This window comes from Lachnospira pectinoschiza, assembly GCF_020564355.1.
Classification (GTDB): Bacteria; Bacillota; Clostridia; order Lachnospirales; family Lachnospiraceae; genus Lachnospira; species Lachnospira intestinalis.
The window spans coordinates 115343-173013 of record NZ_JAJCRR010000005.1 but is presented as its reverse complement, the minus strand read 5'-3'; the positions used below and the strand labels follow the sequence as shown (position 1 = coordinate 173013).

General features: G+C 42.6%; 47 protein-coding genes, 1 pseudogene and 1 riboswitch (2 of these 49 running past the window's edge). Of the genes and pseudogenes, 6 read left to right on the top strand and 42 right to left on the bottom strand.

Annotated elements, in window-relative coordinates; all coding sequences use genetic code 11:
- Positions 1-1135: the 3' portion of a CgeB family protein gene (locus tag LI288_RS11380; protein ID WP_227090480.1), read on the top strand. The gene continues 47 nt to the left of window position 1, outside the view; only the last 1135 of its 1182 coding nucleotides appear in the window; the start codon falls outside the window, past its left edge; its stop codon occupies positions 1133-1135.
- 179 nt (positions 1136-1314) lie between these two features.
- On the opposite strand, the gene LI288_RS11375 is transcribed toward LI288_RS11380, so the two are convergent.
- From LI288_RS11375 to metK, 21 genes are all read right to left on the bottom strand, one after another.
- Positions 1315-2127 carry a flagellin N-terminal helical domain-containing protein gene (locus tag LI288_RS11375; protein ID WP_227090479.1) on the bottom strand — a complete coding sequence of 271 codons (813 nt, stop codon included), beginning with the start codon at positions 2125-2127 and terminating at the stop codon, positions 1315-1317.
- 133 nt (positions 2128-2260) lie between these two features.
- The gene (gene flgN / locus LI288_RS11370; RefSeq protein ID WP_227090478.1) at positions 2261-2740 is read right to left on the bottom strand and encodes a flagellar export chaperone FlgN; all 480 of its coding nucleotides are present in this window, start codon (positions 2738-2740) and stop codon (positions 2261-2263) included.
- Between the two features lie 8 nt (positions 2741-2748).
- Complete coding sequence (fliS, locus tag LI288_RS11365; RefSeq protein ID WP_227090477.1) at positions 2749-3126, bottom strand: flagellar export chaperone FliS; 378 nt, start codon at positions 3124-3126, stop codon at positions 2749-2751.
- A 27-nt stretch (positions 3127-3153) separates the two neighbouring features.
- Positions 3154-5427, bottom strand: coding sequence for a flagellar filament capping protein FliD (gene fliD, locus LI288_RS11360; RefSeq protein ID WP_227090476.1), 2274 nt, complete (start codon positions 5425-5427; stop codon positions 3154-3156).
- Positions 5428-5475: 48 nt separating this feature from the next.
- Positions 5476-5880, bottom strand: a complete 405-nt coding sequence (locus LI288_RS11355; RefSeq protein ID WP_227090475.1) for a flagellar protein FlaG — start codon at positions 5878-5880, stop codon at positions 5476-5478.
- Positions 5881-6021: 141 nt separating this feature from the next.
- Positions 6022-6237, bottom strand: a complete 216-nt coding sequence (csrA, locus tag LI288_RS11350; protein ID WP_227090474.1) for a carbon storage regulator CsrA — start codon at positions 6235-6237, stop codon at positions 6022-6024.
- A gap of 2 nt (positions 6238-6239) precedes the next feature.
- Positions 6240-6707 (bottom strand): flagellar assembly protein FliW, encoded by a 468-nt coding sequence (gene fliW / locus LI288_RS11345; protein WP_227090473.1) that lies wholly within the window; start codon positions 6705-6707, stop codon positions 6240-6242.
- Positions 6708-6776: 69 nt separating this feature from the next.
- Positions 6777-8396 (bottom strand): flagellin N-terminal helical domain-containing protein, encoded by a 1620-nt coding sequence (locus LI288_RS11340; RefSeq protein WP_227090472.1) that lies wholly within the window; start codon positions 8394-8396, stop codon positions 6777-6779.
- Between the two features lie 38 nt (positions 8397-8434).
- A complete protein-coding gene (gene flgK / locus LI288_RS11335) occupies positions 8435-9994 on the bottom strand; it encodes a flagellar hook-associated protein FlgK (RefSeq protein ID WP_022432015.1) in 1560 nt (519 codons plus the stop codon).
- A gap of 96 nt (positions 9995-10090) precedes the next feature.
- On the bottom strand, positions 10091-12031 hold the full coding sequence (flgK, locus tag LI288_RS11330) for a flagellar hook-associated protein FlgK (RefSeq protein WP_227090471.1): 1941 nt from the start codon (positions 12029-12031) through the stop codon (positions 10091-10093).
- A gap of 90 nt (positions 12032-12121) precedes the next feature.
- Positions 12122-12634, bottom strand: a complete 513-nt coding sequence (locus tag LI288_RS11325) for a flagellar protein FlgN (protein ID WP_227090470.1) — start codon at positions 12632-12634, stop codon at positions 12122-12124.
- Between the two features lie 12 nt (positions 12635-12646).
- Positions 12647-12928, bottom strand: coding sequence for a flagellar biosynthesis anti-sigma factor FlgM (gene flgM / locus LI288_RS11320; protein WP_022432018.1), 282 nt, complete (start codon positions 12926-12928; stop codon positions 12647-12649).
- A gap of 193 nt (positions 12929-13121) precedes the next feature.
- On the bottom strand, positions 13122-13532 hold the full coding sequence (locus LI288_RS11315) for a FeoC-like transcriptional regulator (RefSeq protein WP_227090469.1): 411 nt from the start codon (positions 13530-13532) through the stop codon (positions 13122-13124).
- 36 nt (positions 13533-13568) lie between these two features.
- Positions 13569-14360 carry a ComF family protein gene (locus LI288_RS11310; RefSeq protein WP_227090468.1) on the bottom strand — a complete coding sequence of 264 codons (792 nt, stop codon included), beginning with the start codon at positions 14358-14360 and terminating at the stop codon, positions 13569-13571.
- Positions 14361-14434: 74 nt separating this feature from the next.
- On the bottom strand, positions 14435-16684 hold the full coding sequence (recD2, locus tag LI288_RS11305; protein WP_227090467.1) for an SF1B family DNA helicase RecD2: 2250 nt from the start codon (positions 16682-16684) through the stop codon (positions 14435-14437).
- Positions 16674-17087, bottom strand: coding sequence for a hypothetical protein (locus LI288_RS11300; RefSeq protein WP_022432022.1), 414 nt, complete (start codon positions 17085-17087; stop codon positions 16674-16676). The genes recD2 and LI288_RS11300 overlap by 11 nt, the downstream gene beginning before the upstream one ends.
- 49 nt (positions 17088-17136) lie before the next feature.
- The gene (locus LI288_RS11295; protein WP_022432023.1) at positions 17137-17958 is read right to left on the bottom strand and encodes a flagellar hook-basal body protein; all 822 of its coding nucleotides are present in this window, start codon (positions 17956-17958) and stop codon (positions 17137-17139) included.
- Positions 17959-18042: 84 nt separating this feature from the next.
- Complete coding sequence (gene flgF / locus LI288_RS11290; RefSeq protein ID WP_022432024.1) at positions 18043-18813, bottom strand: flagellar basal-body rod protein FlgF; 771 nt, start codon at positions 18811-18813, stop codon at positions 18043-18045.
- A 38-nt stretch (positions 18814-18851) separates the two neighbouring features.
- Positions 18852-19847, bottom strand: coding sequence for a rod shape-determining protein (locus LI288_RS11285; protein ID WP_022432025.1), 996 nt, complete (start codon positions 19845-19847; stop codon positions 18852-18854).
- A 162-nt stretch (positions 19848-20009) separates the two neighbouring features.
- Positions 20010-20813, bottom strand: a complete 804-nt coding sequence (locus tag LI288_RS11280) for a putative ABC transporter permease (RefSeq protein ID WP_022432026.1) — start codon at positions 20811-20813, stop codon at positions 20010-20012.
- Positions 20814-21062: 249 nt separating this feature from the next.
- Complete coding sequence (gene metK / locus LI288_RS11275) at positions 21063-22244, bottom strand: methionine adenosyltransferase (RefSeq protein WP_227090466.1); 1182 nt, start codon at positions 22242-22244, stop codon at positions 21063-21065.
- Between the two features lie 134 nt (positions 22245-22378).
- Positions 22379-22500, bottom strand: a riboswitch (SAM riboswitch).
- Positions 22501-22650: 150 nt separating this feature from the next.
- Here metK and LI288_RS11270 point away from each other — a divergent pair.
- A complete protein-coding gene (locus LI288_RS11270; RefSeq protein WP_227090465.1) occupies positions 22651-23754 on the top strand; it encodes an HD-GYP domain-containing protein in 1104 nt (367 codons plus the stop codon).
- Between the two features lie 71 nt (positions 23755-23825).
- On the opposite strand, the gene spoIIID is transcribed toward LI288_RS11270, so the two are convergent.
- The 19 genes and pseudogenes from spoIIID to LI288_RS11175 form a co-directional block, all read right to left on the bottom strand.
- Positions 23826-24077: a sporulation transcriptional regulator SpoIIID gene (gene spoIIID, locus LI288_RS11265; protein WP_022432029.1), complete on the bottom strand. Its 252-nt coding sequence runs from the start codon at positions 24075-24077 to the stop codon at positions 23826-23828.
- Positions 24078-24185: 108 nt separating this feature from the next.
- Entirely contained in the window at positions 24186-24620 is a 435-nt protein-coding gene (locus LI288_RS11260; protein WP_227090464.1) for a MarR family winged helix-turn-helix transcriptional regulator, read from the bottom strand.
- 293 nt (positions 24621-24913) lie between these two features.
- Entirely contained in the window at positions 24914-26770 is a 1857-nt protein-coding gene (locus LI288_RS11255) for an ABC transporter ATP-binding protein (protein WP_022432031.1), read from the bottom strand.
- Entirely contained in the window at positions 26770-28497 is a 1728-nt protein-coding gene (locus tag LI288_RS11250) for an ABC transporter ATP-binding protein (RefSeq protein ID WP_227090463.1), read from the bottom strand. The genes LI288_RS11255 and LI288_RS11250 overlap by 1 nt, the downstream gene beginning before the upstream one ends.
- Positions 28498-28823: 326 nt before the next feature.
- Positions 28824-29948 (bottom strand): annotated as a pseudogene (locus tag LI288_RS11245) (MFS transporter).
- A 41-nt stretch (positions 29949-29989) separates the two neighbouring features.
- Positions 29990-30817, bottom strand: coding sequence for a zinc dependent phospholipase C family protein (locus LI288_RS11240; protein WP_227090462.1), 828 nt, complete (start codon positions 30815-30817; stop codon positions 29990-29992).
- 243 nt (positions 30818-31060) lie between these two features.
- A complete protein-coding gene (locus LI288_RS11235) occupies positions 31061-32422 on the bottom strand; it encodes an MATE family efflux transporter (protein WP_227090461.1) in 1362 nt (453 codons plus the stop codon).
- A gap of 33 nt (positions 32423-32455) precedes the next feature.
- On the bottom strand, positions 32456-34291 hold the full coding sequence (gene recQ, locus LI288_RS11230; protein WP_227090460.1) for a DNA helicase RecQ: 1836 nt from the start codon (positions 34289-34291) through the stop codon (positions 32456-32458).
- 8 nt (positions 34292-34299) lie between these two features.
- Entirely contained in the window at positions 34300-35991 is a 1692-nt protein-coding gene (locus LI288_RS11225) for an extracellular solute-binding protein (protein WP_227090459.1), read from the bottom strand.
- A 252-nt stretch (positions 35992-36243) separates the two neighbouring features.
- Positions 36244-37092: a sugar ABC transporter permease gene (locus LI288_RS11220; RefSeq protein WP_022432038.1), complete on the bottom strand. Its 849-nt coding sequence runs from the start codon at positions 37090-37092 to the stop codon at positions 36244-36246.
- Positions 37089-38420: a carbohydrate ABC transporter permease gene (locus LI288_RS11215; protein WP_022432039.1), complete on the bottom strand. Its 1332-nt coding sequence runs from the start codon at positions 38418-38420 to the stop codon at positions 37089-37091. Before LI288_RS11215 ends, LI288_RS11220 begins: the two co-directional genes overlap by 4 nt.
- Positions 38421-38453: 33 nt before the next feature.
- A complete protein-coding gene (locus LI288_RS11210; RefSeq protein ID WP_227090458.1) occupies positions 38454-39716 on the bottom strand; it encodes an extracellular solute-binding protein in 1263 nt (420 codons plus the stop codon).
- Between the two features lie 175 nt (positions 39717-39891).
- Entirely contained in the window at positions 39892-40248 is a 357-nt protein-coding gene (locus LI288_RS11205; RefSeq protein WP_022432041.1) for a PqqD family protein, read from the bottom strand.
- A complete protein-coding gene (locus tag LI288_RS11200) occupies positions 40229-42130 on the bottom strand; it encodes an OPT family oligopeptide transporter (protein WP_022432042.1) in 1902 nt (633 codons plus the stop codon). Before LI288_RS11200 ends, LI288_RS11205 begins: the two co-directional genes overlap by 20 nt.
- Before the next feature lie 129 nt (positions 42131-42259).
- Positions 42260-43111 (bottom strand): carboxylating nicotinate-nucleotide diphosphorylase, encoded by an 852-nt coding sequence (nadC, locus tag LI288_RS11195; RefSeq protein WP_227090457.1) that lies wholly within the window; start codon positions 43109-43111, stop codon positions 42260-42262.
- Positions 43077-44432 carry an L-aspartate oxidase gene (locus LI288_RS11190; protein ID WP_227090456.1) on the bottom strand — a complete coding sequence of 452 codons (1356 nt, stop codon included), beginning with the start codon at positions 44430-44432 and terminating at the stop codon, positions 43077-43079. Before LI288_RS11190 ends, nadC begins: the two co-directional genes overlap by 35 nt.
- A 19-nt stretch (positions 44433-44451) precedes the next feature.
- A complete protein-coding gene (gene nadA, locus LI288_RS11185) occupies positions 44452-45360 on the bottom strand; it encodes a quinolinate synthase NadA (protein WP_022432045.1) in 909 nt (302 codons plus the stop codon).
- A 118-nt stretch (positions 45361-45478) separates the two neighbouring features.
- Positions 45479-47290, bottom strand: a complete 1812-nt coding sequence (locus LI288_RS11180) for a sensor histidine kinase (RefSeq protein ID WP_227090455.1) — start codon at positions 47288-47290, stop codon at positions 45479-45481.
- Position 47291: 1 nt separating this feature from the next.
- Entirely contained in the window at positions 47292-48827 is a 1536-nt protein-coding gene (locus LI288_RS11175; protein WP_022432047.1) for a response regulator transcription factor, read from the bottom strand.
- Positions 48828-49002: 175 nt separating this feature from the next.
- Here LI288_RS11175 and LI288_RS11170 point away from each other — a divergent pair, with 175 nt between their 5' ends.
- Genes LI288_RS11170 through LI288_RS11160 form a run of 3 tightly spaced genes read left to right on the top strand, consistent with a single transcriptional unit; the run spans position 49003 to position 53450 of the window.
- Complete coding sequence (locus LI288_RS11170; protein WP_227090454.1) at positions 49003-51156, top strand: YhgE/Pip domain-containing protein; 2154 nt, start codon at positions 49003-49005, stop codon at positions 51154-51156.
- Between the two features lie 30 nt (positions 51157-51186).
- Complete coding sequence (locus tag LI288_RS11165) at positions 51187-51687, top strand: hypothetical protein (RefSeq protein WP_227090453.1); 501 nt, start codon at positions 51187-51189, stop codon at positions 51685-51687.
- Positions 51684-53450, top strand: a complete 1767-nt coding sequence (locus LI288_RS11160; protein ID WP_227090452.1) for a YhgE/Pip domain-containing protein — start codon at positions 51684-51686, stop codon at positions 53448-53450. Before LI288_RS11165 ends, LI288_RS11160 begins: the two co-directional genes overlap by 4 nt.
- A gap of 236 nt (positions 53451-53686) precedes the next feature.
- On the opposite strand, the gene LI288_RS11155 is transcribed toward LI288_RS11160, so the two are convergent.
- A complete protein-coding gene (locus LI288_RS11155) occupies positions 53687-55990 on the bottom strand; it encodes a glycogen/starch/alpha-glucan phosphorylase (RefSeq protein ID WP_227090451.1) in 2304 nt (767 codons plus the stop codon).
- Between the two features lie 323 nt (positions 55991-56313).
- On the opposite strand from LI288_RS11155, the gene LI288_RS11150 reads away from it, so the two are divergent.
- Positions 56314-57261, top strand: coding sequence for a helix-turn-helix domain-containing protein (locus LI288_RS11150; protein ID WP_227090450.1), 948 nt, complete (start codon positions 56314-56316; stop codon positions 57259-57261).
- Positions 57262-57269: 8 nt separating this feature from the next.
- Here LI288_RS11150 and LI288_RS11145 read toward each other — a convergent pair whose 3' ends face one another.
- Positions 57270-57671, bottom strand: partial view of a low molecular weight protein-tyrosine-phosphatase gene (locus LI288_RS11145; RefSeq protein ID WP_227090449.1) — the 3' portion only. The gene runs 165 nt beyond the window's last position; the window shows 402 of its 567 coding nt (coding positions 166-567); its start codon lies beyond the right edge, outside the window; its stop codon occupies positions 57270-57272.

Genomic DNA, 57671 nt, shown 5'->3' with positions numbered 1-57671 from the left:
TATTGAAACCTTTCAAAAATTCGGTTTTACAGTTGATGAGGTCACAGAATTTAAAGAAAATAAAAATCTTTCCGACTCTGACTGCATTGAACTTGTTTCCAGACGAATTTTAACAAAGCAGTATACCTTTGTATTTACAATTAATTTCTTCCCGTGGCTTTCACACCTTTGCAATATCAAGCATATCCCATATCTATGCTTGACAGTTGACAGTCCCGTGCTTGAATTATACAACGGCGCCATTAAAAATCCATATAACCGCATTTTTATATTTGACCAGTTGTCTTATCAGGATTTTTATGAACAGAATCCGGAGCATATTTTTCATCTGCCGCTTGCCGCAAATGTCGCACGTACGGATAAATTATTTGAAACGACATCTTCGAATATTAAGAAAATATACCAGTGCGATATTTCCTTTATCGGGTCGACATATGAGGAGCAGTGTGCATTTAATAAAGTAAAGCTCCCCGCCTATGAAGCCGGTTACGCTGACGGAATTATTGAAGCCCAGTTAAAAATTCACGGTTATAATTTTATTGAAGAAATTCTTTCTGATGATTTTGTTGTAAAATTCATGAAGTACGCTCAAAATCTTGAATTTCCGCCGGAGGAACTTCCGACTTACCGTGCCATTGTTGCACAACACTTTTTAAGCGTAAAAGTTGCCGAACAGGAACGCCTACGGCTTTTAAAACTGCTTTCTGATAATTTTGACGTGCATATGTATACCGGCAGTGATACCTCAACTATGCCAAATATCCACAATCACGGCTATGCAAGTTCCCTTTATGATATGCCGCTGATTTTTCATGAAAGCAAAATTAATATCAATATTACCGCACGTTCTATCCGCTCTGCGCTTCCGCTCCGTATTTTTGATGTTTTAGGCTGTGGCGGATTTTTGATTACGAATTTCCAATCCGAACTGCCGGACTATTTTGAAATCGGAAAAGACCTTGTGACTTATGAAAGTGAACAGGATTTACTTGATAAATGCGCATACTACCTAGCCCATGAAGATGAGCGGTTAGAAATTGCCCGCAACGGTTATGAAAAAGTTAAGCAATATCACACTTGGGAAATTCGTCTTGCACAGTTATTACAACTGGCTTTCCCTGAACTTATGAACTAAAACATCTATAAAGAGTGTCTTATGATTTCTAAATGATATCAGAAGCCAAAAGACACTCTTTATTTTGTTTTCCACTATTGTCAAAGGACCTTTTCTCTCCTGTTTTCGATACTCATTAACAAAACAAAAAAGAAGCCAGTCCGAAGACTGACCTCTTTTTTTCGTCCGTGAAATTCCAATTACTGAAGTAATGAAAGAACACCCTGGTTTGCCTGATTTGCCTGAGCGAGCATTGACTGACCAGCCTGCTGTAAGATGTTGTTCTTTGAGTAAGAAACCATCTCTGCAGCCATATCTGTATCTCTGATACGAGATTCAGCAGCCTGAGTATTTTCGCTGATGTTGTTCAGGTTGTCATATGTGTGCTCTAATCTGTTCTGAACAGCACCTAACTTAGAACGCTTAGATGATAAGTTCTCGATAGCTGTCTGAGCTGCTGTAAGAGTATTATTAGCATTAGTATAGTTATCTACAGTTGTTGCAGTAAGACCTAAATCAGTAGCTAACATGCTGTCGATTGTAATAGCAATGTTCTGACCTGCATTAGCGCCCACCTGAATACTCTTTTGTGTGAATGAACCATCAAGAATATTCATCTTGTTGAACTGAGTTGTAGTAGCAACTCTATCGATTTCAGTCTTCAGTTCTGTGATTTCATCACCGATAGCTGTTCTATCAGCTGTACCGTTAACATCTGAAGAAGCCTGAACAGCAAGTTCACTAACTCTCTGTAACATAGAATGTACTTCATTTAAAGCACCTTCAGCTGTCTGTACTAAAGAGATACCATCCTGTGTATTAGAAGCAGCCTTATTTAAACCTCTGATCTGGTTTCTCATCTTTTCTGAAATAGAAAGACCTGCTGCATCATCAGCTGCACGGTTAATCTTGTAACCTGATGATAACTTTTCTGTAGACTTCTGAAGTCCTGTTGTTGTGATACCTAACTGTCTGCTAGTGTTCATCGCTGTCAAATTGTGCTGTACTACCATAATATTCTTCCTCCTTGAATATATAGCGGCTTCCATGCCGCTTAGATTATTTTTCTGTAGTAACCTTCTTGATTACTTACATTTATTATATCGGGTGTATTTTAAAATACTTTAGCCCGATTATAAACTTTTTTTATTTTTTTTGATCTAAAAAATGTGATTCATACTGGTTCAGGTTATTCACGTTCTTATAGTAGGCATTTGCCGTGCTGGTCGTACGTTTCGCCTGACTGAGTTCTTTACGCATCTGTGCAAATCTTTTTTCTACAAGCTGCTTATTGCGCAGTTCCTGTGCCTGTATGCGCACACCTAAATCCGTTACCGATGCCACCAGTGTCTTTAAACGTTCTATATCCTTTGCATACTTTTTCTTATTGTTCTGCAATTCTTCTTTAATCCGGTTAAAGACCGAATTAAAGCCTTCGTCCAGCCGCAGAATTTTTTCTACGACTTCGCCTTTATCCGCCACATTTTTTTCAAAAGCTTCTTCTTTAAATTCCGGCGCTGTCACAATGGTCTGCTGCGCCTCATTATAATCTACAATCTGCTTTAACAATTCTTCTTTTTTTGTCAGACTGTCTATCATAATATCCACATAATTTTGTGTATCCATAATACTCCTTACATGCTTTTCGCGTTCTTCATGACCTGCTTCCACGTATCCCGCATGCCGCGAAGTTCTTCTAATGCCTGTTCTAATTCTTCTTTGCTCTTATGGATATTTGCTCTTACCAGTAAATCATAGATATAACGGTAAATATTGTTAAAGTCCTGTGCAACCGGATAAGAATAATTCAGTGTAGACTGCAATTCTTCAATAATTGCCTCTGCTTTTGTGATGTTCTCATGCGCCTTTTGAATATTCTTTTCTTCAATGCCTATCATGGCAATATTGCAGAACTTAATTGCCCCTTCGTAAAGGAGCAATGTCAGTTCTGCCGGAGATGCCGTGAGGACTTTATTGTTGTTATATTTTGCATATGGATTATTCACTGCCACTTCTTCTTCCTCCTACATCCTGTATCCTTAGCCAAACAATCCTGAAATAGAGGAGGACTGTGCATTTAAAGATGCCAGTGCAGATTCCATACGTGAGAACTTCTTGTAGTAAATTTCTTCCCATGTAGAAATCTTTTCTTCCTGATCGGATATCTTCTTTGTATACTCTGAATACTGTGTTGCCATTTCTTTGTCATTGTAAACAGACATATAACTGCTCATGCTGTTTGAAGTTCTTAACTTCTTACCTAACGCAGAGTACAAATTCTGTGAAAGCTGTGAAAAATACTTAATTACACCTTCTGAATCGTTGGCAATTGCCGCCCTTAATTTATCAGAATTTCCCTTCGTTGTAGAGTCATCTTCATCACCGTCAATGTGGTATACACCTTTTTCGTCTGTAGATGTTGAAAAATAACTGCCCGTGGAAATACCAAACTTTGATAAATTATAGGATTTTCCGTCAATTGTAATGCTGCTAAGCATCGTATTCTTCATGGTTGATATAATACCGTCCAATGTTGAATCACGACGAAGCAGGGAATCCTTAATCTTCGTTTCCCACTTTTCAATTTCATCATCCGACATAGCATCTTTTTCGTCATCCGTCAGCGGCTCATATCCCTTTGAACTTTCCGCATTATATGCTCCCTCTAAAGTCTTAATCAATTCATTGTACTCTGAGAACATATCCTTAATCGTATCATAGATGCCGTCTACATCCGTATCGGTTGTAATCGTCACTGCCTCATTTCCTGTCAACGCCGTTGCCTGAATCGTTAAACCGTTGATAGAGAAGTTATTGGTTGTATTTTCAAAGGTTGCGCCATTTAACTCAATCTTTGCATTGCTTCCGGCAATACGAACTGCAGAAGTTGCATCTGTCGTTGTAGATACGCCGAGTGTTGAAAGTGCTGCCTGATATTCAGCTTCTGTCACACTGGTGCTGTCGCTCTGATACTTTGTAACAACAGCATAAGCATCTACCATCTTCTGTGCATAATCATACTGTTCCTGTGCCGTCGCCTGATAGCTTGATGCCAGTGAATTGCCTCCTGCAATTGCAGTATCATAGTCTAAGAGTATCTTACCGGTTGTGCTGTCAACCTGTGTTGCATCAGTGCTGTCAACACCTGCCTGTGTATAAAACTCTGCAATCTTTGCTTCATTTTCCTTAATTGTGGAAGCCGCCTTGTCAAGCATTGCATCAATATCACTTGTATAAGTACCGTTTTCATTTTTTGTTCTGCTAAGAACCGCTGTATCACTTCCGGCTACCGAAACAACTGCCTGTGCCGCTGCCAGCTGCAGCTTTTCATCATCTGTGATTGTACCGGCAGTCTGTTTTGCCTTCAAATCAGATACCGCATCTGTCAGATACTTTCTGGCTGCTGCTAAAGTATCCGCATCCTTCGGATTCCAGTTGCCATTGCCGTCATCGGTGTATTCTGCCAGTTCAATAAATTTATTCAAATATTCCTGCTGGTATTTCTGCTGTGTATTGGCATCCTGTAAAGAAGCAATCGACTTATTATAGGATGCAATTGCGGAATCATAGTTGCTCTTTGCCGTTGCAGATACATAATCAGACTGGCTTAAAATATTCTGATACTTTGTAATATCCTTTGCAACCGTATCAACCGTAGAAGCCTGAATCTTTAATGCTTCCATAGCGCTCTTACCGTTACTGTTTGCTGCTGTCATAGAGAAATCATTGTCCGCACCTGAACTCTTGGCACTGATAAAGAAACGCTGGTTATTCTCATCGAAACTTGCATTTAATCCTGCATCCTTTAACTTACCGACAAACTGATCAATTGTCATATCGGAACTCATCGTAATCGTTGTCGTCTTTCCGGATGCGGTAACGGTAATACCTGCTCCGTCAGCAACACCTTCCATACCGCTTACTTCACTTAATTTATTGGTTCCTGTAAGCTTATCACCGGATTTACTGCTGACTTTTCCACCGGTCAGATAACCTGTGGAAGCAAGCTGTGTTACCTTTAAGGTCTGCGTACCGCTGACTGCAGACGTTGAAGCTGATACCGTTGCATATGATGAATTGTTAATTGTTGCTTTCTTTAAATTATATGCACTTGTCAGTCGATTGCTTGAAAGTGTTCCTGTATAAAAGTTTGTAATTTTTGTGTTGATAGTCTTCCACTTATCCTGTTTCCATGAAAGCTTTTTCTGTGCTTTCTCGTAATCTTCTTTTTTAGTCCGATAGCTTAATACCATTGCAGATACTAACGCTTCCGTATCCAGACCGGACTGCATACCTGATAAACGAATTGGCATATTATCTACCCCTTTCTATATGTCCTTATGTTTTTATATCCGTATTTACTACATTTTCTCATCGACAAGAAGTCCTGCCAGTTCACAGGCTTTTGTGAACATTTTAAGCATTTTTTCAGAAGGAATCTCTTTTAATACTTCTCCCGTTTCCTTGTCTTTAATCTTAATGGTGATTCGATTCATCGGTTCATAAACACCAAACTCTGCAACTGTATTGCTGTTTAGCACTTTGCTGATGTCTTTGACGTCTGCAAGCGTTGCTTTGCTTTCCTGACTTTCAGGAGATGCACTGTCCTGTCCAAACGGAAGCTGTACTGCCTGTGTCGTCTGTGCCGCAGTATAATCTGCTGTCTGTGTACTGCTGCCTGCTGCCTGAACATTCGTTGTTACCGATGCTGCCGTCTGTACACTCTGTGCTGCTGCCGATGCTTTGTTAATTGATTCTAATCCCACTTTTATCCACCTCCGTGTGATAACGTATGCTTTGTTTCCTTGTTCCCCGGCGAATATCCTTTTTCGCCGTTTTTAAACTGCACTTTAACCGCAGTTCATCTCATTTCTTATTAGTATTATCGGTTTTTCTGACCCGAATCTTTAGAATAACTTTTTTAATTTTTCCATATCAACGGATTCCAGCGCCTCTTTATTGGCTTCCTGAATCTGTGTAAAGACTTCTTTTCGATAAATCGGAACAGATTTCGGTGCAGAAATACCGATTTTAATCTGGTCGCCCTTGATTTCAAGAATCTTTATTTCAATATTATCGTTGATAATAATAGCTTCGTCTTTTTTCCTCGATAATGCCAGCATTTCTATTCACCCGCCTTTTCTTTTCTTTCCTTTAAAAGATTATAAATCGGAAAGCGTACTAAGTAATCTTCATTTGCTGCCGCTACCTGAACTGCGTTCATTGTTTTGGAATCCACAATAATCGGCGCTTTTAAATTACAGGTCATCTTTGTAATATCCGGCGGTACTGTCATTGTTATAAACACGATTAAATCTTCTTCCGATACGTCTTCTCCCAGACTGTAAATCAATTCGTCTTCCACAACCGGCGCATAATCGTCAATAATGTATTCCGGCTTAATAATCGGCAGTGCCAGTGCCTGTTCATCTAATGACTGCAGCCACATAATCGGATTATCTTTCTCTTCATCGGTTTCGTATACAATTGCAAACCGGGTACAATCCTCAAATCCAATCAGTCCCTTTTTAAATGTAATTATCTTGGCATCGTCAATCTCCACCGTGCCAAACCATTTTGTATTAATCTGCATAATCTGCTCCTTCTAATAAAGACTGCCTGCGCACATTCTCACAAGCAGTCTTTTATTTTGCTTTTATTTTTATCCTAAGAAATCTAACAGTGTCTGCTGTACAACCTTGCTGGCTGCCTGAAGCGATGCATTGTATACAAGCTGGGCTGATGTATAGCTTACAACAACATCTTCCAGATCAATGTCTTCATTGGCAGACTTGCTTTCTGTGACATTGGTAAACTGTTCATTCAATCTTCCCTGTGTCAGTTCCAGTCTTGTAAGTCTGTTACCGACGTCTGCATTGGCAAGGGAAATCGTCTGCTTATAGCCCTGCATCTGTGAAATGCCGCTTTCAAACGCCTTGGTCATCTCATCTTCTGCCAGTGTTTTCTGCTTATTCAAGCCATTCAGCATCGAATTTAACTTTTTCTGTGAGTCCTCATCGCTATACCGGGCTTCCTTTAACATGCCTTCCACCTGTGAAATCTGGCTTTCTAAGTCGAGTACATTCTGAACGGATGTTACAAGGTCATCAATATCTCTGCCAAGGTTAATATCGAATGCCTCATTGGCTTCGGTATTAATCTTAATCTTCTGTGCATAGTTGATGTTGTATTCTACATCTTCCCTGACTTTATCATAGACGATTCCTGTCGTATTATCCACACAGTCATAATACATTGTCGGATTCAAATCATCTTTAACAAAGTTATCCTTCTGATACGTAAATGAAAAGCTGTCAGAGGTGTAGACCTGCTTATAAACATTTTCACCCATCAGCACTTCACCTGTTGTTGCATTAAAGGCAATTTCATTATCGCCCGGAATGTAGTTTTTATCCGTTGTATTTGTAAATGTCAGTGCAGTACCGGTAGAATCTGTAATGCTGTACTGTCCGTTGGCATCCGGATTGACCGTTGTTGTCGTTGTAATCGGGTTGCCGTCTGCGTCCAGCTGCTTGTTACCATTGCCATCTAACTGATACGTTGTAACGGTTGCCGTGCCATCTGCGGCAAAGCTGATATCTGTATTGTTATAGCTTAAGCTATATCCGGTGTTTTTCACATCTGAATAGCCAAGGCGCAGTCTGTAGACACTTTCCACATTTGGCATCACAGCATTGCCATCTGTATCGTAAGATACATTGAGATTTAAAATATCTGCATTGCTGTACGCATTGGTATAGACGGTCTTGCTTGAAATATCATCTCTGCCAAACTTCTGTGTAATCGTATAATCTGCTTCAGCTGCCAGTGCATCGGACTGATAGGTCAGTGTCGTATCCGTCTTATAACCGGTAAATACGTAACGTCCGGCGTAATCTACATTTCCTTCATCGTAGAAAGTCTTTTTTAAAGCCTTTAAGCTTTCTGCAATCGTATTTCTCTGTTCTGATGCATAAGAATCGGATGAACCCTGATTGCAGTATTCATACAGCTTATTAATAACAGATTCGCCCTGTGTCAGCGCGCCCTGTGTTGTTGAAAGCCACTGCTGTGCATCTGGGATATTTTTCTTTAAATACTGTGTTACTTCATTTAAGCTGGCACGAAGACGTAACGCACGAATGGCAATAATCGGGTCTTCTGACGGCTTATTAATCTTTTTTTGTGTAGACAGCTGGGTATCCAGTGTATTAACCTGTTTTTTATTCACCTGGATATTTGCCATACTGCTGTTAATCATCATCTGATTTGTAATTCTCATATCTTCTCCAATCCGGAATGAAACCTAATCATTAAAACTTATAGTCCTGTTCCATTAATCAGCTTGTCATAAATTTCGTTCATGACAGACATCATCTTTGAATTTAAGTTATATGCCTGCTGGAATTTCATCATATCCATCGCTTCTTCATCGGTATCAACACCCATGATTGATAAGCGCTGATTCTGAATTGTTGTGCGCAGGTTGTTGTAATTATCTAACATATTCGTTGCATTGCTTGAATCAATGGACATATCACTGACCATACTTTCAAGGAAGTAAGCGCCTGTACCACCGTCAAAAATCTTTTCGCTCTGAAGCTTTCTTAACTGTTCCATAATATCCGCTTCTGCCTGTCCGGTCGCCGCAGAACTTCTTGTTGCAAGCTTATCGGCATCTTTAACCAGTTCTGGGTTGACTGTAATGTTTAAAGCCGTCATCGTATCTGTGTTTGTCTGTGTTACAAACAATGAAATGCCGTGCTGTGTTCCGTCTGATGTCAGACCACTCTTTAAAACGTTATTAACCGATTCCGACAATGTGGAAATGAACTGGTTTAACTGGGACTGGTAATACGGAATCCCCTTAAAATCTGTATTCTGTTCATTTCTTAATACAGATTCCAATACTTTGTTACCGTCTGAATCCAGAATGTAATCGCCGTTCTCATCTACTTTGTACTGTTCAAACTCACCATTACAGCCGTCACGGATATCTACCAGTGCCTTCATCTGTCCGCCAAGAGACGGGCTGTAAAGATTGAAGTTTTGTCCGCTCTCCCACTTTACATCATATAAAGCGGCAGCATCGGAAGCATTTCTCTTATCTGCTCTGGCTTCTGTATAAAGCTTATTGTAATCGTATCCTGCAACCAGTGTCTGTCCGTTAATGGATACCCTGAAATCTGTCAGACCGTTTCCGATGTCTTCTTCATTGATGCTGACATTGACAATCTGTGCCAGATCATCAATCAGCGCATTTCTCTTATCTCTTAAATCATTTGCATCGCCGTAGTTGGCTTCAATCTGATTAATCTGTCTGTTTAAAGAAGCGATGTTTTGTGCATAGGAATTAATCTGCTCTACCGCATCCTTGATTTCGTTATTTGCATCTTCCTGAATCTTTCTAAGATTCGTAGACAATGTATTAAAATACTGCGCCATGCTCGCTGCATTGTTAATCAGCTGATTCTTTGTCGAAGCCTCGCCCGGTGCTTTAATAACTTCTTCTACCGATGTAAAGAACTTCTGATATTCCTTACAGTAACCGTTCAGATTCCATTCATCAAAGAAATCTTCAATCTGATCCATATAATTTTCTTTTGCTTCATATTCACCATAATTTGCCTGATTGTTACGGTATTTTTCATCGTAATAGCTGTCACGCAGCTGGCTGACACCTGTTACTTTAACACCGGCACCGAGCATACCGTAGGTCGAGAACGTACGTAATGCCTGTGCAGCTTCTGTGGATGCCTGCTGTTTTGAATATCCCTTTGTATTAATATTGGATACGTTATGTCCCGTAACATTCAGCGATGTGGATGCTGCCTGCAGACCGCTGTATGATATTGTTAATCCAAAAAATGTTGATGCCATATTTTCCTCATTTCCGGGCGGTTTTATTACCGGGCAGCATCCGCTGCCATGGTCATCTGCTTTCGCCCCGGTGCAGATAACTGTTTAAACTTCATTTTATGCATTTCCAAGTGAAACGATTAAGCTTTCTAACATATCGCTGACAACATTAATATACCGTGATGCTGCATTGTATGCCTGCTGGAACTTAATCATCTTTTCAAGTTCTTCATCAGAAGATACACCCTGCAACTGTAAACGCTGGTTATCATATCCGTTTACCATGGTTTCCTGATTGCCCACGTAATTGTCAAGCACACGACCCATCGTTGCGTATTCACTGATGAAATTTGTATAATATGTATTAAAATCTGACTTTGCATAGACCTCAGGATTTAAAGAAGCAAATTTGTTCTCCCACATATCCACCAGTTCCTGTGCTTTATCAAAATCTTCTTTTCCCTGTTTCGTCGTCAGTGCAATCTTACCGACATTCTGTGCAACTTCCTTGTTCATCTCAAGGCTGCCGATCGTATAGTAAGACTGGTTTCCCTTCACATCCAGATTGTTTCTGACATAAATCGTACCACCGTTCGCATCGGTTGTCACGATATAACGCTTGGTATTGGTACGGGAAATCAATTCCTCACCGATGGTCTTATCATCGTCCATACCATAATCTGTCTTATCCATGTCCAAAACAGAATATACATAAGAATCTACCTGTTCTTTCTGTGTCAGTGTTTCATCTGTAAAAAGGGCTTCCTCCGATGTGTAACTGTATGTTCCGTCACCATTGTCCGTTCCCTGTACTGCCTGTCCGTGTCTTGTATACAGAACTGCATTGGATGATGCTTTATATGTATACTTCGCTGCGGCAATTTCATTGCCTTCACTGTCTGTCAGCGGTGCATCCAGCGTAATTTCTTTTTCAGGACATAAAACATCATTGATGGACTCCACAATCCCGTTTACCAGCTTATCCAGCCCTGCCATCGCACTTAAAATAGCAGACGGTTCAATGTATGTATTGTAATAATCCTGCTTTTCCTGATATGCGGCATTGGCTGCATCGTATGCTGCCTGTCCTTCTGCCGTTGTCAGGTCATAATCACTCTCATCCGGCTTTACCGGTACATCGGAAGCCTTGACATTGACACTTCCCCGCGCAATAATTGCACCTTTTAATGAACCCATATCATTTTTACTGCCATTTGAAATCGGCTGTGTAATGTCAAATACATCCTTTTCAAAGGAAGGCCAGGTTGGAATCAGCAGCGAATTACTGTCCATGGTTCTTGTGGACATCTCTGTCACATTATTCTCATTGACAAACGGAATGCCTTCGCATGTGACGATGACACGTCCGTTTGCTTCTTCATAATAAGACATCTTAATATATCCACTGAGTTCATCGAGTGCATTATCACGCTGGTCACGTAAATCGTTGGCATATTCGCCCGAACCGGATTCAATTCCCTGAATCTGCTTGTTTAATGCAAAAATGGTCTGCCCCAGTTCATTAATCCGGTTTACGGAATTCTGTACTTCGGTATTCAGCGTTGTCTGATAGTCTTTTAAACTCTCATAGATTTTATTGGATCTGTTTACAAATGCTGATGTATACTGAATTAAAGAGGATCGTGCAACGGTGCTTTCAGGATTCTTGCTTAATTCATTCACTGCGGAATATAAATTTTTCAAGCAGTCCTGATAGGTAACACCCTGCATTTCACCAAAAAGATCTTCTACTTCTTCTACGGCTTTTAAGTTGCTTTCATAGTAACCCAGTCTGCCGTTCTCTGTCCGATACGCTCTGTCGATAAACGTATCGCGGATTCTGCGGATTTCACTGACGGAAACACCGAGTCCGTATTTATCAATTGTATTACTTCTCGTACCAACAGTCAGATACGTCATATCTTCAAACGTAATCTGCTGTCTTGTATACCCCTCTGTATTAATGTTGGCGAGGTTATGTGCTGTTGTATTTAAAGCTGTCTGCGCGCTGTGCAGGCCGGAAACGCCAATATACAGACTTCCCATTCCGTTTGCCATTGTTTCTCCATTTCTGCCCTCATCTGCTTATCCTTAAGCCGGCCGTCCTCCCCTCCGTGGGAAAACCTGTATAAAGTATAAAATTAAATATTACTGTCTTGCATCAAAGCCGCTGACGGTCTGGATTCTCTCCTCGTCATAAGCGTTTTTACTGTAGTTTCCTGTCTGTGGTGTAAGCACTGCATTTTTTGCAATGTTAAGTTCAAACTCAACCATATCCAGTGATTCTTTTGTCAGTAATTTATTATTCTCGTTGATTTTCATCAACTCATTTAATGTCTGTTTAAGCTGTGCATTAACTGCCTCAAGTGCATCATGCTCTTTAGGCTGCTTCTTTAGCACTTCTAAAATATCTTCTAATTTAATGTCTGTTCTTCTTAAATTGAGTACATTGCAGATATCATCTACATTTTCCATACGCTGCTGTTCCAGTTTATTAATGGCATCAATCTGAGCCTGTTCCTGAACCAGAATATCCTGTAACCGCTCAATATCCGCACCGACAATTGCCTTTGTCTTGTTATTGGATAACTCCAGCAGTTTTTTATACTCTGCATCTTCCTGTCCAAGTACATCAATAAGTGTATCAATTAAACTTGCCATGAAAGAATCTCCTTAAAATGTTAATGTTGCAATATTCTCAAGCATCTTACCGGCAACTTCCTGCGCACTCACACGATATGTTCCTGCCTCCATTGCCGCTTTTATCTGTGCAACCTTGTCTTCTCTTACTTCCGATGTCCGGCTTACTGCCTCTTTTGCTGTCTGATAATCCTTTGCTGTTCTTGAAATTTCCAGTTTATCACTATATGAAGCAGTACTGCCTCCCTTCTTTGCAGAAGAAGCTGCCCCACTCTGATAAATCCGGTTCACAGCACTGTATGCCTCTACACGCATTGCTGACCGCCTCTCTTTCCGTTTAAACTCTTTTCCTATTCTCATTAAAATGGTTTCAGAAATATTATCGGTACTTTCGGCATATTCCTTAACCTGTTTTTACAATTTTTAAATACAAAAAAAGAAAGAATCGCCCGGAATTCTGTATATATCCTGAGTAATTCTTTCTTTATGCTCTGTAATATAGAATCTGTTATTTATCAAGGAATCTCATTCTTGCATTGTCACGATCCCTGCCTGCCCTTGGTGCCGGTGCCGGTGCCTTATACAGATTATCCAGCTTGTTTGCCATCGTCCCTTTACACTTATCACAGTAACGCCCTGTCTTAATCGTTGCACCACAGCACTCACACTGCAGCCCGATCGGTGAATCATCCGTAAAGCAGAGACGTTCTTCACGCACCCACTGTTCAATCTGCTTGGTGCTGACTTCAAATTTATCTGAAATCTCCGAAATGCTTGCAACTTTGTTGTCGCGGATATATTCCTTAATTTCCATAAACTTGTCTTCCAGCTGTTTAATGCAGCTCGGGCATAAATTACGGTAACTGCCGCCTATATAATTATATAATTTCCCACATTGTCTGCAATTTCTAACATCCATAACCAATTCTCCCCTTCTGCCGTTCCCGGCATTTTCTTAAAATCCTTTCCCCGCACACAAACATAAAAAATATACTTTCTGTGCGCCCTTTTGATATAAAATTTTTGCGCAGCTGTCTATCGTTGCTCCTGTTGTATAAATATCATCAACAAGTAAAATTTTTTTATATTTTACTACATTTTCTTTTACAAGGAAAGCCCTTTCTACATTTTTTCTTCTTTCCTCATCATTTAATTCTTTCATTGGAGTTGTTTTTCTGGTACGGACCAGGATTTCCGAAGCACAGATCAGATTCAGATTTTTAGAAAGCTCGCGCGCAATCAGTTCTGCCTGATTGTATCCGCGTTTTCTTTGTTTGGCTGCATACATCGGTACGGGAAGCACAAGATCAATATCCCATTTTCCAATGAGTGCACCGCACTGCTGCGCCGCCTGCCTGCCGTAAAATGCCGCATATTCTCTTTTATCGTGATACTTGAATTGGTAAATGGACTGTTTGATGCCGTCCGTATAGGCAAAGACCGCCACACCGCGTTCATAAAAATGGCGTTTCACCGTACAGTCATAGCAAAACTGCTGCGTATCCGTCTTTTTTAACGGTTTGCCGCACTTCATGCAGCGCGGTTCGCCGATATATTCAAGTCTGTTGTCACAATCCGGACAGATTTGTCTTCGTCTGCCCTTTTCAAACCCCAGAACCCCGCCGCAGACCGGACACGCCGGCGGAAACACTATATCCGTCAGTTCTTTGATGCCGGTCTGTGCAAGCTGCTGTATATATTCTTTTAAGTTCTGCGTGTTATTCCGCTTGTTTTTTCCCTGTTTCATTTTCCCCTCTATTTCACAAACGTTCCAATTCTAAATGATGCACAAACTGAATTCATTTCTGAGGAATCTTTGATTTAAAGATTATCCATTTCCTGAATCCGCAGGTCCAGTGAAGAATATCGTTTCTGCTCCGATTCATTTGCCGCCATTTCATGAAAGCAGTCTTCCAGTCCTACCATGCAGACACAGGTTCTCGCCCTTGTCACTGCCGTGTATAAGAGATTGCGGTTCATCAGCATACGCGGTCCCGGAAACATCGGAATCAGCACCGCCGGATATTCACTGCCCTGCGATTTGTGAATTGTAATCGCATATGCCAGCTCCAGTTCATCCAACTGTGTAAAATCATAGTATACAAAACGGTCGTCTTCAAACCGCACCAGCATCTGTTCCGAAAAGAAGTTGATGTCTTCTATCACACCGGTGTCCCCATTGAAAATGCCGTTGCCGCGGTCATAGGTAACGCCATACCGGCTTTTGCGCTCCCACTCCAGCTGATAGTTATTTTTTATCTGCATGACCTTATCGCCCACGCGGTAAATGGTATCCCCGACTTCTTTTTCCATTTTGTCTGCGGACGGCGGATTTAAGTACTGCTGCATAATCCGGTTTAACCGCTGTGCCCCGACTGCGGATTTTCTGGTTGGTGTCAGAATCTGGATGTCTTTGCGGTCCGCATGGACATAATCCGGCAGTTTTTCTTTAATCAGTGTACACATCGCCGCAATAATGGCATCGGGATTGTTCCGTTTGACAAACAAAAAGTCTTTGCTGTATTTGTTGAGTGTTACCGGTTCGCCTTTATTAATCTTATGCGCGTTCATGATGATTTCGCTCTCTGCCGCCTGTCTGAAAATCTTTTCCAGCTTCACGACTTCAAAGCAGCCCGAATGGATAATATCCTTTAACACATTTCCCGGTCCGACACTCGGTAACTGGTCCACATCGCCCACAAGAATCAGACGTGTTCCGACAGCTATTGCCTTTAGCAGTGAGTTCATAATAGATACGTCCACCATGGACATTTCATCTACAATAATGACATCTGTTTCCAGCGGATTGTCTTCATTTCTTTCAAAATGCATGCCTGTGTTCTGTGAATCGGATGCACTGCCGCAGATTTCAAGCAGTCTGTGAATTGTCTGCGCTTCATATCCGCTTGTTTCTGCCATCCGCTTTGCCGCACGGCCCGTCGGCGCTGCCAGACGGATTTCCAGACCTTCCATTTCAAAATATTTAATAATGGTATTAATAGTTGTTGTCTTTCCCGTTCCCGGTCCGCCCGTAATAACCATCAATCCATTTAAAACAGCCTTATGAACCGCCTGTTTCTGGATATCATCAAGAATTATGTCGTTTTTTTCTTCGATTTGCGCGATTCTCTGGCCGATTTCCGCTTCATCCTGCGAATACGGGATATTCAGTTCGATCAAATGCTTGGCAATAGAAGCCTCCATATAATAATACATCGAAGCATAAATGCACTTTTCGCCAGACGCATTTTCACGGACAACAATTTTTTTATCAATTGCCATATCCATGATATGGCGCTCCATATCACGAATATCTATTAACAGCAGCGCTGTAACCCCCTGCTCTAATTCTGTCCACGGCAGATAGATGTGTCCCTGTCCTGCCGCCTGTGTCAATACATACAAAATCCCACTGCGGATTCTGAAATCCGAATCTACTTTAATGCCGGCCTTTGCCGCAATTTCATCAGCCGTTTTAAATCCGATGCCGTCAATATCGTCTGCAAGTCTGTAAGGATTCTGCTTAATAATTGTATATATTTCCTGTCCGTATCTGGAATAAATTTTACCCGCAATTCCCATGCTGATGCCATAGTCCTGTAAAAACATCATGGCTTTACGCATGTCGCGTTTATCGACAAGCTGAGCTGCGATATCCATCGCTTTTGTAAGACTGATGCCTTTAATCTCCGCAAGACGTTCCGGTTCTTCTTCCATAATGCGGAAGGTGTCATCCCCGAACTCTTTTACAATCCTCTCAGCCATTTTTTCACCAATGCCTTTGATAGCACCGGATGCAAGATAACGTCTGACCGACTTGGTGTCGTCCGGCGCTTTGAATTCATAAGATTTAATAGAAAACTGCATATCATAGGACGGATGTTTGACAAATCCTCCATTTGCAGTAATAAATTCACCTGCGTTGATGTAACTGAATACACCAACGCAGGTAATCTCTTCACCTTTATAAACCACGTTGAAAACGGTATAGCCGTTGTCTTCATTGCGGTATATGATATTTTCTACAAAGCCTTCAATATATTCTGCTTCGTAATCTAAATTACTCCTCAATTCCGTAATTCCTCTTCATCTGATTATAAAGGGTCTGTGCCAGTCCCAGTCCGCTGCCGTTTTCTGTACTGCACAGTGCTTCAGACAGCTTTGACACCATCTGGTCACCAAAATAGCTGGACATGGTACTCATTCCGGAATCACTGCTGTCAGAAGACAGTCCAAAAATAGAAGCATAGCTGTTATCATCATCACTGCTGTCTACTTTTGCCATTTTAAGCATGGATTTTACCATCTGTTCTGCAAAATATTCTTCAAAATCCTTGCAGACTTCCATGAGTTCATCGCTGGAAGATGTAGATAAATCCTTATTATTTAATGTGCTTTCAAGCGCACTTGTTGTTGAATTGGTATAGGTACCGTTTAAATATGACGAATTTAATCCGCTGATTGTATCGCTCATATGTACACCTTTCCTCCCCGGCATTAAACTGCCGCACCGCTGCTTTTACTTATCGCTTCAGATTGTTTGCCTGCTCCATCATCGTATCGGATGTGGTAATTGCCTTTGAGCATAATTCATAGGCTCTCTGCGCTGTAATCAGATTTACCATTTCTGTTGCTACATTGACATTAGAAGCTTCCAGATATCCCTGCTTTAAAGTACTCTTTTTGCCTACCTCATCGATATCTTCATTTAATGCAATACCGGATGCTTCCGTTTCCATTAAAAGAGAATCTCCTGTCTTATCAAGACCTGCCGGATTGGCAAACTGGAATAATCCAATCTTTAAACCGATTGCCGTCGGATTGTTGTTATTTTCTTCACTTGGATATAATAAATTACCGTCGCCGTCTACTGTAATCTTTGTCGGGTCATATTCCGGTCCCAGCACCAGTTCATTACCGTCTGAGCTTAATACCGGAAGACCTTCTGATGTACAAAGCATATAGCCTTCTGTTGCAATTGAGAATCCAAAGTTACCGTTTCTTGTGTAATAAGTCTGTCCATCTTCACCGACTACACCGAAAAAGCCGTTTCCTACGATTGCAAAATCCGTGTCACTGTCTGTTTTGTTGACAGAACCCTGTACATACTGTGATGTTACAGCAGATACTCTTGAACCCAAACCAACCTGTGCATTAACCGGCTTTGTTTCACCGTTTGCAGATGTGGTCTTTGCCTGTAACTGCTGATATAAAAGGGATTTAAAATGTGTTGTTTCCATCTTGTATCCTGTTGTATTTACATTTGCAAGATTATTGGAAATCGTATCGACATTTGTCTGCTGTGACGTCATGCCTGCTGCTGCCGTCCATAATGATCTTACCATATTCTTCTCCATTCCGTAATCAATACCGGTGATTTTACCGGCAGCTTACTACCATAATATTAATGTCTTTTAACCCGGGCCTTATTATAATTCTGACATTGTCACCATTTTGCCAAGCATTTCATCAATTGCCTGGATGACTTTCTGTCCGCTTTCATACTCTCTTGCAACCGCAATCATGTCCACCATTTCTGATACGACATTAATATTAGAAGCTTCTAAGTAGCCCTGCTGTACGGTTGCCGTACAATCCTGTTCGGTTGCACCATCCACCGCACGGTACAGATTTTCACCGTATTCTTCCAGATAGTTATAATCTTCAAAATCAACCAAGGCAAATGTATCTACATACTGTCCGTCTGCAAAAATATTCCCCTGTGAATCAACAGATAATTCATTCAAATCTGTCGGAAGCTGGATTCTTCCGCCTTCACCTAAAATATAATCGCCGTCTTTTGTCACAAGATAGCCTTCTGAATTCATCTGAAATGCGCCATCTCTGGAATACATTGTGCTTGTTACACCGTTCTTATTGGTGAACTCTACCGAGAAAAAGCCCTGTCCTGCCAGTGCAAAATCATAGGTGTTGTTCGTTGCCTGTAACGAACCCTGCTCCCAGTTTCTGTATGTTTCCCCAATCTTTGCACCCAGACTGACTGAACCGATATTCTGGTTTAAATGTCCGACTGTTGCATCTTTAATCTTGATGGCATACATGGAATCAAATGCCTGTGTTGTACAGCCCTCTGCTTTAAAGCCTGTCGTTGTTGCATTTGCAAGGTTGTTGGAAATCACATCCAGTCTTTTCTGGGAATTCACCATTCCTGTGTACCCTGTGTAAAGCCCCTTTACCATTTCTTTCCTCCTCCGCTCACTTCTTATTTTGCTGATAATTATTTATCATCTCTGTATCCTGCAAGGAATTCAATAAACTTACCGGTTCCGATTGCAACTGCTGTCATCGGGTCTTCGGCTGTCATTGTATGGATTCCTGTCTTTGATTCAATCAGTTCTTCAAGTCCCTGTAAAAGGCTTCCGCCGCCTGTCAGGACAATTCCTCTGTCTGCAATATCGGAAGCTAATTCCGGTGGTGTCTTTTCCAGTACACTGTGTACGGCTTCAACAATCTGGGATGTTGCTTCTTTTAATGCTTCCTGTGTTTCTTCTGACGTTACCTCAACCGTCTTTGGAAGACCTGTTACAAGGTTTCGACCTCTTACGTTCATTGTTGCAATCTCAGTTCTCGGATAAGCTGAACCGACTTTTATCTTAATATCTTCCGCAGTTCTTTCACCAATCAGAAGATTGTGTTTCTTTCTCATATATCGGACGATTGCTTCATCAAAATCATCACCGGCAATCTTAATGGAGGTGCTGACTACTGTACCGCCTAAAGAAATAACCGCGATATCTGTTGTACCACCGCCGATATCAACAATCATGTTACCGCAAGGTCTTGAAATATCAATCCCTGCACCGATGGCAGCTGCAATCGGTTCTTCAATGATTGCTACTTCTCTTGCACCAGCCTGAAGTGTTGCATCTTCTACCGCCTTCTTTTCTACTTCTGTAACACCTGACGGTACACAGACACTGATTCTTGGCTTCTTTAACATTCTCTTGCCGATTGCCTTCTGGATGAAGTACTTTAACATTTTTTCAGTTACTCTGTAATCAGAAATAACACCCTGTCTTAACGGTCTTACCGCTACAATATTACCCGGTGTTCTTCCTAACATCAGACGTGCTTCTTCGCCGATTGCCTTAATCTTGTTGGTATCTCTGTCAAATGCTACTACTGACGGTTCTTTTAAAACAACGCCTTTCCCTTTTATATAAACCAGAATACTGGCTGTACCCAAATCTACTCCGATATCGGTTGATAACATATGAATCCCCTTTCCGATGTTCTTCATTCTATCTATGTTCGTTTTTCTTATTTTCTTCATTTCTATATATATGTAGACAGTATAACGCAGTCTAAACATACATAGTAGAATACCATTATATACAACATTTTCAAAATTTAAAAGAGCTAAATGAAATTTTTTTTATTTTTTCCTATTAAAATACTCTTTAAATTCGTCCAGCGCTTCGCCAAACTTATTAGACGTTGCGGACGGGAAGCTGTTTAACATGGAATTTTTGAATTTGCCGACCTTTTCCTTTGCCGCATCCAGTTCCAGTCTTAAGCGTTCCGCACGCGCTTCCTGCATACTGAAAAATTCACGGCTTCTTTCATTATTCTTATCCGTAAATACTTCTTTTGCATCGTTTAAACGCTCTGTCAGTTCTGACAGTTCATTTTTAATTCTTGTTTCATACGTGAGCAGCTTCTGGAAATCCAGCGCCTTTTTAAACGCATCAACCGTATCCACGGATGCCACCGCAATGATAAAAAATAATCCAACTCTTAATATATTTGCCGGAACGGAAGCCACCAGTGCCGCAACCGGAATATGCACAAAACAGACCAGCAATACCGTCAGCACGCCCCAGAATAAGGATGAGGTCAGACAGATATAGCCGTGAATCTGAAACTTTTTATTGCTGTAATCCCAGTAGCGCATGTTAAACATCATTTCCATCAGTACCCCTGTGACATATTCCAGCGCCGTTGCACCGATTGTACCACAGATGTATACTAAAACATAATTATCCTTTGCCCAAAGTGTTGATAACAGCATGATTACCGCTCCCGAACCGTACAGTGGCAGCATCGGACCTTTTAAAAAGCCTCTGTTTGTCAGTTTGCGCTTGTTAAAGGATACAATGGCGGATTCAATGCACCACCCTAAAAAGCTGTAAATAAAAAAGAACGCAATCCACTCTGTAATACTATAATTTTCAATCATACAATTCCTCATTTCTTCATTTTTAAATGCATTTCTATCAAATTTATACAGGATACGGCAAGGCGTACTCCGTAAATACAGTTTCACACCTGCCCTGCGGCAGCTTACTTTTTCTTAAAAAACACACTTTATTTAAAAACAGTATAAGCCGACAATGGATGGTTTGTCCATAGCCGGCTTATATCTTCCCTCTGGCTTTCTTTATTCTTCCAGAATTTCCCGTTGTTTATTCCTGGATTTCAGGATATTTTACAAATACATTTTTAATGCATCTACACGGTCAAGTTTTTCCCATGGCAGATTCAGGTCGTTGCGGCCGAAATGTCCATAGCTTGCTGTCTGCTTGTAGATCGGTCTTCTTAAATCAAGCATCTTGATAATACCTGACGGTCTTAAATCGAAGTTTTCACGGATGATTTCTACAATCTTATCTTCGCTTAACTTCCCTGTTCCGAATGTTTCCACGCGGATAGATGTCGGCAGTGCAACACCGATCGCATAAGATAACTGGATTTCACATCTGTCTGCAATACCTGCGGCAACGAGGTTCTTTGCTACATATCTTGCGGCATATGCTGCGGAACGGTCTACCTTTGTGCAGTCCTTACCTGAAAATGCACCGCCGCCGTGTCTTGCAACACCACCGTAAGTATCAACGATAATCTTACGACCTGTCAGACCGCTGTCACCGTTTGGTCCGCCGATTACGAAACGTCCTGTCGGATTGATATAAATTTTCGTGTCATCATCTACCATACTGTTGTCTACAATGGCATCAATAACATACTTCTTGATATCTGTATGAATCTGTTCCTGTGAAACTTCCGGTGCATGCTGTGAAGATACAACGATGGCATCCAGTCTTACAGGCTTGTTGTTTTCATCATATTCCACTGTAACCTGTGTCTTTCCGTCCGGTCTTAAATAAGACAGTGTACCGTCTTTTCTGACCTTTGTCAGCTGTCTTGCAAGCTTCTGTGCAAGTGCTGCGGAATATGGCATATATTCTTCTGTTTCATTGGTTGCATAGCCAAACATCATACCCTGATCGCCTGCACCAATGTCATCTGCATCCGGATCAATGCCTTCTTTTGCTTCAAGTGCCTTGTCAACACCCATTGCAATATCCGGTGACTGCTTGTCAAGTGCCACCATAACGGCACAGGTATTACCATCGAAGCCTTTTTCAGAGCTGTCATAGCCGATTTCTACTACGGTATCTCTTACGATCTGTGTAATATCTACATTGGCCTTTGTTGTAATTTCACCCATAACCATCACAAATCCTGTATTGGTTAATGTTTCACAGGCAACTCTTGAATATGGGTCCTGTGCATATAATGCATCCAGTACTGCATCAGAAACCTGATCGCAGATTTTGTCCGGATGTCCTTCTGTTACTGATTCTGAAGTAAATAATCTTTTCTCCATGAATTCTTTCTTCCTTTCTTTCCTCGGGCTTTTTATGTCCCTGTAAACTGTTAAACGCTGCTTCTGGTACTTCTCCTGAAACTGAAAAACGAGCCCCTCAGACAGGACTCGTAATCTATGTAAGATCCGTAATCCTCTTATTGTTCGACCTGCCGCAAAAGCAGGATAGTCGCTCAGGTTGGCACCTTCCATATCTTACCATATGGGGTTGCCGGGCTTCATCGATCCTATGTATCTCCACCGCTCTAAATAAGGGACATCTTAAATTATTCAGTTAATCATTCATACGTATGTATATTACACAATCTATGGGCATTGGTCAAGTACTTTTTATTGACTTTTTATCCCCTCAACCATATAATGAAGCTACCGGAACATTTATACTTTTGCAAAGGAGATTTCAAGGATGAGCGACAATACACAGGAGAAAAATATTTTTATTTTTGATGCCGCTGAAGGCATGGTTTTATCACAGGATATCATGACTTCCACCGGTCATCTTATTGCTGCAAAAGATACCGTTTTGACTTTAGATATGATTGCAAAAATCTCTGAGTACAATGTCTTAAAAATTAATGTATATGAGGAAGCTGCCGCACAGCCTGAGCAGCCGGAAGTTCTGGAACAGATGACTTACTATGAAAAAATTAAGCAGAGCCAGAATTTCGAACATTTTAACGAAACTTTTATTGATGGTATTAATGATTTGAAGACAGAATTAAATGACATTGTCATTAACCACGAAACAATTGATACGACTGCGCTGTTAAAGAATACCGAAAAAATTCTTGCAGAATATACGAATACTCTCCAGATTTTCGATATGCTCCACTGTATGCGTGATATGGACGATTTAACATATGTCCACTGCATTAATGTTGCCATTATTGCCTCCATTCTTGGAAAATGGCTCGGCTATTCTGAGGAAGATGTAAAGGTGCTGACTTTATGCGGTATTTTACACGATATCGGAAAGCTTTTAGTTCCAAATGAAATTTTAAGCAAACCGGACCGGCTGACCGCTAACGAATATGCCATTATTAAAGAGCATGTCAACTTAGGCTATCAGATTGTAAAGGATGCCGATATTGATGAGCGTGTTAAATCTGCCATTTTACTACACCATGAAAAATGCGACGGCTCCGGATATCCAATGGGTTTAAAGTCAGAAGACATTCCTGATTTTGCAAAGATTATTACAATTGCAGATATCTACGATGCCATGACCTCTTCCCGCATATACAGAAAAGCCCTCTGTCCATTCCACGTTGTACGGGATATGGAACAGGATGCTTTTACAAAATTTGACCCGAAGTTCAGCCTTCCGTTCTTAAAGAATGTCGCCACTTCTTATATCGGAAATAATGTCAAACTTTCTGATGGCCGCACCGGCGAAGTCGTTTTAATTAACGAACATGCCCTGTCACGCCCGATTGTAAAGTGTGAAGGCAATGAATTTGTAGATTTATCAAAAGAACGCAATTTAGAGATTGTTGCAGTATTACAGTAACTTTTCTCCCCAAACAAAACAGGCCGGTACCGTCTGATGCATCAGACGGTACCGGCTCATTTTATATGCTGTTACTGTTCGTGCAGGTATTTTTCGCGCGTTGCCAATCCGCCGCGGATATGGCGCTCTTTTTTGTTGACATCAAGCACCTTGCGCGCTTCATTTGCAAGCGCCGGATTGATTCGTGTCAGACGCGCCGTCACATCTTTATGTACGGTGCTTTTGCTGACACCGAATTTACGCGCGGTCTGGCGCACGGTTGCTTTGGTTTCGATAATATATTCCGCCGTCTTTACTGCCCGTTCTTCGATATATCCTTTCATGCAATATCCTAAAGTTTGTTTGTATATCCTATTCGGACAACGGAAAATATATGCCTGCTTCTTACAGCCTGCCAGCCACAAAAATGAGGACAGCCACAAAAGAAGTTCTTATTTACAGTTTTGTGAAATATTGTCCTCTACTTTTTGAAGCAATACGAAAAGCTGCTCCGCTTCTTTCTCTGAAAGATTACTGCAATAAATTTTATCCGTTTCTTCAAATATCTGCTGTACCTTTTTGGCAATATCCATTCCCTTTTCCGTCAGGGCAATCAGCCATGAACGGCGGCAGTCGGGATTACTTTCCCGTACAAGCAGTCCTGCCTGCTCCATTCGGTCAAGTGTCCTTGACATCGTGGTTACATCTAAAAGGCAGGCATCCGCAAGTTTTTTCTGTGTCATACTGCCTTCAAAAAGCAGTTCTTTTAAAATGCGCGGCTGTCCCTGCCCTACTGTAAGCCCCAATGTGATAAACTGCGGCCGCATTAATCTCTGCCGCAGCACTTCTATCTTAAATAATTCATTCCGAATCTGTTCTTTTTTCATACTTTCCTCTTTTCTATAGATATTTGCGACACCTGCGGCGCAAATATCTGTATGGACGAGTTTACTGTCAATCTACGATAATGGCAATTTGCTTTACCTGAAAGCAAATTGCCGTATGAGCAATCTCTCGCATATGAATTGCTCATACTTCATACTAATCTTCATTCCGCAGGCATTTTAATGCCGTAGGAATCGCGAACTGAATCTATTCAGTTCTGCGATAAAAAGCGGCTTTGTGACGCCTGAGGCACAAAGCGCTGTGTGAAAAATCTTAGATTTAAGGATTTTTCACATTATTCCAATTCAAACTGTCCCGTATACAGCCTATAGTATCTGCCCCGCTGTTCTAACAATTCCTCATGACTGCCGCGCTCTATGATTTCGCCCTTTTCCAATACCATGATTGCTTTGGAGTTTCGCACGGTTGACAGGCGGTGTGCAATGACAAATACCGTTCTGCCTTCCATAATCGCATCCATGCCCTTTTCAATTAGCCGCTCGGTGCGGGTATCTACAGAACTGGTCGCTTCGTCTAAAATAAGCACCGGCGGTTTGGCAACTGCCGCTCTCGCAATCGCAAGTAACTGGCGCTGCCCCTGCGAAAGATTACTGCCGTCTGCATACAGCATTGTATCATAACCGTCCGGCAGTCTGCGGATAAAGGAGTCCGCATTGGCAATGCGTGCTGCCTCATAAACTTCCTCGTCAGTCGCATCTAACTTGCCGTACCGGATATTGTCCGCAATCGTTCCCGTAAATAAATGCGTATCCTGAATAACCATTGCCAGTGAGCGGCGCAAATCGTCTTTTGCAATCTGCTGAATGTCGATACCGTCATAGGTAATCGTTCCCGACTGGATTTCATAAAAACGGTTAATCAGGTTGACAATCGTTGTTTTTCCCGCACCGGTTGAACCGACAAATGCGATTTTCTGTCCCGGTTTTGCAAAAAGAGAAATGCCGTTTAATACGCGCTTTTTATCGGTGTACCCAAAGACTACATTTTGAAAACGCACATCACCTTTTAATTCAACATAGCGGAAGCCGCCGTTTTCCGGCACTTTCCATGCGTAATCCGGTGTGCTTTGTTCACATTCTGTCAGTGTGCCGTCCGCATTTTTTACAACGTGACATAAATGCACGTTACCTTCGTCCACTTCCGGCTGTTCGTCCATCATGTCAAAAATTCGTTCCGCACCGGAAAGCGCAGACAACAGAAAATTGACCTGCTGGGTAAACTGATTTAACGGCATTGCACTCTGGCGCACATATACCAGATATGCCGAAAGACTTCCCAAATCCATCAGTCCCCGAATTGCAAGCAGGCCGCCCGCGCAGGCAGACACCGCATAATTCAGATAGGAAAGACTGACAATGGTTGGTATCATCATACCGGCAAAGGACAGAGCATTGGTGGACTGCTTTCTGAAATTTTCACTGAGTTCACAAAAACGCGCATAGTCTTTTGCTTCGTGATTGAAGACCTTTTCGACCTTCTGTCCCTCTGCCATTTCCTGTACAAATCCGTTAATTTTGCCGAGTTCCTCCTGCTGCCGGTTAAAATATTTTTTGCTGTGCTTTCCATTTAAGCGGATAACCACAAACATAACAATTAAAAATACCACAACAATCAGCGACAGCCGGATACTGAGTACCATCATCATTATCACCGTACCGAAAAGCATCATGAAACTCTGGATAATCATTGCAAAGCTGTTGTTCATCGCTTCCTGTACGGCATCGACATCATTGGTAAAACGGCTCATTAATTCGCCGTGTGTATGCGCATCAAAATACCGCAGGGGCAGTTTTTGTACGTGTGCAAATAAATCGCTTCGGATTTCACGGATGACTTTCTGCGAGGTCTTCACCATTAAGCGGTTATATCCGAGCGTTGCCAGTGCGCCGCACAGATACATCACGCCCATTGCCGCAACGGCACGCACCAGTCCGTTTAAATCTCCCGGAACGATAAAGCGGTTAATGACCGGCTTTAAAAGATATGTTCCCGTAATATTGGCTCCGGCACTGATAAGTACCAGCAGGGCAACCAGCAAAAAGGACCATTTGTGCATGCCTAAATATACCAGCAGATGCCGGATTGTCTTTTTCGTGTCTTTCGGTCTTTTATATCCTACATATTTTGCCATTATAAATCCGCTCCTTCCTTCTGGGATTCGTAAATTTCCTGATAAATGCGGTTGGAAGCAAGCAGGCTTTCATGTGTACCGATACCGCTTACCCTTCCGCCGTCCAAAATAATAATCTGATCCGCATGGCGCACGGAAGATATGCGCTGTGCAATAATAATTTTTGTCATATCAGGCAGTTTCTCTGCAAGTCCTTCGCGGATTCTGCTTTCTGTCGCCGTATCAACCGCGCTGGTTGAATCGTCTAAAATCAGTACCTTCGGCTTTTTTAAAATGGCTCTTGCAATGCAGAGGCGCTGTTTCTGACCGCCGGACACATTGACACCGCCCTGTCCCATTTCCGTCTGATAACCGTCCGGCAGGCGGTCAATAAATTCATCGACACAGGCAATCCGGCAGGCTTCTTCAATTTCCGTCATGGAAGCGTTTTCATCGCCCCATTTTAAGTTATCAAGCATTGTTCCAGAAAACAGTGTATTTTTCTGAAGTACCATAGCAATCGCATCTCTTAAATGCTGCATCGGATAATTTCTGACATCAACGCCGTCCACCTTTACCGTTCCCCGCACGGTATCATAAAGACGCGGAATCAGCTGGACAAGCGTGGTTTTTGCCGCACCGGTCTGACCGATAATTCCTACTGTCTGACCGGCTTTAATATGAAATGATACATCGGAAAGCACATATTCTTTTGCTTCTTCCTTATATTTAAACCACACATGGTCAAATTCGATTTCGCCGCGCTCTACGCTGATATCCTTTGCATTTTCATCGGTCAAATCTATTTTTTCATCGATGACCTCAAGGATACGCGCGCCGGATGCCAGAGAACGTGTCATCATTAAAAATACGTTGGACATCATCATCAGTGAATTTAAAATGAGCAGGACGTAGCTTAAAAATCCGGTCAGTTCGCCGATACCGAGCCTGCCCTCATGAATCAGATAACCGCCGAATAACAGCAGGGACAGTATTGTTGCGTACATGACAAACTGCATGGCAGGCATATTTAACACGGCAATGCCAAATGCTTTTTCGGATTCTTTTTTCAGATTCAGATTTGCTTCTTCAAATTTTGCGATTTCATAATCGCCCCGCACATAGGCTTTGACTACACGGACTGCCGTCAGATTTTCCTGAATCGTGCGGTTCATGCGGTCTATCGCAAACTGCATTTTGGAATAGAGCGGACGTACATTTACAATAATGCAAATGAGTAACACGGCAAGTACCGGCAGTGCCACGAAAAATACGAGCGCCAGTGTTGAATTAATGGAAAATGCCACGCCCGTTGCAAAAATCAGCATGACCGGACTTCTGCCAAACGGGCGCATACCGGTTGAAACGGCATTCTGAATATTCGTGACATCGCTTGTTAAACGTGTCACAATCGACGATACCCTGAAATGGTCGATATTGGCAAATGAATACGACTGCAATTTTTCGTATTCGGCTTCACGCAGGTTTGCGCCCAGTCCCTGACCGGCAAGCGCCGCAAAACGGGCGCTTCCGATTCCAAGCACCAGTGCCGCCGCCGCACAGAGTACCATTTGAAATCCTTTTTGATAGATGTATCTTTCATCGCCTGTCGCAACGCCGGTGTCAATCAAATCCGCCATAATCATCGGAACCATTAACTCCAGCACCGCTTCCACCGCGATGCAAAACAATGCCAGAAAGGCATATTTCTTATACTGTTTCATATAAGAAAAGATTCTCTTTAACATTTATTGCACCTCCAACTGTTGTATGTGCAATAATTGTAGATTCAAGTTTTTGAAATGTCAAGAGGATTTTTGCAACTTTTCCAACCCAAAATAGCCCTGTTTTTGCAACTTTTCCAACCTTTTTTGAATAAAAAATGCAACTTTTCCAACTTTTTTATAAATTTCATTCTATATATTGTGCATCGCTTTACCCCTTAAAATACAAAAAGATGAAACTCTGCACTACATTTCTTGCAAAGTTTCATCTTTTAATTTCTATACCACTTCCTGTTCACTCCCCGGAGCTGCCACACCTTCCCCGTCCCATAGTCAGGAATAAACGGAAGTTAAATGGACGAGCGCTGTGGCATTTCCGGTGCAGGATACACCTCTTCACCTTTTTCTATATTGCAAAGTGACACTGATTTACGGAACAAAATAATGCCTGCTACAAATAAAACCGCAATCATGCCTACACCGGCGTTGATGTTTCCGGTTATCTGAGATACAAGGCTTACAATCGTTGTTCCCATAAATGATGCGCCTTTTCCGCAGATGTCCATCAGTCCGAAATATTCTCCGGACTTTTCGGCAGGAATGATTTTTGTAAAATATGAACGGGACAACGCCTGAATTCCACCCTGAAACATTCCAACCAGTACCGCAAGTATCCAGAACTGAATCTGGCTCTTTAAAAATACAGCAAAGATTGCAATTCCAAGATAAGCAAAGATACACACGGTAATCAGGCGGCTGGTTTCCATTTTACCGGATAATTTTCCGAAAAGTATCGCACACGGAAATGCAACAATCTGCGTAACAAGCAGTGCCAGCAAAAGTCCTGTGCTGTCCAGTCCCAGTGCAGCGCCGTATGCCGTTGCCATGTCGATAATCGTGTATACACCGTCTATGTAAAAGAAAAATGCCAGCAGAAACATAAAAATATGTTTTTCTTTGCGGATATTGCCAAAGGTCTGTCCCAGACGGCAGAAGCTTTCTTTTACTGCGTGCTTTTGCTTTTTTACATAAAATTTCTGTTCATAGCCTTTTAACAGTGGAAGCGACATCACAAGCCACCAGACGGCAATGATTAAAAAAGCGGCTCCCATTGCCATTTCCATGCTGATACCGATTTTTCCGCTGCCAAGCACAAGCACCAGACAGACAATAAACGGCACACAGCTTCCGATATATCCCCATGCATACTAAAATCGCCGCCGTAAAAATCGACTTTTTAAACCCTTTGTATCCGCCATGGTTCCGAGCACCGGACCTGCAAGTGCTACAAGAATCGTGCCAACCGATGCCGCATATCCCCAATATGCCAGATAGTCCACCGATGAAATTCCGGCATTGCCCGCCAGATAATTAAAATAAATCGGTAAAATTGTCGCAATCAGCAGTGTAAATGCTGAGTTTCCCACGTCATACAAAATCCAGTTTCTTTCATTTTTTGTTAATTTCTTTCCCATTTTCTGCTCCATTTCTAAGTGATATACGTTCTGCCATTTGTTTACCCGCACATTTCCAGCGGTTCATCTTTTTCTTTTCCGCCAAAGGTCAGACCATACCGCTTATCGAACGGAATTTTTCCCGATGCGCTGTCCTCATACTCATCAATTAACCGCTCCGCCAGCTTTTCGGCATCGCGGTAGAGCTGCATCAGCATCTGGGTGCTGTCCGTGCATTGCGGATTTTCGCTGTAATTGACTAACAGACCGTGCATTTCCTTATAATTTCCCGTTGCCTTTAACAGACCGTAAATCAAAAAACGCTTAAAATAGGATGGAGCTATTAAAAGTTTATTATTGGTAATCATGCCCTGTAATGCCTGCTCTGCCTGCTGTGGCGTTACATTTTTATAAAACGGACTGATAACCTCGGCATTTTTCAAAGTAGGATGAATATGCCCCGTCAGATTGTGTGTCAGCGGATTAAACCCGTCCGTCAGCATTAATTTACGGTCGAATTCCACTTCGATTTCCGTATGGCTGACCCCGCTTTCCGCAATTTTTTCATCAATGTAGCCGTGACAGCTGACGTCCAGTGCAAAATGACAGCAAAAGCCGTAAATATACGCTTCACACGCTTCCTTATTTTCCGCTTTCTGCATCACCAAGGATGCCTGCCTGAAAAATTCAATGCCCGGACGGTCGTGCATCGCATATCCGACCTGATTGACCGGATTGGCAAAGAGTGGTTTGTAATAAAACAAAATATCCGGTCCATGCAGTCCGATATCATATAATTCCTTGTACTTTTCTATAATTTGTTTGGGCTTTCCTGTGAGATTACGATAAACCTCCTGCCCCATTCTGTAATGTGCATATGTTGATGGCATATTTCCTCCATTCCGATTTTCCGAGCAACCTTGTTGCGAGGTGGCGATGAGAAACTCGCGCAGGCGATTTCTCATCTGCCAACAGGGTTGTTTGTTTTCGCTCTTTATATTATTTAGTTTATCCCAGGCTTTGTAAAATTTACTACCTTATTACAGTAAAATATCCGTAAATTTTTTTGAAATGTATGTAAAAAGGCAAAAAATATCTTCCCTGCTGGTTTTACCCGGTAAGGAAGATACTTTTTACACGCTCATCGCTGTCCTGCCTTTGCGCGTGCTTTTTTCCAGCCGCTTACAGCAGTAAATAAATGCCGGTATCAGAAAGATGTCGGCGGCTATCCACGCACACGGATTGGCAAGACATGCACCGGTGTAGCCCATTTTCGGCACAAGCAGGACTGCCGCAAAGGTTCTTGCCGCCATTTCAAATACGCCTGCAAGAATCGCAAATACCGAAAAGCCCATACCCTGTATGCAGAAACGCACAACATTGACAAAGGTCAGTGGAATATAAAACAGCGCACTATATAAAATAAACTGATATGTCAGATGAATGATTTCCACTTCATTTGCATCGACAAACAGCAGGGCGATATAATCGGCAAAGAAATACAGCAGTATCAGCGCACCCACGCTGTAAACCGCACCGATAATGCCTGCTGCACGGATTCCTTTTCCAAGGCGCTTTAATTTGCCCGCACCGACATTCTGCCCGCCGTAGGTTGCCATAGTGGAACCGAGCGCATCAAACGGACAGCACGTAAATGTAAAAATCTTACTGCCGGCAGTCATCGCTGCTACATACGTTGCACCGAGCGTATTGACGGCGGTCTGCAAAATAACACTGCCGATTGCCGTAATTGAATACTGAAGCCCCATTGGAATCCCGTTCATGCAGAGATTGATCATATACCGTTTTCCCGCCCTGCGGTCCTTTGCCGAAAGCTTTAAAACCTCGTAGCGTTTATTCATATAAATCAGACAGGCAACACCCGATACAAGCTGTGAAATATCGGTTGCCACAGCTGCTCCCGCGACACCGATTTTAAGTCCCTGAATCAATACAAAATCCAGAATAATATTTAACACTGCCGAAAACACCAGAAAGATGACCGGTGTCTTGCTGTCCCCCAGCGCACGGATAATGCTCGATACAATATTATATAAGAATACGGTCGGAATCCCGGCAAAAATAATGACAATGTACGCATACGCATATTCATAAATGCTCTCCGGCGTGCGCATTACCGTCAGAATATTCCGGCAGAAAAAGACGGAAAGCGCCGTCAGCACAATCGAAAACACAACGCTTAATAAATAGCCGTTGTATACATAGCGCCTGAGCTGTTCATATTTCTGCGCACCAAACTGCTGTGCCACGGGAATTGCAAATCCACCACACACGCCCATGCAGAAACCAATAATCATAAAGTTAATACTGCTTGTTGCACCGACACCTGCCAGCGCATCAACGCCCAGCGTTTTTCCTACAATCATGGTATCCACCAGATTATAAAACTGCTGGAACAGCATACCAAACAGCATAGGTATGGAAAATCCCAGAATCAGCTTCATCGGTGAACCCTCTGTCATATTCTTCGTCATGAGAAACCTCCGTAAAAAATTCTTACAAAACAATCAACTGTTCTGCGTAATACACCGGATAAATGCTTCTCCATACCGTGCAAATTTATTTTCACCGACACCGTTGACATCAAGCATCTCCTGCTGTGTATGCGGCATTTTATGACACATGTCAATCAGTGTCTTATCCGAAAAGATAATGTACGGCGGTAAATTTTCTTCTCTTGCAAGTGTCAGACGCAGCTGCTTTAACGCACCAAAAAGCGCAAGCTGCTTTGGCGAAAGCGTATCGGTTGCACGGCTTTTTGCCGTTTTGACCTTTGCCTCTGCCATTTTTTCCGTTCGTTCTGACCAGCGGATTGAAAAAGAAGCGCCCTCATCTAAAAGTTCTTCGCATGTTTTATCCAGCTTGATTATTCTATAGATGTCCGGCGTTTCTGTCAAGTACCCTTTTAAAAGCAGTTCTTCTGCAACCGCCTTTAGCTGCGCTTCGCTTGTTTTGCTCTGGATTCCGAAGGTTTCATAGCGGCTGACACCGTAGCTTTTTAACTTTGCGGTATTTGAACCTCTTAAAATGCCAATAATCACTCCCATTCCATACCGCTGTCCGCTCTCCCGGATACAGGCAATCATATCCCTGCAAAGCACCGTAACGTCTTTTTCTTCAAAGGAAGCATTGCAGTTGCCGCAGTTGCCACATTCCCTGCGGTTTGTATACTCCCCGAAGTAATTGAGCATATATTCCCGCAGACATTCTTTAGTTGCACAGTAAAAACGCATTTTATTTAAACGACGGATATCATTTTCTCTGATAACATCTAAATCGTCCTGCGTAAATTCAGTATTCTGCCCTTTCTGTTCAATCAGAAATTCATGAATAACCACATCCTGCGGCGAATAAAACAAAATGCACTCGGCAGGCTCACCGTCACGTCCGGCACGCCCCGCCTCCTGATAATAATTCTCAATACACGCGGGCATATTGTAATGCAGGACAAAACGCACGTTGGATTTGTCAATGCCCATGCCGAATGCGTTGGTCGCCACAATCACCTGCGCCCTGTCGTAGATAAAATCCTCCTGGCTTTCTTTGCGGGTGTCATTGTCCAGACCCGCATGATAGCGCGCCGCAGCAATGCGGTTTTTACGCAGCATCAGATATACATTGTCCACATTTTTTCTTGTGGAGCAATAGATAATACCGCTCTCGCCCTTGTGTTTTTCCAGATAATCCAGAATTTCGGCATCCTTCTGCTTTGTTTTGCGCACTTCAAAATACAGATTTTTCCTGTCAAATCCGGTGATTAATACTTCCGGATTCTGCAGTCCTAAAATACACTGGATATCTTCTTTAACCGTCTGCGTTGCCGTTGCCGTAAATGCACTGACAACGGGACGTTTCGGAAATCGCTTTATCAGATTGACAATTTTTAGATAGCTCGGTCTGAAATCCTGTCCCCACTGGGAAATACAGTGCGCTTCATCGACTGTAATCATGGAAATATCGGCATTCATGACAAATTCCAGAAAGCGGTCGGTTTCAAGGCGTTCCGGTGCAACATATACAATTTTATACCGCCCGCACATTGCATTGTAGAGTGCCTTTGTAATCTGTGTTTCCGTCAGGGCACTGTTTATATATGCCGCATGGATTCCGGCATCGTTTAATGCTTTCACCTGGTCAATCATCAGGGAAATAAGCGGCGATACCACTACCGTAATTCCCGGAAACATCAGCGCCGGAACCTGATAGCAGATCGATTTTCCCGCGCCGGTCGGCATAATGCCCAGTACGTCCTGCCCCCGCAGAATCGCATCAATAATTTTTTCCTGGCCTTCCCTGAAACTGTCGTAACCAAATACCTTCTTTAATACTTCTAGTTTTTCCAAAATCTTCCTCATTCTGCCGCAAGGGCGGCTTTTACTTCGTCTGTAATCTGTGCGCCGCCATTTTCCTGCCATGACCGCACAAAGATATCAAAATATTCCGGCGGTTCTTCGCCGCAGATGATTTTTAAATAGACTTCTTTTTCATTTTCCTTTAATTTCCACCACTCCGATTTCATGGTTTTAGTGGTTTTAAAATACAAGGACGGTACTGTAATCACCGAGCCTTCCCGGATTGCCTCACACGCTTTAATCCGTGTCATATACGCCGCCCATGCATCGGTTCCTGCAGATTCTTTATTTTCCATATAATTTTTACACGCAGTATAATAAGACTTTTCAAGCAGCTTTAAATCGTCTTCCTGCTTTTCGCCGGAAAAAACTGCCGCAATATCCTCATAGCACAGCTCCAGCGCATTGTTATAATCCACATTGATTGCCAGCGGTCTTGCCGTGGGTTCTACATTTAACTGATAATATTTTTCAAATTCTTCGGACGAATCACACTCATAGCGGATTTTGTCAAACATTACACTGATCATCTTCGCGGCAATTTCAGGGTGTTCGTAACCCTTCCTTACAACCACATATTTATATGCCGGATTCTGGCTGTGATACGAGGTATTGCCCTGCGCATCCGTCGCTATCAGATACGGCTGCCAGTCCGGCTTTTCAGACTGCGCTACAGCACTGACCGCAGATGCCAGCGGATTATTTGCCGCCCACCACGGTCCGAAAAACGAGCCGCATTTTCCCTGTTCTATCATTTCAATCAGATTCGATGTTGTATGTATCAAAAAATTTTTTTCAAGGATTCCTTCATTATAAAGTGTATGCACATATGAAAGCGCCGCTTTGGCTTCGTCTGTCACCGAACCGTATACCACCTCGCCGTCATCACCTGTAATCCACTGCTTTGGGTATGCTCCATAAGAAGCAAAAATCAAATCAAGCAGATATTCACTGCTGTAGCCGCACTCGCCTGCAATCTGTGTATCACAGACCAGTCCCACGGTTTCTTCCCCACCCATTTGATTATCTATAAACTGACGTACAATTTCAACCACATCTTCTATGGTCTGCGGTGCCGAAAGTCCCAGCGTATCCATCCAGTCTTTCCGCAGCCACACAAGGTTCGGTCCGTCCGTAATATTCGTTTCGGGCAATGCCATAATTTTACCGTCAAATGTCACGCTGTCTATCAGGTCTTCGCCGTAGCTGGCATACATTTCACGTATTCTGTCACTGATACAGTTCTGATACGATACCGTCAGGTCTTCTATCATATCATTTTCGATAAGCGTTTCCAAGTCCTCATAATTGCTCACAAGCATAATATCCGGCAGTTCATTCATTGCAATCGCCATGCTCACGTTGGTATCATACTGCTTATCGGCTTCTTCAAAAACATCCCTGTTCTGGACATTAATCACTTCCTTAATATACCGCGTATACGCATTGTCTTCATACGTATCCCCCGCCGGCATATTGGAATTATTCGTGCTTATCATCTTTCCCAGTGTATACACAACCGTTTCGGGATACGCGCCAAACGGCGACGATACCGCAGCCTGCATCTGCTCTGCATATTCCTGCCGCGAGGACAAAACACGATTAGCCGGGCTGTTACACCCGGCTAAAATCCCGCCCGCAGCTCCCGCCGCCAGCAGACACAAACAAAATTTTTTAAATCCTTTTATCATTCCACACACTCCAAAACCGAGTCATCCTCTGCAAAAAGCCCTGCCACGTCACTCTCTCACAAGCTATTTCACAGAAATCAGCCGTCAAACCTTCCGTCTACACAGGCTATTTCACAAAGATAAGCCGAAGTTAAGCGACAGCGGTGAGGCGTTCTTTGTGAGACACCCACGCCGCAACCGTCACAGGCTTTTTGCAGAGATAAGCCGAAGTCAAGTAACACGTTGAGGCGTTCTCTGCAAAAAGCCCTGACACTACCCTTTGACCGCGCCCGACATGCTCTCATTATAACACTTCTGCATGAAAATGAACAGCACTGCAATCGGAATTGAGATGCAGACTGCTCCTGCGGCAAAACAGGTGTACCAGCTGTCTACATATTCCTTTTCAAGCATCTGCCACAGACCAATTGCCACCGTATAATAATCGGCATTGGCACGGCATATTACTCTTGCAAAGATGAAATCCACCCATGGTGCGATAAAGGTCGTGAGCACCGTGTATACTATAATTGGCTTACTAAGCGGTATAGTGATTTTTGTAAACACCTGCCATTTGGTAGCACCATCCAACATAGCCGCTTCATCAATCGTTTTTGGAATTGTGTCAAAAAATCCTTTTGCAATATAAAACTGGATTCCGGACGAACCGGAGTATACCAGTATCAGTGCCACACGAATCATGGAGCCTTCTGAAAGTCCAACTGCTTTTAAAATATAGTAAACCGCAATCATCGCCATAAATCCCGGAAACAGTCCGAGTATCATTGCAATATTCATCATCGGCTTTCTTAAACGAAAGCGCAGGCGCGACATACAATATGCCACGGACAATACAAAAAATGTTGAAATAATGCAGGAACAGATTGCAATAAACAGCGTATTGCCAAACATTCTCGGAAAATTTAAAATTCCGGTATCCGTAAATAATTTGATATAATTGTCAAACGTATATTTTTTCGGAAAAAATGACGAGGTATAAGCACCTTTCTGTGCGCGGAAGCTTGTAAGGATAATCCAGAACAGCGGACTGACCCAGATAATTGCAAGCACGCTTAAAAACAGATGCACCAGTATATTGTTGATTTTCTTTTTTCGTTTCATTGAAATCCCTCCTCGTCTTTATAGGATTTCGTCCGTCTGTATACAAGCAGCGAACCGATTGCCAAAAATACAAAGGTCATAATTCCGATAACGGCACCCAGATTGTAATACTGGTAATCCACCGTCATCTTATACAGCCATGTAACCAAAAGGTCTGTTTTGCCCGCGGTATTGCCTGACAGCACCGGGTCGCCCTTTGTTAAAAGATAAACAATGTTGAAATTATTGATATTTGCTGTGAATGTCGTAATCAGATATGGTGTTGTCACAAACAGCATATACGGCAATGTAATTTTAAAGAAACGGATTACCGGACCGGCACCATCCACTTCTGCCGCTTCGTAAAGCTCCAGTGGGATATTCTGTAGAATTCCCGTAACCTGCATCATCGTATATGGAATACCAATCCACAGATTAACAACGATTACCGTTATTCTCGCCCATGCGACGTTAGAGAAAAACGGCAGGGACTTCTGAATCCAGCCCGCATTTTTTAACATTACATTGATAATGCCATCCTGACTAAGCATACTGCGCATAACAAGCAGGGACACGAACTGTGGAATGGCAATCGACAAAATAAAAATCAGCCGCCAAAAGCCTTTGATTTTTGTTCCCTTCCTATTAATAAGCAGCGCCAGCAGCATGCCTAAGATGTAGTTTAAACCTGTTGCAAATACCGCCCAGACAATTGTCCAGCCAAGCACAGACCAGAATGTTTTTCCGAACGTTCCGCTCACATCAAACATCTGCCGGAAATTTTCCAGCCCCACCCAGTCAAACAGAACAAGATGGCTGTTTACTTTGCTGTAATTTGTAAACGCCATGGCTATCATAAATATCAGCGGCAGAATCGTAAAAATCAAAATGCCGCCAACCGGCAGTGTCAGAAGCAGTTTGTGCAGATTTTTATCAAACAGGGACTTAATGTCCTCTGCAAATGTTGTCACCGGCTTATTTTTTTCAATACAGACCTGTGCCTGATACGCACTTTTTACTGCACCTGCCCACACACAGATAAATGCGGCACAAATAAATAAAACTGCAATGCCATAAAGTAAAATTAACAGGGAGTTATCTCCCTGAACATATTCATAGACGCCCAGTGTTTCATTCCACACTTCTCCCTGTTCTTTTTCACCAAGGCCCGGCAGTGCCAGAAGGCACTGCCAGCCATAGGCTGCCATAAAGAATAGGAAAGCTGCTTCTGTGAAAAGGAATAAGATTCCTTTGATAAATTGTTTTCTGAGGATATTGCCAAGTCCCATCACAATTGCTGAACTTCTTGTGAGCCAATCTCCCTTTTTGAACGCATTAACCAATTCCATACGCAACCTCCAAACGCTGTGTGCGTTTTATTTCTATTTTACAATTGATGTATTAATCAGTTTGTAAAACTCTTCTGTCTTTTCTGCAGCATTATCCAGTGTAATTTCTCCGTTAACAATGGATTTACTGAAATTCTGTGCCGGTGTCCAGTAATCATTCATACCAGTTACCGTCGGCTGGATAACAGCAGTATTGTTAAAGGTATTATTCTGTGCAGTTACAAGCACATCGGATTTAACCGGCTCTACTGCCAGCAGTTCTGTGTTACAAGGAATTACACTACGTAAATCATAATGGGACTGCTGTGCTTCCTTACCACCTAAATACTTTGCAAGTGCAACGGCAATCTGCTGGTATTTACAGTTTGGATTCACGGCAACTGCTTTAGAACCTGCAAATGCCTTTAACTGCTTATCCGTACCGCCAATCTTGACTTTCGGAAGCTGTACGGCACCAAAATTATCACCCAGAATTTCTTTTACATTCTTATAATCCCATGAACCTGAAAAATAAGCTGCAACACTGCCGTCACGCAGACCTGCGATTCCGACACCGCCTGCATCGTTTACAAAATTCGGATTGTTGACCATAGATACCATTGCTTTCGTTGCATTTGTACCCTTATCACCTGAAATATCAATTCCTGCTGCATTATCTTTTCCGTCTTTACCAAAATATACACAGTCATTTGCAAGGAAGAATGATGACATATACCAGCCTTCTGTGATATTAAATGCAACCTTGTCCTTTGCAAGCATTGTATCCAGACTCTTCACGTCGCTGTCTGTAAATTTGCTCTTATCGTAATACATAAACCAGGTGTTGGTTGTAAATGGTACACCGTAAACTGCTCCGTCTACCGTAACGGAATCTACAATTGCCTGTGAGTTTGTACTCTTTACGTAATCTGCCGTTTCACCGCCAAGCTTTGCTATTGCCTTCGCATCAATTAATGTCTGTAACTGGTCATTTGCAAAGAAATATACGTCGGCTGAATTACTCGGATCCTGCGGAACGGTCTTTCCGGCATCCTGTTCGGAGCAGACACCGTATTCAAATGTAAGATCCCATTCCGGATGTTCTGTGTTGAATTTTTCACACATCGTCTGAAGCCATTTGCCATTCTCGTCTGCCTGATCTTCTGCGCAGCCCCATACGGTAATCGTTGTACTGATTTTTTCAGCCTCTGTGCTTTTCCCCGTATCGGTACTGCCGCCTGTGCCTCCACAGCCTGTCAATGCTGTTACCCCAAGTGCCGCTGCTAAAAATGCGGCTGTCATTCTTCTTTTTTTCATAAAACCCTCCATTCCCCTGCTGTTTTCCTTTAAAACAGTAGAAACATTTTTGATAGTTTTATTATATTAGGTGTTGGAATTTTTTAAAATATCAGATATTTTAGATTCATGTTGATTTTTATTGACGTTTATAAAAAAAGACAGGCACCCTATTCCATGTGCCTGCCGCTTTCTATTACTCTTTAAAACGGATAAATCCGTAGCTTTCCAGATTTCTCATATACTGCACCAGCCGGTTGTAAAGCGGTTCTGCTTTTTCGCCAAAATGCGCTTTCACCTGTTCTGCAATATCGTATACCGTATTCTTTCCGTCCATTAACGGCCAGATAAAATTCCCCATTTCATCCAGATGAATCTGGGAAATCCGCGGCTTTTTAAAAACCACCTGGGCAATTTTGTTAAATACGCCTTTATTTTCCACGTAAACCGTAACTGCACCATTATCTGACACCGTATAGGAATACTGCTCATGATGCACCGGTATAAAATCCAGATAATTTCTTAAATCTTTTTTACTTGTTTTCTTTGCCATTCTTACTCCAAAGTGAGAACTTCAGGATGCACAGAATCATAACAACCATTAATACAACGCCGCCAATAATTCCGGTTGTAAAGCTGCCTGATAAATCAATCTTACCGGCTACGTTGACAACTGCGAGAATTGCAAGAAGGATACCTACAAGACCCTCACCGGCAATCATACCAGAGCAGAATAAGATTCCACTGTTTGCATCTTTATTTTCTTCCCTATCAGCCTTCTTCTTGTCAACGAACCAGCGGATAACACCACCAATCATAATTGTTGCGCTTAATTCCAGTGGCAGATATAAACCGATTGCTACAGGAAGTACGGAAATTCCAAGAATTTCAACAACGATTGCAATAAATACACCGATGAATACCAGCGCCCAAGGAAGATTTCCTTCCATAACACCTTCGATAATCATCTTCATTAAAGTTGCCTGTGGTGCTGCAAGCTCTGTTGTACCAAATCCCCATGCAGAATCCAGTAATACAAGAACGCCTCCGATAGTAACTGCTGAAACAACTGCACCGATTAATTCACCGATCTGCTGTTTCTTCGGGGTTGCACCAAGGATATAACCTGTCTTTAAATCCTGTGAAGTATCACCGGCCATTGCTGCGATGATACAGATAACAGAACCGATTGCAATAGCACCCTTCATGCCGTGTACACCTGTATCTCCTGTCACCTTTAAGCAGAGTGTAGAAAATAACAGAGTTGCAATTGCCATACCGGATACCGGATTGTTACTGCTTCCGACGATACCAACCATTCTGGATGAAACCGTTGCAAAGAAGAAACCGAATAATGCAATAATAACTGCTCCGAGCGGAGATACCGGAATTTCCGGTAACAGCCAGATTGCAATAATCATGATTAATACACCGATACCGATTACACGCATATCAAGGTCTACTTCTGTACGAACAGCGCTGTTGCTGTTTCCTGCACCCTTCATGCCCTTAATTGCATCTGCAAATGTTCTTACAATTAACGGAAGGGATTTAATTAAACTGATGATACCACCCGCAGCTACGGCACCTGCACCGATGTATCGGATATAGCTGCTCCAGATTGCGGAAGCACCGCCTGCAGCATACATATCAGCAATCGTCTTTGTTCCCGGATAAAGGATTGTGGAACCGCCAAATGTAATGATTGCCGGAATGAGTACAAACCATCCGATTAAACCGCCGGCAAACATATAAGATGCGATCTTTGGTCCACAGATATAACCTACACCAAGCAGTGCCGGATATACTTCTGCTGAAAGCTCTGTCTTGAATGCCTTGAGTGGTACTGTAATAACGCTTGGAATCACTTTGAGTCCATCGACTACAAACTTAAATAAAGCAGCAAGTCCCATACCTGCAAATACAGACTTCGCACTTGCACCGCCTTCTTCACCGGCTAAAAGAACTTCTGCACAGGCTGTACCTTCCGGATACGGAAGCACACCATGTTCTTTTACAATCAGTGCATTTCTTAACGGCACCATGAATAACACACCTAAGATACCGCCGAATAATGCGATTAATGAAATGGTAATCAGGCTTGGAGCCTCTGTAATACCTTCCTTTGACCATAAAAACAATACAGGAAGTGTAAAGATTGCTCCCGCTGCCAGGGATTCACCGGCAGAACCGATTGTCTGTACCATGTTACTTTCAAGGATTGAATCCTTTTTCATAATGACGCGGATAACGCCCATGGAAATAACTGCTGCCGGAATAGAAGCAGATACAGTCATTCCGACACGCAGACCAAGATACGCATTGGCTGCGCCAAAAATAATTGCCAGAAGAATACCCATAATGACAGATGTCACTGTAAACTCAGGCGTAATTTTGTCAGCCGGAATATACGGCTTAAATTCGTCTTTCTTCATTAGAAACCTCCAAAAATTTAGTGTGTTACTATGTTAACACACTATTATAAAAAAGAAAAGCAGATTATTTATCCAATTAAAGCAATAAAGCTATTTTTTTACTGATTTTCTTTATTTTGAAAAGTTTTTTTATACTGCATGTAAATTTTTTAAAGAAACGTCCAAAATCGGAGCGGAATGGGTCAGCGCACCGCTTGAAATATAATCCACGCCGATATCTGTCAGACGTGCCACGTTTTCTAACGTAACGTTGCCGGAACACTCTGTTTCTGCCCTGCCGTCAATAATACGGACTGCTTCTTTCATCATTTCCGGTGTCATATTATCCAGCATGATAATATCTGCGCCCGCTTCTACCGCTTCGCGTACCATATCCAGATTTTCGACTTCCACTTCAATCTTTCTGACAAACGGCGCATATTCCTTTGCCATGGTTACGGCTTCTTTGACACCGCCTGCGGCTCCGATGTGGTTATCCTTTAACAAAACACCGTCCGATAAGTTGTAACGGTGATTATAGCCGCCGCCGACCTTTACGGCATATTTTTCAAAAATGCGGTTGTTCGGTGTTGTCTTTCTTGTATCAAGCAGCTTTGTTTTACTGCCCTTTAACAAATCGGCTATCGAGCGGGTATACGTTGCGATACCGCTCATTCTCTGTAAGTAATTTAAGGCGGTGCGTTCTCCTGAAAGCAGGACACGGATATCACCCTTTACGACTGCAAGCAGATCGCCTTTTTTTACGGCATCTCCGTCCTTTACGTAAAATACGACTTCTGTTGTTTCGTCTAAAAGCTCAAACACTCTTTTAAATACGTCCAAGCCCGCAATCACACCGTCCTGCTTGCACAAAAGCTGTACCTCGCCCTGCTGCGGGTGGCGCATTACGGCATTTGTCGTAATATCTTCGCTTGTAATATCTTCTTCCAGTGCCTGCATAATTAATTTATCTGCATTTAACTTCATTGATATACTGTTCATGTACCTTTTTCTCCCTTTCAATTTCTTCAAAAATTTCTGTCTTGTACTGTTTTTTCAATTCATCATAGCCGTTGTACTTCCGGAGTGCTGCCGCTTCCACGAGCTCCGGACAACTCTCTGCCATATCAAAGCCGTCTGTAATATGCTTTGCCGCACGTTTCGCAAAGACCAGACTTTCAAGCAGGGAATTGCTTGCCAGACGGTTTGCGCCATGCACACCGTTACAGCTTGCTTCACCGACTGCATATAACTGTTCCATAGACGTTTTGCTGTTGCAGTCTACATGGACACCGCCCATAAAATAGTGCTGTGCCGGTACAACCGGAATACTTTCCTTTGTGATGTCATAGCCTTCTTCCAGACAATGCTGATAAATATTCGGAAAATGTTCCATAATCGTCTTTTTATCTATATTTTCAAGTGACAGATGCACATACGGCATATCGTCTTTTTCCATCTGCTCATAAATTGCCCGTGCAACCACATCTCTTGGAAGCAGTTCATCAACAAACCGCTCGCCTTTCCTATTTAATAAAATAGCGCCTTCCCCACGTACTGATTCAGATATTAAAAATCTTCTTCCCGGCTTTTCGGAATACAGTGTTGTCGGATGAATCTGGATATAATCAATATTTTCCAGTTCGATATGATGGCGCAGGGACAGTGCCAGTGCATCACCCGTCAGATGCGGAAAATTCGTGGAATGTGTGTATAAACCGCCGATACCGCCGCATGCCCATACGGTATCCTTTGCCGAAATTGTAATCAGATGCGGCATCGCTTCCTTTGATACACGGCATACAATACCGTAGCATACATTGTCCTGTTCAACAATATCTACCATTTCCGTATTTTCAAGGATTGTAACATTCGGCAGCTTCTGCACCTGTGCAAGCAGCTTGCTTGTAATCTCTTTTCCCGTAATATCTTCATGGAAGAGGATTCTCGGTGTGGAATGGGCACCTTCTCTTGTAAAACGCAAGTGTCCGTTATCATCCCGCTCAAAATCTACACCGTATCCGATTAAATCATCAATAATCTCACGTGAAGAACGAATCATGATATCCACAGACTCTTTTCTGTTTTCATAATGTCCTGCACGCATAGTATCTTCAAAATAACTGTCGTAATCATCTTCATTTTTTAATACACAAATTCCACCCTGTGCAAGAAACGAATCACTGCTTTCCAAATCCGCCTTTGTAATCATCACAATCTGCTTATCGCGTGGCAGATTCAGTGCGGTAAACAAGCCGCCGACTCCCGTTCCTACAATCACAATGTCCGTATTAATATGTAACTTTACCTTATTCTCATTCATCTTGACACATTCTTTCCGGCTATTTTGCAAGCTCTAACATTCTCTCAAGCGGACGGCCTGACTTTTCACTTAACTCTTTTTCCACCGTTACGGCATTGCTCTCATTTTTTAAGACATCCCGTACTTTCTCTAATGTAATCTTTTTCATATCCGGGCAGATCTGATGAGCCGATGCCGGATAAAACTTTTTCCCAGGATTTTTCTTTTTCAACTCGTAAAATACACCTGTTTCCGTACAAATCACAAATTCCTCTGCATCGCTTTTTGTTGCATAATCAATAATACCCGAGGTACTGCCTACATAATCTGCCAGTGCCGACACTTCCGGAAGACATTCCGGGTGTGCAAGCACAAGTGCCTGCGGATGCTCCTGTTTTGCCTTTTTGACAGCTTCCGGTGCAATTGCCTTATGAACCGGACAGTGTCCGTTCTGGTATAAAAATTCTTTCTCAGGCACCTGCTCTGCAATAAAATGTCCGAGATTGTCATCCGGAATAAATAAGATGTGTTTATTCGGGAGTGCCTTTACAATCTTTAACGCATTTGAGGAAGTCACACATACATCCGCGTGTGCTTTTAACTCTGCCGTGGAGTTGATATAACAGACAACCGCTAAATCTTCATACTCTGCACGAAGCTTTTCAATTCCTGCGATATCTGCCATATGTGCCATCGGACAGTCCGCACTCATATCCGGCATTAAAACCTTTTTCCCCGGATTTAATACCTTTGCGCTCTCACCCATAAATCCCACACCGCAGAAAACAACGACATCTGCTGTTGTTTCCGTTGCAAGACGGCTTAAGTAGTACGAGTCCCCGATGTAATCTGCAATTTCCTGCACGGCATCTTCCACATAGTAATGTGCAAGAATGACTGCATTTTTCTCTTTTTTCAGTTGCTTAATTTCCTCTGTTACCGCGTTCATCATTTACCTCATTTTCCTGTATAAGTGCTAAATTTTTTGTTGGTAATTATATCACGTTTCTTTACAGGTGACAAGACAGTTGTAAAATCATTTTATAAAATGCCCGTCTACCGCCGTCTTAAGCCTGTTTCTGTGTGGTATAGACACGTGCCGGAAATGTAATTGTAATCGTTGTACCTTCGCCCTGTTTACTGTCCACCTTTAACTGATACTGATCCCCGTAATACAGCTTTAACCGCTCGTTGACATTTCTTGCACCATATCCGCCGGACTGCACCGTTAAAAAATCTGCCGCCGTCTGCTTATCCATGCCGACACCGTTATCCGATACCGTCAATACTACCAGATAATCTGTGCCGGATTCCACATCTGGTTCCCGGCGGGATTCTGTACCGGATTTCGTTTCGGATTGTGTGTCAGATTCCATATCTGTCCGGTGTGTGAACGGCTTTTGTGCAGGCTCCTGCCAGCCGCGGATTGTAATCCGCCCTCTGCCCTCTGTTTTTAAGTCAATTCCGTGATCAATCGCATTTTCAACCAGCGGCTGTAAAATCAGATTCAGGGATTCGTACTGTAAAATTTCCGCTGCCACATCTATTTCCACATCAAAATCCCCGTCATGCATAAGCTGCTGGATTTGCAGATAGGAGCGTACATTGCTTAATTCCTGCTCTAATGTCAATGTGTTTCTTCCTTTATTTAATGAGGTTCTGTAATAATTGGAAAGTTCAAGTGTAATCCGGCTGATGTCCTCCTGCCCGCTCTCAATGGCTTTCCAGTTAATCAGGGACAGCGAATTGTATAAAAAATGTGGATTTATCTGCGCCCGGAGTGCCCGCATTTCATATTCCTTCTGGTGAATCCTGCCCTCATAAACCTCGGTAATTAAGGTGCTGATGCGGCTGACCATATGATCAAAGCCGTTAATTAATGCACCGATTTCATCGTTGCTGTCACTATGGACACGTACTGTGAAATCGCCCTGCTCCACCTTCTGCATATTGTGCTGTAACAGCTCAATTCTCTCTATTAAAAAGCGCGAGGTCGATATCAGTGCAAGCACTGCACCGGCTATAATCACCGTCACTGCCACAAAAATCATGCGCATCATCGGCTTTGCCGACTGGATAATCAATTCTGTCGGTTCATACATATAAATCGTCCAGTCCGTTGTCGCAAGCGGTGTACTGATAACCGTGTAATCGCCGCTGCCGTCCCGTATTCCACAAAAGTCTGCAAAATTTAACGCCTTATCCACATTTTCACCGGTAAAGCTGTGGAATTCATACACCTCGCTGCCCGCAGAATCGACAATATAAATCCCGTAGTTTTTCTGCGTATTTTCTTCAAGTGCTTCAAACACCTTATCATAATCCACTGAAATGTATAAAATGCCGAGTTTATTCTTCTGATAAAGCAGTGACATTTTTCGTGCCGATGACAGCGTGTGCGCCGAGCTGTCCGCAAACCACTGAATCGTTGTATGTTCCTTTGACGTATCAAACCACGGTGCAGCTTCTATTTCTGACAGCGGTGCAAGCGTGGTATCGTGCTTTACCGTGCCTTCAGCGTAAATCGTCACCTGTTTCACGTCTTCGTGGAAATATTTAAGCGATGATAGCATCGGGTCAAACAACAGCACAAGCTGGTCGTACATTTCATAATCGCTTTTATAGTCGTAGCTGACAACCCGCGAAATCGTTTCATTAAAGGTGATGTAATTGGACAGGTTGTTATACACCTCTAACTGGGCATCAATACCCGCTCCCGCCTGATTGACAAAATTCTGGATACTTTTCGTATCGCGCTCAATTAAAATATGCTTCATCTGCCCGTAGGAAAATGTAAACAGCACAATAACCGGCAGTACTGCCGTGAGCAGATAAATCCCTGCCAGCCTGTATTTCAACTTCATATTTTTTATATTCATCTTAAATTCCATTTCTGAATTTCTGAGGACTCACCCCGTAGCACTCGCGGAAACTCTGGCAGAAGTACGAAACATTCTGATAACCGCACGCTTCGCTGATATTTACAATTTTCATATTTGTATTTTCAAGCATATCCTTTGCCTTTTCCATGCGGTACTGCTTGATAAATTTACTTAAATTCTGTCCGGTTTCTTTTTTAAAAACCGTACTTAAATAACTCGGTGCCAGATACACCATGTCTGCAAGCTGTTCTACACCCAGTTCATCCCCGAAATGCGTATAAATATACTTTTTGACTGTTTCAATTTCTTTATGCTGTGTCTGCGGATTTTTTGCAAATACCGCTTCCAGCTTATCAATATGGCTGTTGACAATCGACACAATACAGTTAAAATCCCCAGACTTATACAATGTATCAATTTCCTTATTAAATTCCTCTTCCCGCGTCTCCGGCAGATTCTGATAGAAATCTTTTAACAGATTAGAAAAAATAAATTTAATATAAATCTGTGAAAAATATGATTTTTTGCGGTACTTGGCACACATTCTGTCAAAATGCTCCCGGAGTGCCCGGATATCTTTCATCTTAATATCCTGTTTCATCTGCTTCATGAGCGTGTCGTCATCAATCTGCACCAGCACCGGCGTTTCCCCGCTGATGTCCTCGGAATATACATACACATCAGGACGGTAAAACTTATTTTCCATCAGGGCTTCAAGCATATCCATTGTCTGCGGTATTTTTTCATAATCGTCAATTTCGCCTGAAATTGCAAAATGACAGTGCTCGCCGTATTTTTTGAAAACGGCATCATGCAGCTTTTGTGCTGTCTGCTGCAGGGTCATGTAATGCGGACTGGCATTTAATAAAAGCACTGCCTGCTGCGGATTTAAGTTTAAATACTGATATTCTTCACTCATATTTTCTTCAAGTATCTCCGCCTGAAAATCAAGCGCTTTTTTCCCAAAAAATTCTCGGTCAAACTCAAGAAATACAATCCGGTGGAAGTGATTCCAGAAATTTTCTCCCGCAAGATTTCCTGCCAATGTATGCACCTGTTCTGCACCGCCCCCATTAAATAAGGTATATAAAAGATATTCCCGCATATAGCTGCTCTGCTGCAGACGTTGTTCATTTTCAACATACTGCTTTTGCAGTTCTCCTGTAACCTTCTCTATGGTCTGTGCAAATTCCTGTGGATTGACCGGCTTTAAAATGTAGTCCGATACGCCAAGACGCACTGCCAGCTTGGCATACTCAAATTCATTATACCCGCTGAATATAATTGTTTTTAATGTAAACCCCTCTTCTTTGGCTGCTCCAATAAGTTCTATGCCGTCCATAAACGGCATTTTTACATCGGTCAGCAATATATCTATCTTTTTCCCCTGATTGCGCATTGAACAAAGCTGCTCGAGTGCTGCTTTGCCGTTTGGTGCTTCATAGATTTCAAACGGCTCTGCCTGCTTCTTTAACAGAAATTTAATTCCGTTACGTTCAATCTTTTCATCATCCACTATTAAAATTGTATACATACCATTCCCCATTCTGTCCATTTACTATATAGCCAGTATACCACACCTTCCATTTAATGTAAAAAATAACTGGCTTTTGAACTGCCAATATACTATAATGTCGCTATGAAAGTGCCTTTGCTCGCTTTCTGATGATAACAGTGTGCTGTATATCAGGCACAGAAATGAGGTCTTTATGAAACATATCTTACATATATTCCGCAAAGACGTTACCGGTCTTAGCCGCAATTTATTCGCTTTGGTGATTGCGGGCGGATTGTGTATTATTCCGTCCCTGTATGCGTGGTTTAACATTTATTCCAACTGGGACCCGTATGCCAACACATCTTCCTTAAAGGTTGCTGTCGTATCTGAAGACAGTGGATTTTCTTCAAAGGGAAGCGACCCTGTCAATATGGGAAATCAGGTTGTGGAGCAGCTCCATGACAATACCGGTGTAGGCTGGGTTTTTCCACAGGATACAGATGCTGCTTTAAAAGGGGTATATGACGGCAGTTATTATGCTGCCATTATTATCGGTGATGATTTCAGCCGCAGTCTGTTTGATTTTCTGGATAACGGCATGAATCACCCAAGCGTGACATATTACGAAAATTCAAAGAAAAATGCCGTTGCCACAAAGATTACCGATACGGCAAGTTCTACACTGCAGCAGACGATTAACACAGAATTTATTAACGTTGCCGCACAGACGGCATTAAGCGGTCTTGAAAGCATTACCCAGAAGGATTCTTCTATTTCCGATAAGCTGATTGACGATATGAAGACCATTCAGGATAATCTGTCCGGTTACGCCGATACCATTGCCACCTTCCAGAACGGCAATGCTTCTTTATCAGAAAATCTGGAATCCATGAGTGCATTGATTCCGGAATTACAGGATATTTTAGAAAATTCAAAAGATACAACAAAGCTGACACAGTCTGCACTGTCCCGCTCTGTCGATAACATGACCGACCAGCTTGACACAACACTTGCCGCCATGGAAACCATTTCCGAACAGGTGCAGAAACAGTTAGACACAGCACAAAATAAAATCACAAGCGATACACAAGGGGCATCCGATGCACTTTCTGCCGCATTAGACAGCTTAAACTCCCTGCTTGAGCAGAATCATAAACTGGATGACCTTTTAAACAAATTAGATGATCTGGAATATATTGACCATAACATTATTGCACAAATCCGCGGACAGCTTGAAGCGATTGCTACTTTACAGGACCTTGCAAAGAATCTGATTGACCAGACTTCTTCGATTGTAAAGGAAACACCGGAAATTGCCGCCGCAAAGGCAGAGGTGCTGCATTCCCTGTTATCCTCCTGCCTTGATAAAATGACACAGACCCAGCAGAAGTATCACACCATTGCTTCATCCGGTTTAAGTTCATTAAAAATCACCGTGAACGCAGCTGCGGATTCTGCCTATAAATCACTTGAAAATTCAGGCAGTCAGCTAAACAGCTTAGAACAGATTTTACTCGGAACCAGCAAAATCGCCCTGACGGCAAACCAGACCCTTGGCGATACCGGAACGATTATTTCGGGCATGTCCGATAAAATCCAGCTGATTTTAACTTCCTTAAATAATATTACGGATTCTTCGGCTTATCAGACGCTTTCACAGTTATTACATGCCGATGCGGTCTCCTATGCCGAATTTATTGCAACTCCTGTGGAAGTGGAACAAATTGATGTCTACCCGGCAGTCAACTACGGTACGGCAGTTACACCGTTTTACACAGCACTGGCGCTGTGGGTCGGCGGTATCGTACTCGTGGCACTGATGAAAGTACACGTTGACAATAACCCGAAGATGGAACTGATGGCGAAACCGCACGAACTGTATCTGGGCAGATTCCTTTTATTCTTTGTGATGGGACAGATACAAAGCCTGATTATTGTACTCGGCGATTTATATTTATTAAAGGTATCCTGTGAACATCCGGGGCTGCTCATTTTGACGGCTTCTGTCGCAAGCTTTGTATTTGTCCTGCTGATTTACACGCTGACACTTTCCTTTGGCGATGTCGGAAAGACCATTGCCGTTGTTATGGTTGTTATCCAGATTGCCGGTTCAAGCGGTACGTTCCCGATTGAACTGCTGCCGCAGTTTTTCCAGAACGTGTACCTGTACTTCCCATTCCCGTATGCGATTAATGCCATGCGTGAAGCCATCAGCGGCATGTATGAAATGGACTACTTTATTTATATGGGAAAACTGCTGATTTTTGCCGCAGCTTCCCTTTTACTCGGACTGGTAATCCGCAAACCGTTCATTCCGCTCAATCACTTCTTTGAGGAAAAGATGAAAGAAACCAAAATGATGTAATCAATACATATTTGTTAGTGAGGTAGAACTATGACTTTAAAAAACAGCCCTGTGGCAGATGACCTTCTGGCAACACCCATAACACGGACTTCTGCCAGAAACCTGTCCGATTCCGGTTCACCGGATACGGATTGTATGGACGGGTCTTCGTCTAAGAACGGACGTGATGAAGATTTTAACACGACTTTAATGCAGATTCAGGAATTCAGCCATACACTGCATGAACGCAATCAGAAGCGTATTAAAGCGGGACTCTGGTGTATTGCCATTATCCCGATGATTTTCCTTATTTTGTTGCTGCATATGGAGAGTTCAAAGGTTGTGTATCTTTTATTATGGGTAATTTCACTCTTTTTAATTTCTGCATATCTGGTAACAGTCGCTTACATTGATGACCAGATGCAAAAAAAATTAAAACAGCTCGGACTGGATTTGAAAGAGGGACACGACCACCTTGTACAGGATTTACCATCCCGTCTCAATAACAACTTACAGTCTATTATCACTGCTGCAAAGGAGATTAAACTATGAAAAATATTTTTCTTGTTTTTATACAGGACCTCAAACGTATCAGTACCAATGTGGTCGCCATTGTTGTACTGATTGGTCTTACCGTCATTCCATCCCTGTATGCGTGGTTTAACACTCTGTCAAACTGGGACCCGTACGGAACGGAATCCACTTCCCGCATCAAGGTTGCTGTGGCGTCTGATGATCCGGGTGTGACTATTGACGGTGTGACTGTAAACATCGGCGACCAGATTATTTCTAATTTAAAAGCCAATACAACCATCGGCTGGGTCTTTACGGATTCCACGCAGGAAGCCATTGACGGCGTGTACAGCGGCGACTACTATGCCGCACTGGTTCTGCCGTCTGACTTTACAAGCGATATGGTAAGTTTTCTTTCGGATTCCCTAGAACATCCGCAGATTCAGTATTACTGTAATCAGAAGAAAAATGCCATTGCGCCGAAAATTACGGATAAGGCAAAAAAAGCAGTTCAGTCCCAGACTAATTCCACCTTTGTGAACACTTTAACAAAAAGTCTTGTAAGCGCCAGCTCCGCTGCTATCACCGTGGATTTTGACAGTCTGACACTGGATGATACCACAGGGAATTCACTCATTGATGTCATATCCGGTAAACTGACCGATGCCTACAATGAATTGCAGACATACAATGTGATGTTAGATTCCCTGATTTCCATTACACAGATTTCTTCCGATGTTTCCTCTCTTGCGCGCAGTTCTTCATCGGATTTACCGGAAACACTGGATACACAGGCAGGAGAACTTGCCGCCCTGCAAAAGCTTCTGGATGCCAATTCAGTTTCTTCCCTGTCAGAGGTTTCCGCTTCACTTTCGGAAAATGTATCCTCTATCCGCAGTGTAATGTCTTCCATTTCTTCTTTATATCAGGATATGGACGGCGACATGAACACCTTTACGGATGCGGTTACACAGGGACAGGAAAATCTGACACTGACACAACAGACTTTAAATACACTGATGACTAAGCTTTCCGATTCTATTGAATTACTCAATAAAATCGCTTCCGACCCGGAATATGATTTTGTGAATGAAATTTTAGGCAGTGACCCGCAGACACTGGCAGACTTTATTGCCTCACCGGTAGAAATTACGACCAAAAAGATTTATGAAATTTCAGCTTACGGTTCTGCCGTTTCACCGTTTTACACGGTCCTTTCCATCTGGGTCGGCGGTCTGATTATGGTGGCTATCATTCATACACAGGTGAAAAAATCCAAACACCTGCCGGCCGGTGTAAAGCCGTATCAGAAGTTCTTTGGACGATACCTGACATTTTACTGTATCGGACAGTTACAGACACTTCTGATTGTACTCGGAAATCTGTTTTATATCCAGATTCAGTGTCCGCACCCGGTTTTATACTGGTTTGCATGTTCTGTCACCAGCCTGGTCTTTACGATTTTTATGTATGCACTGACGGTTGCCTTTGGCAATATCGGTGAAGCCCTTGCAATTATTTTCATGGTAGTCCAGGTTGCCGGAAGCGGCGGTACGTTCCCGATTGACGTCCTGCCAAAGGTTTACCGGATGATTTACCGCTACCTGCCGTTCCCATATGCCATGGATGCCCTGCGCGAAACGATTGGCGGCATGTACGGCAATTATTATTGGGAATGTATCGGCAGACTCTTTATCTATATTATCATTGCCATTCTCATCGGTCTTGTCCTTCGCAAGCCGTTTGAACAGCTCAATCACTATATGGAGCGGAGTAAGGAAAATTCCGGAGTGATGCTGTAACAGGCAAAAAAACAACCCGTATTTTCCACACGCTGTGGGAGGCAAAAAAACACCCTCACTTTACACACGCTGTGGGAGGCAAAAAAACAACCCGCATTTTCCACACGCTGTTTGACGGAAAATACGGGTTGTTTTTTGCCCTTGGAGGGGGCGGGCGAAAAGATTGTGGGTGATTTCGCCTTAGCGGGGACGGAAAGGTTTTGTGTTTTTTGCCGCCTGTTTACTTTTTGCCCGGCTTACAGTTTCCAGATGTCGGTGTTGTACTGGCGGATGGTGCGGTCGGATGAGAAGAAGCCTGCCATCGCGGTGTTTATCAGCATTTTTCTGCCCCATGCGGCTCTGTCTTTGTAGTCTGCAAGCGCCTGTTCTTTTACCTTTATATATTCCTTGAAATCCAACAGTGTCATGAACCAGTCTTTGCTGATAATTTCATGGTGCAGACGGGATAAGTTTTCTTCATCACCATACTGCTTTAACTCATCTGAAACGATAAAATCAACGCATTTTTTTATCATTTCATCATTTTCATAAAGGTCCTTTGCACAGTAATCGGCATTTTTGTAATGCGCAATGACTTCGTCACTGGATGCACCAAAGGTATAGATATTGTCTTTGCCGACAAGCTGTGCAATCTCGACATTTGCACCGTCAAATGTTCCGAGTGTCAGTGCACCGTTTAACATAAATTTCATATTGCCCGTTCCGGAAGCTTCCTTGGAAGCCAGCGAAATCTGCTCTGAAATGTCGCACGCCGGAATCAGCTTTTCCGCCATCGTCACATTATAATTTTCCACCATGACAACCTTTAAATACGGACTGACATCCGGGTCATTTGCAATCAATTCACCCAGGCACAAAATTAAGTGAATAATATCTTTTGCAATCGTATATGCTTTTGCCGCCTTCGCACCGAAAATAACCGTAACCGGAGTATCCGGAATATTTCCGGCCTTAATCTCAAAATATTTGTAAATGACATACAGTGCGTTCATCTGCTGGCGCTTGTACTCATGCAGGCGCTTTACCTGAATGTCAAAGACCGACTGCGGATTGATTTTTACACCGCATTTTTCCTGCATATATGCAGCAAGACGTTTCTTATTTTCCGCCTTAATTTCAAGCATGCGCGCAATCACATTTTCATCATCTGCATATTTTATAAGCTGTGAAAGTTCCCCTGCTTCCTTTTTAAAATCTGCACCAATCAGTTCTTCAATATAGGCGGCCAGTGCCTGATTGCAGTGCAGTAACCACCTTCTGAACGTAATGCCGTTGGTTTTATTGTTAAATTTTTCAGGATAAATACGGTAAAAAGATTTCAGTTCTTCCTGCATCAAAATCTCCGTATGCAGCTTTGCCACCCCATTTACACTGAAACCATAATGAATATCAATATGTGCCATATGCACGCGGTCGTTTTCGTCAATAATGTAAACGGAAGAATCCGTATAACGGGCGCGTACATTTTCATCAAGATAACGGATAATCGGAACTAACTGCGGCACAACCTCCTCAAGATAGTCCAGCGGCCATGTTTCGAGTGCTTCTGCAAGAATCGTGTGATTTGTGTATGCACACGTCTTTGTCACCACCTCTGCCGCCTCCTGCATCGTCATCACACTGCCGTCAATGTCTTTCTGCGTTGTTAAAATGCGGATTAATTCAGGAATAACCATTGTCGGGTGCGTATCATTAATCTGAATCACCGCAAATTCATTCAGATTCTTTAACGTCTTTCCCTCTTTTTCACATTTCCTGCGGCATTCTGAAAGAATCAACTGTGCGGCGTTGCTTACCATAAAATACTGCTGGTAAATGCGCAATAACTGTCCGGCTCTGTCGCTGTCGTCCGGGTACAAAAAGAGCGTGAGATTCTTCTCAATCGCATTTTTATCAAAATCAATGCCGTCGTGCATCGGTATTTTTTCATCAACCGTGTCGATATCAAATAAATGCAGTTTGTTGACCCTGCCCTCGTAACCTGTCACATCAATGTCATACATTCTCGACATGACGGACAATTTGCCAAACTGTACCGGGTACTGCACCTCCGTCTTTGTCAGCCAGCTTTCCTTTTGAATCCAGTAATCCGGCTGTTCTGTCTGCTTATTCTGTGCAAACACCTGACGGAACAGCCCCAGATGATAGTTGATGCCAATGCCGTCCCCGTTTAAGTTTAATGTGGCAATGGAATCCAAAAAGCACGCTGCCAGCCGTCCCAGTCCGCCATTTCCAAGTGACGGCTCCGGCTCGACTTCTTCGATTTGTGCAATGTTCTTTCCGTTTTCTTCTAATTCCTGCGAAACCTGCTCATACAGCCCCAGATTAATCAGGTTGTTTGACAGCAGCTTTCCAATCAGGAATTCTGCGGAAATGTAATACACTTTCTTGCCGTTTTCTTTTTCCTGCCGCTCCTGCGCTTCTTTTCTTTCTTCCGTGACTTTCTTTACCAATGCCAGCAGTGCCGTATAGACCTGTTCGTTACTGCACTCTCTGATGGTCTTTCCATACATTTTGTTACAAATTTCTGCTATGCTCATACTTCTCTCCACTCCTATTTTTATTTCTGATTATTTTTCGATAATTCTGATTATTATTATATATTTCTAAGATTTTTTATCTTGCATAATTACCGCTTAAAATAATACAATACTATCATACTTTTATATCATGATACCAGGGTCAAAATATCTGAACCCACATGAGCTTGCTCATAGGCGGGTGCTATGTGCCAGTGGCACATGTTTAGCACGGAACAATCCATAGATATCATAGTTGAGGCTTTTGACCCCAACATCATATCATGATATACAAAATATATGAAATTGGCGTTTGTGCAGTAAATCTGCGGATTGGAGGGGCTATGCACATATTAGAATATGAAAATTACGAAGAAACGAAAAAACACTATGATACGGATTTTTCCTATAATACTTATCCTTGCTCGATTCCGCTGGATTTTCCGTGTGTGCCGATGCACTGGCACCGTGAAACGGAAATTATTTATGTAAAGAGCGGCAGGGGAATGGTCAATGTCGATGGTATTTCCTACCCGGTTGTCAAAGACAGCATTGTCTTTATTCTGCCGGGCAGACTTCATTCCATTGCGCAGTATGAATCGGAAGCATTTTCATACGAAAATATCATTTTTGATATGCAGATGTTAATCCCAAAAGAAGGGGATACGATGTCTTTTAACTTTTTTCACCGCCTGCAAAATTTCCCCGAAGATTTTCCGGTTTTAATAGACCGGGTTCCGAAAGCGCACCGCGCTGTTCAAATCTGCCTTGACCGGATTGACGATTTGCGCACCACCTATCCTGCCGGGTATTATCTCGGCATTAAAGGCTGGCTGTATCAGTTGTTTTTTATTCTGGAATCAGAGATTCTTGCACCGGATAAAATGCGTGAAATTACAACATGTGATTTACCGCAGCAAAAAAACAGTGCTGTTTCCTCCCGGAAAAACGGTTATTTTAAAGAAAATACGAAGGAAAAGCTGTGCCTGATTACCGATTATATTGCAAATTACTACCCACAAAAAATCAGTATTGAGCAGATTGCGGCAGTCTGCGGTTTCAGCAGCTCCCATTTCATGAAATTTTTCAAGCTGTATATGGGAAAGCCCTTTATTGCTTACTTAAATGAGTACCGCCTAATCCGTGCCGCGCACCTGCTGTGTGCATCAGATGATGACATTCTTGCGATTTCCCTGGAATGCGGTTTTGAAAATGTATCTTATTTTAACCGCTTATTCCTGCGCGAATATCATATGACACCGTCCAAATTCCGGCAGGCGCGCAGAAACTGATACGACATTTACAACTTATGCTCATTTTCAAGATAATTTAAAAAGCCTGAACAGCCTGCCACCACATCATTCCATGTCTGTGTAAAATCCCCGGAATACCACGGGTCTGCGATTGATTTGCCGCGGCGGCTGATTGTCTGGCTGATTGAATTGCTGCTTTTATTTTTAGTCTGAAGCTGACTACCCTCTTGAAGTTCGTCTGCATAATCTAACAACAGATGAATTTTTCCTTCGGTATCCGCGCCTGTGATACGCTCTGTGTTACGGATGTTGTTGGTATCCGCACAAAGCAGGTAGTCATAGTGATGATAATCTTCTTTTGTCACCTGTCTGGCGCGCTTGCCCGCAAAGTTGGTGTATGCGGTCTTTCCAATCCCATGCTTTTTTAGTTCTGCCTGCGCCGGCGGATA

Excerpts from the sequence above, each read along its gene's own strand:
- LI288_RS11375 (WP_227090479.1), bottom strand. The coding sequence starts at position 2,127 with ATGGTAGTACAGCACAATTTGACAGCGATGAACACTAGCAGACAGTTA.
- flgN (WP_227090478.1), bottom strand. The coding sequence starts at position 2,740 with ATGGATACACAAAATTATGTGGATATTATGATAGACAGTCTGACAAAA.
- fliD (WP_227090476.1), bottom strand. The coding sequence starts at position 5,427 with ATGCCAATTCGTTTATCAGGTATGCAGTCCGGTCTGGATACGGAAGCG.
- csrA (WP_227090474.1), bottom strand. The coding sequence starts at position 6,237 with ATGCTGGCATTATCGAGGAAAAAAGACGAAGCTATTATTATCAACGAT.
- fliW (WP_227090473.1), bottom strand. The coding sequence starts at position 6,707 with ATGCAGATTAATACAAAATGGTTTGGCACGGTGGAGATTGACGATGCC.
- LI288_RS11340 (WP_227090472.1), bottom strand. The coding sequence starts at position 8,396 with ATGAGAATTACAAATCAGATGATGATTAACAGCAGTATGGCAAATATC.
- flgK (WP_022432015.1), bottom strand. The coding sequence starts at position 9,994 with ATGGCATCAACATTTTTTGGATTAACAATATCATACAGCGGTCTGCAG.
- flgK (WP_227090471.1), bottom strand. The coding sequence starts at position 12,031 with ATGGCAAACGGAATGGGAAGTCTGTATATTGGCGTTTCCGGCCTGCAC.
- LI288_RS11325 (WP_227090470.1), bottom strand. The coding sequence starts at position 12,634 with ATGGCAAGTTTAATTGATACACTTATTGATGTACTTGGACAGGAAGAT.
- flgM (WP_022432018.1), bottom strand. The coding sequence starts at position 12,928 with ATGCGTGTAGAGGCATACAGTGCTGTGAACCGGATTTATCAGAGTGGG.
- LI288_RS11315 (WP_227090469.1), bottom strand. The coding sequence starts at position 13,532 with ATGGATGTTAGAAATTGCAGACAATGTGGGAAATTATATAATTATATA.
- LI288_RS11310 (WP_227090468.1), bottom strand. The coding sequence starts at position 14,360 with ATGAAACAGGGAAAAAACAAGCGGAATAACACGCAGAACTTAAAAGAA.
- LI288_RS11300 (WP_022432022.1), bottom strand. The coding sequence starts at position 17,087 with ATGAGCGATACAATCAGCGGATTAAATTCGTCATATTTAAACGGTACC.
- LI288_RS11295 (WP_022432023.1), bottom strand. The coding sequence starts at position 17,958 with ATGGTAAGATCATTATGGACGGCAGCAGCAGGCATGACGTCACAGCAG.
- flgF (WP_022432024.1), bottom strand. The coding sequence starts at position 18,813 with ATGGTAAAGGGGCTTTACACAGGGTACACAGGAATGGTGAATTCCCAG.
- LI288_RS11285 (WP_022432025.1), bottom strand. The coding sequence starts at position 19,847 with ATGTTATCAACCGATATCGGAGTAGATTTGGGTACAGCCAGTATTCTG.
- LI288_RS11280 (WP_022432026.1), bottom strand. The coding sequence starts at position 20,813 with ATGATTGAAAATTATAGTATTACAGAGTGGATTGCGTTCTTTTTTATT.
- metK (WP_227090466.1), bottom strand. The coding sequence starts at position 22,244 with ATGGAGAAAAGATTATTTACTTCAGAATCAGTAACAGAAGGACATCCG.
- LI288_RS11270 (WP_227090465.1), top strand. The coding sequence starts at position 22,651 with ATGAGCGACAATACACAGGAGAAAAATATTTTTATTTTTGATGCCGCT.
- spoIIID (WP_022432029.1), bottom strand. The coding sequence starts at position 24,077 with ATGAAAGGATATATCGAAGAACGGGCAGTAAAGACGGCGGAATATATT.
- LI288_RS11260 (WP_227090464.1), bottom strand. The coding sequence starts at position 24,620 with ATGAAAAAAGAACAGATTCGGAATGAATTATTTAAGATAGAAGTGCTG.
- LI288_RS11255 (WP_022432031.1), bottom strand. The coding sequence starts at position 26,770 with ATGGCAAAATATGTAGGATATAAAAGACCGAAAGACACGAAAAAGACA.
- LI288_RS11250 (WP_227090463.1), bottom strand. The coding sequence starts at position 28,497 with ATGTTAAAGAGAATCTTTTCTTATATGAAACAGTATAAGAAATATGCC.
- LI288_RS11240 (WP_227090462.1), bottom strand. The coding sequence starts at position 30,817 with ATGCCATCAACATATGCACATTACAGAATGGGGCAGGAGGTTTATCGT.
- LI288_RS11235 (WP_227090461.1), bottom strand. The coding sequence starts at position 32,422 with ATGACGAAGAATATGACAGAGGGTTCACCGATGAAGCTGATTCTGGGA.
- LI288_RS11225 (WP_227090459.1), bottom strand. The coding sequence starts at position 35,991 with ATGATAAAAGGATTTAAAAAATTTTGTTTGTGTCTGCTGGCGGCGGGA.
- LI288_RS11220 (WP_022432038.1), bottom strand. The coding sequence starts at position 37,092 with ATGAAACGAAAAAAGAAAATCAACAATATACTGGTGCATCTGTTTTTA.
- LI288_RS11215 (WP_022432039.1), bottom strand. The coding sequence starts at position 38,420 with ATGGAATTGGTTAATGCGTTCAAAAAGGGAGATTGGCTCACAAGAAGT.
- LI288_RS11210 (WP_227090458.1), bottom strand. The coding sequence starts at position 39,716 with ATGAAAAAAAGAAGAATGACAGCCGCATTTTTAGCAGCGGCACTTGGG.
- LI288_RS11205 (WP_022432041.1), bottom strand. The coding sequence starts at position 40,248 with ATGGCAAAGAAAACAAGTAAAAAAGATTTAAGAAATTATCTGGATTTT.
- LI288_RS11200 (WP_022432042.1), bottom strand. The coding sequence starts at position 42,130 with ATGAAGAAAGACGAATTTAAGCCGTATATTCCGGCTGACAAAATTACG.
- nadC (WP_227090457.1), bottom strand. The coding sequence starts at position 43,111 with ATGAACAGTATATCAATGAAGTTAAATGCAGATAAATTAATTATGCAG.
- LI288_RS11190 (WP_227090456.1), bottom strand. The coding sequence starts at position 44,432 with ATGAATGAGAATAAGGTAAAGTTACATATTAATACGGACATTGTGATT.
- nadA (WP_022432045.1), bottom strand. The coding sequence starts at position 45,360 with ATGAACGCGGTAACAGAGGAAATTAAGCAACTGAAAAAAGAGAAAAAT.
- LI288_RS11180 (WP_227090455.1), bottom strand. The coding sequence starts at position 47,290 with ATGAATATAAAAAATATGAAGTTGAAATACAGGCTGGCAGGGATTTAT.
- LI288_RS11175 (WP_022432047.1), bottom strand. The coding sequence starts at position 48,827 with ATGTATACAATTTTAATAGTGGATGATGAAAAGATTGAACGTAACGGA.
- LI288_RS11170 (WP_227090454.1), top strand. The coding sequence starts at position 49,003 with ATGAAACATATCTTACATATATTCCGCAAAGACGTTACCGGTCTTAGC.
- LI288_RS11165 (WP_227090453.1), top strand. The coding sequence starts at position 51,187 with ATGACTTTAAAAAACAGCCCTGTGGCAGATGACCTTCTGGCAACACCC.
- LI288_RS11160 (WP_227090452.1), top strand. The coding sequence starts at position 51,684 with ATGAAAAATATTTTTCTTGTTTTTATACAGGACCTCAAACGTATCAGT.
- LI288_RS11155 (WP_227090451.1), bottom strand. The coding sequence starts at position 55,990 with ATGAGCATAGCAGAAATTTGTAACAAAATGTATGGAAAGACCATCAGA.
- LI288_RS11150 (WP_227090450.1), top strand. The coding sequence starts at position 56,314 with ATGCACATATTAGAATATGAAAATTACGAAGAAACGAAAAAACACTAT.